At 46.9% G+C, this 57,671-nt stretch carries 45 protein-coding genes, 2 tRNA genes and 1 pseudogene (2 of these 48 cut by a window edge); 37 read left to right on the top strand and 11 right to left on the bottom strand.

The features are described 5' to 3' along the window. The 4 genes from dapB to A3K86_RS11370 form a co-directional block, all read left to right on the top strand. Positions 1-603: the 3' portion of a 4-hydroxy-tetrahydrodipicolinate reductase gene (gene dapB / locus A3K86_RS11355; protein WP_068331013.1), read on the top strand. It extends 207 nt beyond the left edge of the window; only the last 603 of its 810 coding nucleotides appear in the window; its start codon lies off the left edge, out of view; it ends in the stop codon at positions 601-603. A gap of 544 nt (positions 604-1,147) precedes the next feature. Further along, a complete protein-coding gene (carA, locus tag A3K86_RS11360) occupies positions 1,148-2,287 on the top strand; it encodes a glutamine-hydrolyzing carbamoyl-phosphate synthase small subunit (protein ID WP_068331014.1) in 1,140 nt (379 codons plus the stop codon). A 17-nt stretch (positions 2,288-2,304) separates the two neighbouring features. Then, entirely contained in the window at positions 2,305-5,529 is a 3,225-nt protein-coding gene (gene carB, locus A3K86_RS11365) for a carbamoyl-phosphate synthase large subunit (protein WP_068331015.1), read from the top strand. A gap of 616 nt (positions 5,530-6,145) precedes the next feature. Continuing rightward, complete coding sequence (locus A3K86_RS11370; protein WP_068331016.1) at positions 6,146-6,994, top strand: magnesium transporter; 849 nt, start codon at positions 6,146-6,148, stop codon at positions 6,992-6,994. Positions 6,995-7,102: 108 nt separating this feature from the next. Here the strand turns inward: A3K86_RS11370 and dacB are convergent, their stop codons facing one another. Then, positions 7,103-8,605 carry a serine-type D-Ala-D-Ala carboxypeptidase gene (gene dacB, locus A3K86_RS11375; protein ID WP_084406590.1) on the bottom strand — a complete coding sequence of 501 codons (1,503 nt, stop codon included), beginning with the start codon at positions 8,603-8,605 and terminating at the stop codon, positions 7,103-7,105. 129 nt (positions 8,606-8,734) lie between these two features. Then, positions 8,735-9,706 carry a porin gene (locus A3K86_RS11380; protein ID WP_068331018.1) on the bottom strand — a complete coding sequence of 324 codons (972 nt, stop codon included), beginning with the start codon at positions 9,704-9,706 and terminating at the stop codon, positions 8,735-8,737. Positions 9,707-10,181: 475 nt separating this feature from the next. On the opposite strand from A3K86_RS11380, the gene greA reads away from it, so the two are divergent. Beyond that, positions 10,182-10,655, top strand: a complete 474-nt coding sequence (gene greA / locus A3K86_RS11385; RefSeq protein ID WP_068331019.1) for a transcription elongation factor GreA — start codon at positions 10,182-10,184, stop codon at positions 10,653-10,655. 95 nt (positions 10,656-10,750) lie between these two features. Here greA and yhbY read toward each other — a convergent pair whose 3' ends face one another. Then, positions 10,751-11,047 (bottom strand): ribosome assembly RNA-binding protein YhbY, encoded by a 297-nt coding sequence (gene yhbY, locus A3K86_RS11390; protein WP_068331020.1) that lies wholly within the window; start codon positions 11,045-11,047, stop codon positions 10,751-10,753. A 139-nt stretch (positions 11,048-11,186) separates the two neighbouring features. Here yhbY and rlmE point away from each other — a divergent pair, with 139 nt between their 5' ends. The 15 genes from rlmE to nlpI all read left to right on the top strand — a co-directional run bounded on the left by rlmE (position 11,187) and on the right by nlpI (position 27,440). Then, complete coding sequence (rlmE, locus tag A3K86_RS11395; protein ID WP_068331021.1) at positions 11,187-11,816, top strand: 23S rRNA (uridine(2552)-2'-O)-methyltransferase RlmE; 630 nt, start codon at positions 11,187-11,189, stop codon at positions 11,814-11,816. 49 nt (positions 11,817-11,865) lie between these two features. Further along, the gene (gene ftsH, locus A3K86_RS11400) at positions 11,866-13,830 is read left to right on the top strand and encodes an ATP-dependent zinc metalloprotease FtsH (RefSeq protein ID WP_068331023.1); all 1,965 of its coding nucleotides are present in this window, start codon (positions 11,866-11,868) and stop codon (positions 13,828-13,830) included. 202 nt (positions 13,831-14,032) lie between these two features. Continuing rightward, a complete protein-coding gene (gene folP / locus A3K86_RS11405; protein WP_068331025.1) occupies positions 14,033-14,866 on the top strand; it encodes a dihydropteroate synthase in 834 nt (277 codons plus the stop codon). A gap of 19 nt (positions 14,867-14,885) precedes the next feature. Beyond that, a complete protein-coding gene (glmM, locus tag A3K86_RS11410; protein WP_068331027.1) occupies positions 14,886-16,223 on the top strand; it encodes a phosphoglucosamine mutase in 1,338 nt (445 codons plus the stop codon). A 255-nt stretch (positions 16,224-16,478) separates the two neighbouring features. Further along, positions 16,479-16,811 (top strand): preprotein translocase subunit SecG, encoded by a 333-nt coding sequence (secG, locus tag A3K86_RS11415; RefSeq protein WP_068331029.1) that lies wholly within the window; start codon positions 16,479-16,481, stop codon positions 16,809-16,811. Positions 16,812-16,822: 11 nt separating this feature from the next. Then, positions 16,823-16,907: transfer RNA gene (locus A3K86_RS11420), tRNA-Leu, on the top strand. A gap of 59 nt (positions 16,908-16,966) precedes the next feature. Further along, positions 16,967-17,043, top strand: a tRNA-Met gene (locus tag A3K86_RS11425). Positions 17,044-17,217: 174 nt separating this feature from the next. Beyond that, positions 17,218-17,673 carry a ribosome maturation factor RimP gene (gene rimP, locus A3K86_RS11430; protein WP_068331321.1) on the top strand — a complete coding sequence of 152 codons (456 nt, stop codon included), beginning with the start codon at positions 17,218-17,220 and terminating at the stop codon, positions 17,671-17,673. Between the two features lie 22 nt (positions 17,674-17,695). Further along, positions 17,696-19,183, top strand: coding sequence for a transcription termination factor NusA (nusA, locus tag A3K86_RS11435; RefSeq protein ID WP_068331031.1), 1,488 nt, complete (start codon positions 17,696-17,698; stop codon positions 19,181-19,183). Between the two features lie 25 nt (positions 19,184-19,208). Next, a complete protein-coding gene (gene infB / locus A3K86_RS11440) occupies positions 19,209-21,950 on the top strand; it encodes a translation initiation factor IF-2 (RefSeq protein ID WP_068331034.1) in 2,742 nt (913 codons plus the stop codon). Between the two features lie 89 nt (positions 21,951-22,039). Then, complete coding sequence (gene rbfA, locus A3K86_RS11445; RefSeq protein ID WP_068331036.1) at positions 22,040-22,441, top strand: 30S ribosome-binding factor RbfA; 402 nt, start codon at positions 22,040-22,042, stop codon at positions 22,439-22,441. 3 nt (positions 22,442-22,444) lie between these two features. Then, positions 22,445-23,392: a tRNA pseudouridine(55) synthase TruB gene (gene truB, locus A3K86_RS11450; protein ID WP_068331038.1), complete on the top strand. Its 948-nt coding sequence runs from the start codon at positions 22,445-22,447 to the stop codon at positions 23,390-23,392. Between the two features lie 163 nt (positions 23,393-23,555). Beyond that, entirely contained in the window at positions 23,556-23,825 is a 270-nt protein-coding gene (gene rpsO / locus A3K86_RS11455) for a 30S ribosomal protein S15 (RefSeq protein ID WP_048898018.1), read from the top strand. A gap of 288 nt (positions 23,826-24,113) precedes the next feature. Beyond that, complete coding sequence (gene pnp, locus A3K86_RS11460) at positions 24,114-26,228, top strand: polyribonucleotide nucleotidyltransferase (RefSeq protein WP_068331041.1); 2,115 nt, start codon at positions 24,114-24,116, stop codon at positions 26,226-26,228. 288 nt (positions 26,229-26,516) lie between these two features. Next, positions 26,517-27,440 (top strand): lipoprotein NlpI, encoded by a 924-nt coding sequence (gene nlpI / locus A3K86_RS11465; RefSeq protein ID WP_068331043.1) that lies wholly within the window; start codon positions 26,517-26,519, stop codon positions 27,438-27,440. 94 nt (positions 27,441-27,534) lie between these two features. Here nlpI and A3K86_RS11470 read toward each other — a convergent pair whose 3' ends face one another. From A3K86_RS11470 to A3K86_RS11480, 3 genes are all read right to left on the bottom strand, one after another. Next, a complete protein-coding gene (locus tag A3K86_RS11470; RefSeq protein WP_068331045.1) occupies positions 27,535-28,413 on the bottom strand; it encodes a U32 family peptidase in 879 nt (292 codons plus the stop codon). A gap of 12 nt (positions 28,414-28,425) precedes the next feature. Further along, complete coding sequence (gene ubiU, locus A3K86_RS11475; RefSeq protein ID WP_068331047.1) at positions 28,426-29,433, bottom strand: ubiquinone anaerobic biosynthesis protein UbiU; 1,008 nt, start codon at positions 29,431-29,433, stop codon at positions 28,426-28,428. A 202-nt stretch (positions 29,434-29,635) separates the two neighbouring features. After that, on the bottom strand, positions 29,636-31,675 hold the full coding sequence (locus A3K86_RS11480; protein ID WP_068331049.1) for a sensor domain-containing protein: 2,040 nt from the start codon (positions 31,673-31,675) through the stop codon (positions 29,636-29,638). Positions 31,676-31,927: 252 nt separating this feature from the next. On the opposite strand from A3K86_RS11480, the gene ubiT reads away from it, so the two are divergent. The 14 genes from ubiT (at position 31,928) to deoD (ending at position 46,071) form a co-directional block, all read left to right on the top strand. Beyond that, positions 31,928-32,449, top strand: coding sequence for a ubiquinone anaerobic biosynthesis accessory factor UbiT (gene ubiT, locus A3K86_RS11485; RefSeq protein WP_068331051.1), 522 nt, complete (start codon positions 31,928-31,930; stop codon positions 32,447-32,449). Then, complete coding sequence (locus A3K86_RS11490) at positions 32,439-32,942, top strand: GNAT family N-acetyltransferase (RefSeq protein WP_068331053.1); 504 nt, start codon at positions 32,439-32,441, stop codon at positions 32,940-32,942. The genes ubiT and A3K86_RS11490 overlap by 11 nt, the downstream gene beginning before the upstream one ends. A 194-nt stretch (positions 32,943-33,136) precedes the next feature. After that, on the top strand, positions 33,137-33,538 hold the full coding sequence (locus A3K86_RS11495) for a DNA polymerase III subunit psi (protein ID WP_068331055.1): 402 nt from the start codon (positions 33,137-33,139) through the stop codon (positions 33,536-33,538). Further along, a complete protein-coding gene (rimI, locus tag A3K86_RS11500; protein ID WP_068331057.1) occupies positions 33,528-33,974 on the top strand; it encodes a ribosomal protein S18-alanine N-acetyltransferase in 447 nt (148 codons plus the stop codon). Before A3K86_RS11495 ends, rimI begins: the two co-directional genes overlap by 11 nt. A gap of 239 nt (positions 33,975-34,213) precedes the next feature. Continuing rightward, positions 34,214-35,794 (top strand): peptide chain release factor 3, encoded by a 1,581-nt coding sequence (gene prfC, locus A3K86_RS11505; RefSeq protein WP_084406580.1) that lies wholly within the window; start codon positions 34,214-34,216, stop codon positions 35,792-35,794. Between the two features lie 148 nt (positions 35,795-35,942). Continuing rightward, a complete protein-coding gene (gene glgX / locus A3K86_RS11510) occupies positions 35,943-38,051 on the top strand; it encodes a glycogen debranching protein GlgX (RefSeq protein WP_068331061.1) in 2,109 nt (702 codons plus the stop codon). A gap of 53 nt (positions 38,052-38,104) precedes the next feature. Next, a complete protein-coding gene (locus A3K86_RS22490; RefSeq protein ID WP_084406581.1) occupies positions 38,105-38,311 on the top strand; it encodes a hypothetical protein in 207 nt (68 codons plus the stop codon). Then, the gene (locus A3K86_RS11515; protein WP_198160422.1) at positions 38,298-39,122 is read left to right on the top strand and encodes a TatD family hydrolase; all 825 of its coding nucleotides are present in this window, start codon (positions 38,298-38,300) and stop codon (positions 39,120-39,122) included. The genes A3K86_RS22490 and A3K86_RS11515 overlap by 14 nt, the downstream gene beginning before the upstream one ends. 218 nt (positions 39,123-39,340) lie before the next feature. Further along, complete coding sequence (locus tag A3K86_RS11520) at positions 39,341-40,606, top strand: NupC/NupG family nucleoside CNT transporter (RefSeq protein WP_068331063.1); 1,266 nt, start codon at positions 39,341-39,343, stop codon at positions 40,604-40,606. 589 nt (positions 40,607-41,195) lie between these two features. Next, positions 41,196-41,369, top strand: a complete 174-nt coding sequence (locus tag A3K86_RS11525; RefSeq protein WP_068331065.1) for a XapX domain-containing protein — start codon at positions 41,196-41,198, stop codon at positions 41,367-41,369. Positions 41,370-41,729: 360 nt separating this feature from the next. Then, complete coding sequence (gene deoC, locus A3K86_RS11530; RefSeq protein WP_068331067.1) at positions 41,730-42,503, top strand: deoxyribose-phosphate aldolase; 774 nt, start codon at positions 41,730-41,732, stop codon at positions 42,501-42,503. A 146-nt stretch (positions 42,504-42,649) separates the two neighbouring features. After that, positions 42,650-43,999, top strand: coding sequence for a thymidine phosphorylase (deoA, locus tag A3K86_RS11535; protein ID WP_068331069.1), 1,350 nt, complete (start codon positions 42,650-42,652; stop codon positions 43,997-43,999). Positions 44,000-44,011: 12 nt separating this feature from the next. Beyond that, positions 44,012-45,232: a phosphopentomutase gene (locus tag A3K86_RS11540; protein WP_068331071.1), complete on the top strand. Its 1,221-nt coding sequence runs from the start codon at positions 44,012-44,014 to the stop codon at positions 45,230-45,232. Positions 45,233-45,351: 119 nt separating this feature from the next. Continuing rightward, a complete protein-coding gene (gene deoD / locus A3K86_RS11545; RefSeq protein WP_068331073.1) occupies positions 45,352-46,071 on the top strand; it encodes a purine-nucleoside phosphorylase in 720 nt (239 codons plus the stop codon). A 133-nt stretch (positions 46,072-46,204) separates the two neighbouring features. Here the strand turns inward: deoD and A3K86_RS11550 are convergent. Next, positions 46,205-46,817, bottom strand: a pseudogene (locus A3K86_RS11550) (YtjB family periplasmic protein); the annotation flags it as partial. Between the two features lie 286 nt (positions 46,818-47,103). Between A3K86_RS11550 and serB the strand changes: the two are divergent. Beyond that, the gene (gene serB, locus A3K86_RS11555; RefSeq protein ID WP_068331077.1) at positions 47,104-48,054 is read left to right on the top strand and encodes a phosphoserine phosphatase; all 951 of its coding nucleotides are present in this window, start codon (positions 47,104-47,106) and stop codon (positions 48,052-48,054) included. A gap of 113 nt (positions 48,055-48,167) precedes the next feature. On the opposite strand, the gene A3K86_RS11560 is transcribed toward serB, so the two are convergent. Continuing rightward, positions 48,168-50,525 carry a PilZ domain-containing protein gene (locus A3K86_RS11560; protein WP_068331079.1) on the bottom strand — a complete coding sequence of 786 codons (2,358 nt, stop codon included), beginning with the start codon at positions 50,523-50,525 and terminating at the stop codon, positions 48,168-48,170. A 147-nt stretch (positions 50,526-50,672) separates the two neighbouring features. On the opposite strand from A3K86_RS11560, the gene radA reads away from it, so the two are divergent. Continuing rightward, positions 50,673-52,052 (top strand): DNA repair protein RadA, encoded by a 1,380-nt coding sequence (radA, locus tag A3K86_RS11565; protein ID WP_068331081.1) that lies wholly within the window; start codon positions 50,673-50,675, stop codon positions 52,050-52,052. A gap of 144 nt (positions 52,053-52,196) precedes the next feature. Here radA and A3K86_RS11570 read toward each other — a convergent pair whose 3' ends face one another. The 3 genes from A3K86_RS11570 to ettA all read right to left on the bottom strand — a co-directional run bounded on the left by A3K86_RS11570 (position 52,197) and on the right by ettA (position 55,698). After that, positions 52,197-53,216: a M23 family metallopeptidase gene (locus A3K86_RS11570; RefSeq protein WP_084406582.1), complete on the bottom strand. Its 1,020-nt coding sequence runs from the start codon at positions 53,214-53,216 to the stop codon at positions 52,197-52,199. Positions 53,217-53,227: 11 nt separating this feature from the next. Beyond that, positions 53,228-53,596: a PilZ domain-containing protein gene (locus tag A3K86_RS11575; RefSeq protein ID WP_068331083.1), complete on the bottom strand. Its 369-nt coding sequence runs from the start codon at positions 53,594-53,596 to the stop codon at positions 53,228-53,230. A gap of 434 nt (positions 53,597-54,030) precedes the next feature. Further along, positions 54,031-55,698: an energy-dependent translational throttle protein EttA gene (ettA, locus tag A3K86_RS11580; protein ID WP_068331085.1), complete on the bottom strand. Its 1,668-nt coding sequence runs from the start codon at positions 55,696-55,698 to the stop codon at positions 54,031-54,033. A 184-nt stretch (positions 55,699-55,882) separates the two neighbouring features. Here ettA and sltY point away from each other — a divergent pair, with 184 nt between their 5' ends. Further along, positions 55,883-57,671, top strand: partial view of a murein transglycosylase gene (gene sltY / locus A3K86_RS11585; protein ID WP_415860035.1) — the 5' portion only. It continues 83 nt past the right edge of the window; only the first 1,789 of its 1,872 coding nucleotides appear in the window; its start codon is at positions 55,883-55,885; the stop codon falls past the right edge of the window.

Below are 57,671 nucleotides of genomic sequence, written 5' to 3' on the forward strand. Positions count from 1 at the left end.
GATGTGATTATCGACTTCACGGCACCAGTATGTACGTTGGCAAACCTCGCGCTTTGTCAGCAGCACGGCAAACAAATTGTGATTGGTACCACGGGCTTTAGTGACCAAGAGCGCACGCAAATTGACGAATCTGCTCAGCAGCTAGGTATTGTCATGGCGCCTAACTACAGTGTTGGCGTGAATTTGGTGTTTAAGCTGCTAGAAAAAGCTGCCAAAGTGATGGGCGATTATTGCGATATCGAAGTGATTGAAGCCCACCACCGTCATAAAGTTGATGCTCCTTCTGGCACTGCGATTGGTATGGGTGAGGCGATTGCTGGTGCAATGGGTAACAAGCTCAGTGATGTTGCAGTGTATGCCCGCGAAGGGATCACGGGTGAGCGCAGCCGTGATGAAATTGGTTTTGCGACCATTCGTGCGGGCGATATTGTTGGTGAGCACACCGCGATGTTTGCTGATATTGGTGAGCGAGTTGAGATCACCCATAAAGCAACCGATCGTATGACCTTTGCTAATGGTGCCGTTCGTGCAGCAGCATGGCTTGTGGATAAGCCTGCAGGCTTTTTCACTATGCAGGATGTATTGGGCTTAGACGAGCTGTGATCACTGACTGATGTGACGAAATACTAACAATAAATACGAGATTGCTACGCCTCGACTGCCGTCGGGGTGTTTTTTTATCTGCATAATTTCCCATCCTTAAACAATTCGTTGCATCAATAATTTAAACTTGCCTGATTTTACATTTCGATACACAGTTAGCTTATGAAAATGACTAAAAATGTGCTTTTCTGTGGTTAGTTGTTCAAATGATGTTGTTTGGTTGGTGGTTTTAACCGTTTGCTTGATGTTTTTATTGTTTGCTTGGTGGTGTGGGATTGAGCAAACGATAAAATGGGATCGGCCACAACTTTAGTGTGACAAATACTGAGGTTATCATGCTTTTTTGGCGCTCTGGCTAAGTTTAATGGCTGTGATTGAGATATTTTAAAGTTATTTTGAGCGAATTGTTGACAGAAAAATAGCCGCTCTATAGAATGCGCGGAATTTGTCTAAAATCAGCTTTTTGTGATTTTTAGCACTGTATATAACGGGTAGTTGCAAGTTTATCTGTTTTCGTTGCATTTTTATTATTTTGGAGGTTGTCTTGAGCAAATCTGCGCTGTTAGTCCTGGAAGATGGGACAGTGTTCCGCGGCGTGTCCATTGGGGCAGATGGTTCGGCCGTTGGTGAAGTCGTTTTTAACACCTCGATGACGGGGTATCAGGAAATTCTCACCGACCCTTCTTATTCTCAACAGATTGTTACTCTTACTTACCCTCATATTGGCAACACCGGAACTAATTCCGAAGACGAAGAATCCACCGCTATTCACGCACAAGGCTTGGTAATTCGTGACCTCCCTCTTATTGCTTCAAACTTCCGCAGTGAACAAACCCTTTCTGATTACCTCAAATCACAAAACATTGTTGGTATCGCCGACATTGATACTCGTAAGCTAACTCGTCTTCTTCGTGAAAAAGGTGCCCAAAACGGTTGTATCGTTGCAGGCAACAACCTTGATGAAGCGCTAGCGTTGGCAAAAGCGAAAGAATTCCCTGGTTTGAAAGGCATGGATTTAGCGAAAGAAGTGACGACGGCTGAAGCTTACCCATGGAAGCAAGGTTCTTGGACCTTAACAGGCGGCCTACCTGAAGCGAAAGCTGATAGCGAAATGCCATTCCACGTGGTGGCTTATGACTTCGGTGCCAAACGCAACATCCTACGAATGTTGGTTGACCGCGGTTGTCGTCTAACGGTTGTGCCAGCGCAAACGTCAGCGGAAGAAGTGCTAGCATTAAACCCAGACGGTGTGTTCCTATCAAATGGCCCGGGCGATCCAGAGCCATGTACTTACGCTATCGAAGCGACTAAGACCTTCCTAGAAAAAGGATTGCCAGTATTCGGTATCTGTCTTGGTCACCAAATTCTTGCTCTAGCAAGTGGCGCACAAACAGTGAAAATGAAGTTCGGTCACCACGGTGCAAACCACCCGGTTAAAGACCTAGACCGCGACGTAGTGATGATTACTTCTCAGAACCATGGTTTTGCAGTAGACGAAGCGAGTCTGCCTGAAAACCTGCGTGCAACGCACAAGTCTTTGTTTGATGGTTCTCTACAGGGTATTCATCGCACGGATAAGCCAGCATTTAGCTTCCAAGGTCACCCTGAAGCAAGCCCAGGTCCACACGATGCTGCACCACTGTTTGATCACTTCATTGAATTACTAAAAAAGCACAGCGCCTAAGTTCGGAGTAGTAAAAGATGCCAAAACGTAATGATATTAAAAGTATTCTGATTCTAGGTGCTGGCCCGATTGTTATCGGTCAGGCTTGTGAGTTTGACTACTCGGGTGCACAGGCGTGTAAAGCACTTCGCGAAGAAGGCTACCGCGTTATTCTTGTGAACTCGAACCCAGCAACAATTATGACTGACCCAGACATGGCAGATGCAACTTACATCGAGCCAATTCACTGGGAAGTTGTTCGCAAGATCATCGAAAAAGAACGTCCAGATGCGGTACTACCAACTATGGGTGGTCAAACTGCACTGAACTGTGCGCTGGATTTAGAAAAACACGGCGTACTGGAAGAGTTCGGTGTGGAAATGATCGGTGCGACAGCTGACGCGATTGATAAAGCTGAAGACCGTTCACGCTTCGATAAAGCGATGAAGTCTATCGGTCTTGAGTGTCCACGTGCGGACACGGCGAAGTCGATGGAAGAAGCGTACAAAGTACTGGATATGGTGGGTTTCCCATGTATTATTCGTCCATCGTTCACCATGGGGGGGACAGGTGGTGGTATCGCTTATAACAAAGAAGAGTTTGACGAAATTTGTCGTCGTGGCTTGGATTTGTCGCCAACCAACGAGCTGCTGATTGATGAATCTTTGATTGGCTGGAAAGAGTACGAAATGGAAGTGGTTCGTGATAAAGCGGACAACTGTATCATCGTATGTTCTATCGAAAACTTCGATGCTATGGGTATCCACACGGGTGACTCAATCACGGTAGCTCCAGCGCAAACGCTGACAGATAAAGAATACCAGCTGATGCGTAATGCATCGCTAGCAGTTCTACGTGAAATCGGTGTTGAAACTGGCGGTTCAAACGTACAGTTTGGTATCAACCCGAAAGATGGCCGTATGGTTATCATCGAAATGAACCCACGTGTATCTCGCTCTTCTGCACTAGCATCGAAAGCAACAGGTTTCCCAATCGCTAAGATTGCGGCAAAACTAGCCGTTGGCTTTACGCTAGACGAACTACAAAACGATATCACAGGTGGCAAGACGCCGGCTTCATTCGAGCCAACTATCGACTATGTAGTGACTAAGATCCCTCGCTTTAACTTTGAAAAATTTGCTGGTGCGAACGACCGTCTAACGACACAGATGAAGTCGGTTGGTGAGGTAATGGCGATTGGTCGTAACCAACAAGAATCACTACAAAAAGCACTGCGCGGCCTAGAAGTTGGCGCAACTGGTTTTGATGAAATGGTTGACCTAGATGCACCTGATGCATTAACAACGATTCGTCACGAACTAAAAGATGCGGGCGCAGAGCGTATTTGGTACATCGCTGATGCATTCCGTGCTGGCATGTCAGTAGATGGTGTGTTCAATCTTACGAACATCGACCGCTGGTTCCTAGTTCAAATTGAAGACTTAGTGAAAGCTGAGCAAGCAGTGAAAGAGGGCGGTTTTGCCGGTCTTAATGCTGAGGTACTAGGTAAGCTAAAACGTAAAGGCTTTGCGGATGCGCGTTTGGCTAAGTTACTCGGTGTGGCAGAAAGCGAGATCCGTCGCTTGCGTGACCAGTTCGACATTCATCCTGTATACAAGCGTGTTGATACTTGTGCGGCAGAGTTCTCTTCTGATACTGCTTACATGTATTCATCATACGATGAAGAGTGTGAAGCGAACCCAACCGACAAAGATAAAATCATGGTATTGGGCGGTGGTCCAAACCGTATTGGTCAAGGTATCGAGTTTGACTACTGTTGTGTACACGCATCACTAGCGCTGCGCGAAGACGGTTACGAAACCATTATGGTGAACTGTAACCCAGAGACAGTATCGACTGACTACGATACCTCTGACCGTCTGTACTTTGAACCAGTAACACTGGAAGACGTACTTGCGATTGCTCGTGTTGAGAAGCCAAAAGGCGTTATCGTTCAGTACGGTGGTCAAACACCACTGAAACTGGCGCGCGCCCTAGAAGCGGCTGGCGTACCAATTATTGGTACTAGCCCAGATGCTATCGACCGTGCTGAAGACCGTGAGCGTTTCCAAGCGGCAGTTGAGCGTCTAGGTCTTAAACAACCAGAAAACGCTACTGTTACTACCATGGAGCAAGCTGTTGAGAAGTCGAAAGAAATTGGTTTCCCATTGGTTGTGCGCCCATCTTACGTACTGGGCGGCCGTGCGATGGAAATCGTATACGACGAAACTGACCTACGTCGTTACTTCAACGAAGCGGTAAGCGTATCGAATGAATCACCAGTATTGCTAGACCGTTTCCTCGACGATGCGGTTGAAGTTGATATCGATGCTATCTGCGACGGTGAGCGTGTGGTTATCGGTGGCATCATGGAGCACATCGAGCAAGCGGGTGTTCACTCAGGTGACTCTGCATGTTCACTTCCGGCTTACACCCTAAGCCAAGAAATCCAAGATGTGATGCGCCAACAAGTTGAAAAACTGGCATTTGAGCTAGGTGTTCGTGGTCTGATGAATACCCAGTTTGCGGTGAAAGATAACGAAGTTTACTTAATCGAAGTAAACCCACGTGCTGCACGTACAGTGCCATTCGTATCGAAAGCAACGGGCGCCCCTCTAGCGAAAATCGCGGCACGTGTAATGGCGGGCCAAACGCTTGAAGCACAAGGCTTTACTAAAGAAATCATTCCTCCTTACTACTCAGTGAAGGAAGTGGTACTGCCGTTTAACAAGTTCCCAGGCGTTGACCCACTGTTAGGCCCAGAAATGCGCTCAACAGGTGAGGTGATGGGTGTCGGTGATACGTTTGCAGAAGCATTCGCTAAAGCTGAGCTGGGTTGTAGTAAAGAGAAGCAAGCGAAAGGTCGCGCACTTCTGTCTGTTCGTGAAAATGACAAGCAGCGTGTCGTTGACCTAGCGTCTAAGCTAATCAAACTGGGCTACGAGTTGGATGCGACTCACGGTACTGCTGTGATTCTCGGTGAAGCGGGTATCAACCCTCGTCTAGTGAACAAGGTACACGAAGGTCGTCCACACATTCTTGACCGTATCAAGAACAACGAATACTCCTACATCGTGAACACGGCAGAAGGTCGTCAAGCGATTGAAGATTCTAAAGTACTACGTCGTGGCGCGCTGGCTGAGAAAGTGAACTACACCACGACGCTAAATGCTGCGTTTGCAACTTGTATGTCTTGGACTGCCGATGACCGTAATAAGGTAACGTCGGTACAAGAGCTACATGCACGAGTGAAAAACGCGTAATTGTTAGCACTGTAGCTACATATACGAATTCAAACCCGCCGAAATGGCGGGTTTTTTTGTATTTTACGTAGCGTTAATCAGAGTCTGTTTTTGATTTCAGCTTTAGCACGTGACACAAATTGAGACTCACCACGGAGATACACACTTTGTCGCCGTTATTACCTGAAAATGCCTTGCACCTATAATCGATTAACGTAAAATGAGCGCGTCACAATCGGGTGACTTCTTTGGAGACTTAAATGAACGATACCGACCATCCCCCGAGTATGAAGGTGGAAAATCAAACCATTTGATGGTGTCGGCCTCCTATTGTCCGAATCGTCAGTGGTTCGGAAAGCATTTCTTAGCAATTCATATAGCATTGTCTGCTTAATTTTTTAGCAAGCAATCTAGCTTTATCGTTTTCCTCGATTTTCTTGCCCCATTCTCAAGTTTGAATTTATCCAGTTAGCTTATATATCAAAGCTAGGTTTGCGTGTGTTTACATCAATTGCCTTTAGGCCGTTGTAAAACTACGCGATAAACCTATTGTTTGGTGTTTGCTGTAGGTTAGTTCTGGTGGTCGTTACTGTTGGCTGAATGTCATGTTCAGCAATTGCCAATCGGGAGATTCGCTATGGCGGTAATGAACTATGCAGTGGATACTGCAACTCAACAGTTAGCACAAAATGATGTGCTGGCAGTAAAAAATGCATTCTTAAAGTACGACATCGAAGAACAAGCACGCTTGTTAGTCGTGATGCCTATTTCAGAGGCGATTGCCGTACTTCACGAATGCCCTTTAAAGCATGTGCAGCATTTGCTTGATCGTCTCGATGAGATGAACGAAGAAAAGCGGATGCGACACTTAGCCAGTGGCTTGGGTTTAATTTGCTCAGAGGCAGAGCCTGCGGGCCACTACTTGAAAAATACGGTGATGTGTCACGTGCGCGAGCGTATTGGATGGATCATTGGTTTAGCGCTATTAGGCATTGTATCGGGATTGATCATCTCGCATTACGAAGACACTTTAAGCCAGTTAGTGCTGCTTGCGGTGTACATGCCTGTGATTGCTGCTGCAGGTGGTAACACAGGCTCGCAAGCGGCGACGTTAGTCGTGCGGGCATTGGCGATGGAAGAGATCAGAACCCGAGATTGGCTAGCGGTACTTTGGAAAGAGTTTCGCGTGGCCTTGGTGATTGCTGGCGTATTAGCGGCGGTGATCATTGGTCGAGTGATCATGTTTAGCGATGGTTCTACTTTGCCGATTGGGATCCAGCTGCAAGATGTGGCGATGGCAATTGGGATGGCGATTTCCATTCAAGTCGTGCTCTCAACCAGTATTGGCGGTGTATTACCTATGATTGCCCGTGCATGTAAGCTCGACCCCGCGGTGTTGGTAAGCCCAGTATTAGCATCTGTTGTTGATATTACAGGTATGATGATCTATTTCACCACGGTGAACTGGATGCTGGGGTTAAGCTAGGCGCGTCATTACTATCTTGGTGACAATACCTAAATCCATGGTGAATCAATAAAAAGCCCTTCTACCAATGTGAGAAGGGCTTTTTGCTATCTGTAAGTTGTTAATGCGCTATTGCTGTGGCTGGTTAGGCGCTTTTCCTTCGACTGTCGGGTTAGGAGTGCGGTTAAAGTCATAGTGGTACAGTGTGGTGTAGAAGGCTTGCTCAAATAGCGTAATGGCAGGCGTGATCGGTTTTTCACTGTCGCGCTCGATTGGGTGATAGCTATTAACGAGTTGTACCACGGTTAGCTTTTTACCTGATTGAGTGGTGATAAAACCAGCAAGGTTGGCGGCACCGTATAAGGAGCCTGTTTTCGCCGTTAAGTTACCAGCGAGTGGTGGTTTGCGCACACTTGGACGATAGCGAAGGGTGCCGCTTTGATCAGCAACCGGAAAAGTCTCAAGCAGTTTTAAGGTTTCGTTGTGCTGGTGGATGTAAGTAAGTACTTCATTGAGCTGCGCCGCGCTTAATCGATTATTGCGCGATAGACCTGAACCATCAGCAAGTACGGCATTGTCTAAGTTCAATCCCGCTTTTTCTTTGAGGATCGCTTTGATCGCATGAGTACCATTTGCGAAGTTGCCTGCTTGGTCGTAGTAAAGCCGTCCTAGCGTTTTGGCTAGGTTATCAGCAATCAGGTTGTCGGAGTCTTTGAGTAAAATATCGATAAGCTCTGACAGTGGTTTGGAATGATGGCGAGCGATGACTTTGCCTTGAGCGTTATCATTCCTTAATACTTGCCCTGAAAAACGGATCCCTGTGCGTTGTAACTCTTTCTTGATCACATCAGCGGTGTACTTGACGGTATCTTGAACGGCAAAGTTCAGCGGCAGAGGTTTATCGCGCTGTATTAAACAGCCACTTAATTGGTAGTGGTTGTTGGCTTTGGCTGACAAATTAAGCTCGCAAAATTGCGCTTTTTGTTGGGTTTTATCAACAATGGTGGCGTTGGTGGTGACGCGAATAGGTTGATGGCTTGGCACATTCACCCGGGTTAGTTGCCCCAATGGTTTATTGCTGTAAAGCGCCCCTTGTACACAGTTGTGTTCTAGGCTGATACTGCTTGCTGGTGCGCTATAGCACACTCCGAGAATATCCCAAGGTAAGCCTGCTACATGCTCATTACCACTAAATACTTTGCCATTTAAGTAAATATTGCCATCAAGATGACGGATCCCTTGCTGTTTTAGTGTTTTTAGCAGCTGTGCCAGTTGTTGGCGACTAAGCAGTGGGTCACCACTAAAAGTGATCACAACATCTTGGTTGTGGTTACTTTCTGATAGCGCGAGTGTGGTTTCAAACTGAAAATCAGCAGGTAAATATAAGGTAGCCGCTAAGGCGGTCAGTAATTTTTGGGTGCTGGCTGGAGCTTGTAATTGTTCTTGATTATGGCTCGCCAGCCGTTCACCCGTATTTGTGTCAGTAATTAGGTAGCTGGTGTTATGTCCCGCTGGTAAAGCATTAAAGCTTGGGGCTAGTGCATTATCAAGCGCAGAGGCTGAGCTTAAAATAGGAAAAGTGGTGCTGATGAATAGCGCAAGCGCACAACAGTAGTGAATTCGGTTAATCATAATGCTAGCTGGATAACAAATCATGTTATGCATCATAGCGAAAAGGGCTGTGTTATTGTCAGGAAAAACAAAAAACGCAGACCGAAGCCTGCGTTTTTTTAGGCGTTTACACTTTCAATCCAATCGGGATTAGAAGTCGTAACGTGCACCAAGAACGAACTCGTCTTTGTTACGCTCGTTTTTAACATCAGTCTTAGCTTGGTCTAGCTTGTAAGAAGCGTAAGTACGGAAGTTTGGTGTGAAGTAGTAAGTTGCGTCAACAGCATATGCGTTAACAGCAGCTTCTTGTGTGCCTGTATCACGTGATTTTAGGTAGTTGTAAGTACCAGAGAATACTAGTTTGTCTAGAGAGTACTTAGCTGCAAATTCGTAACCACGAGATTTTTCAGACAGTACTTTGTTTAGTTTAGTGTTACGTGCGTCTTGGTAAAGACCTGCTACGTAGAAATCACCGATTTCGTAAGAAACAGCAGCAAAAGCTTGCTTAGCTTTGTCTTGATCTGCTTTATTGCTTTCGATTTTTTGCTCAGTGTAACCAGCACCGAAACGAAGACCCATGTCTAGCGAGTACATTGCACCTAGTGCGTAACCGTCGTTTTTCTCACCGTCAGCTTTGCTGTCTTTGAAACGGTAGTTAGCTTTAACTACTAGGTTGTCGAAAGAACCTGTGTAAGCAAGGCTGTTCGAAGCGCGGTCAGCAGCTTCGATTTTAGAACCTGCACCGTTTCCGTGGTAAGCCATGATATCTGTGAAGTCAGTGATCATGCCTAGAGTACCGTCGATCTTACCGTAAACAACTTGGCCGTACTCAGAACCGATACCAGCGTAAAGTTTACGGTTTTCGTTTTTGCTTTCGTCTGCGCGGAATTCACGCTCGAAGAAACCAAGACCGTAAACTGAATCAGAAATGTCTGATTTAGCTGCGATGTTTACACGAGTACGAGTGTTGTCAGTAACAACGCTGTCTTTTAGAGCTGCACGAGCTTCAACACGGCCGCCGATAGCTAGGCTTGAAGTTTCGTCAGAGTATACTTCTGCAGCTTGAGCTGCACCAGATAGAGTCGCTGCTGCTACTGCTAGAGCAATCAGGTTCTTGTTCATTGCTGAATCCTTTTAAATTTTTTATTAGATGCACTTCACTGTGTAAATGCATGGCGTTCTTTTTACTGGTTCCAGCAGGGTATGGTTAGTAAAAAAAGCTAAAAAAAATGTTTTTTTCAGGCTTAGGTTTGATGTGTTATTAATTTAAGTTAGTTAAAACAGCTAGTTATGCTTGTTGATTAAAGTTCAGTCAAAAAAGTGAAATTTAGTATGTTTTAGAAAAAGATAGGCAGTAGCTTGTGTTTGTTTTCGCTTTTTTGTGGTGGGAAATGTGACCTTTGCATCATTATTTCATTAATAAATCAGCTATGTAGCGAATTTGATATAAGTCGGAAGTAAAACGTCAGGTGGTGATCTCTCGGCTATATTTGTTTAAAATACGCAGTAATCTTTTTTGCATTAATGATACTCAGTAAATACTGAGTAGGTTTTGTTTGTCTTAAAATGCGATGGCATTAAGACTGAGGTAGTTGAAATGGATAAAGTACCAATGACTGTTCGTGGCGAGCAGCTGCTACGCCACGAACTTGAAGCGCTAATGAAACGTCGTCCTATTATTTCACAAGCGATCGGTGAAGCGCGTGAATTGGGCGATCTAAAAGAAAATGCGGAATACCATGCGGCACGTGAAGAGCAAGGTATTTGTGAAGCGCAAATTCGTGATATCGAATACAAGCTATCTGTAGCGCAAGTAATCGACGTAACCAAGATGAACAACACAGGTAAAGTGATTTTTGGTGTGACGGTAAATCTAATCGACGTTGAAACCGATGAAGAAGTGACTTACCAAATCGTTGGTGATGATGAAGCTGACATCAAAGCAGGTCGTATCTCGGTTAATTCACCAATCGCTCGTGGTCTGATCGGTAAAGAAGAAGGTGACGAAGTGGTAATCGCGACACCTGGCGGTCAGAAAGAGTTTGAAATCGAGAAAGTAGAGTACATTTAATCGCCAACTCTCGTGTCTGTGAGATACGGAATTTGTTAGGAAATGTAACTTTTTCGTTGTAATAAAAACAAAAAAGGCCGCATCGGCGGCCTTTTTTATTTGCGTGGAAGTTCGATTTTTCGTTCTTCGCTTTGGCGGTAAAGTACCAGTGTTTTACCAATAACCTGTACTTTCTCAGCCTTAGTCTCACGAACAATTGCATCGACAATCAATACTTTAGTTTCACGATCTTCAGATGCAACCTTCACTTTAATCAGTTCGTGGTGGTCCAGCGCGATCTCGATTTCGGCCAGTACGGCTTCAGTTAAGCCGTTTGCACCCATAAGTACAACTGGTTTTAGGTTGTGAGCAAGGCCTTTTAGGAATTGCTTTTGTTTGGTGCTTAGATTCATGACGACTCTATTTTTTATTACTAGGGTTGAAAACGAGGTATTCTAACGCCATCTAGTCGAGAAGACTAATTTGTTTAGTATACATCGCGGCGAATTCGCCATGTATACTTAATAAGTACTCAAACTCATTAGGTAAATCATGAGTAGAAAAAAACAATCGGGCAGCTCCGGGCGTTGGCTAAAAGAGCATTTTGATGACAAATATGTTCAAGAAGCGCAAAAGAAGGGCTATCGTTCACGCGCAATCTTTAAGATAGAAGAGATTCAAAACAAAGATAAACTACTGAAACCTGGCATGACAGTGGTAGACCTTGGTGCAGCACCAGGTGGTTGGTCACAGTATGCGGCGGAAGTAGTGGGTGAGGAAGGGCAAGTTATCGCGTGTGATATCTTACCTATGGACTCATTACCAGGCGTTAGCTTCCTACAAGGGGACTTTCGTGAAGAAGCGGTACTTGATGCACTGTTAGAACGTATTCAACCTGATATGGTGGATGTGGTGATGTCGGATATGGCGCCTAACATGAGCGGCAATTTGGCATCAGATCAGCCTAGAGCTATGTATCTTGTTGAACTAGCATTAGATATGTGTCGGCAAGTACTTGCACCGAACGGCAGTTTTGCGGTAAAAGTTTTTCAAGGCGAAGGCTTCGACCAATATCTAGCTGAAGTTCGTAGCATGTTTAAAGTGGTCAAAATCCGAAAACCTGACTCGTCGCGAGACCGTTCGCGTGAAGTCTACATTGTAGCTACAGGTTACAAACTGTAGTACCCTACATTCATCTATTAGTTATCGCGAGGTTAACACCTTGAGTGACATGGCAAAAAACTTGATCTTGTGGCTAGTGATCGCCGTTGTACTGATGTCTGTCTTCCAGAGCTTCGGTCCAGGTGATAATGCTGGTCGTCAAGTCGACTATACAACCTTTGTCCGTGAAATCGGTCAGGATCAGATTAGGGAAGTGCGATTCAATGATCGTGAAATCACTGTTTTCAAACGTGATAACACTCGTTACGTCACCTACCTGCCGGTTTATAACGACCAAAAGCTGTTAGACGACTTAATTAACGCAAATGTAAAAGTAATGGGCACCCCACCTGAAGAGCCAAGCCTACTGGCTTCAATCTTCATTTCTTGGTTCCCAATGCTACTACTTATTGGTGTTTGGATTTTCTTCATGCGTCAGATGCAGGGCGGTGGTGGCAAAGGTGCCATGTCGTTCGGTAAATCGAAAGCGCGCATGATGAGCGAAGACCAAATCAAAACCACTTTCGCGGACGTGGCTGGCTGTGATGAAGCCAAGGAAGACGTGAAAGAGTTGGTGGATTACCTACGTGATCCAAGCCGCTTCCAAAAATTGGGCGGTAAGATCCCAACGGGTGTTTTGATGGTTGGTCCTCCTGGTACAGGTAAAACTTTGTTAGCAAAAGCGATTGCTGGTGAAGCGAAAGTACCTTTCTTTACTATCTCTGGTTCTGACTTCGTTGAAATGTTCGTGGGTGTGGGTGCGTCTCGTGTCCGTGACATGTTCGAGCAAGCGAAGAAAGCAGCACCTTGTATTATCTTTATCGATGAAATCGATGCGGTAGGTCGTCAGCGTGGCGCTGGTGTAGGTGGTGGTCACGATGAGCGTGAGCAAACCCTTAACCAAATGCTGGTTGAGATGGATGGTTTCGAAGGTAACGAAGGTATTATCGTTATCGCCGCAACTAACCGTCCTGACGTACTTGACCCTGCACTACTTCGTCCTGGTCGTTTTGACCGTCAAGTTGTGGTTGGTCTGCCTGACGTTCGTGGTCGTGAGCAAATCCTTAAAGTGCACATGCGTAAAGTGCCACTAGAAAACGATGTACAACCTGCGCTAATTGCACGTGGTACTCCGGGCTTCTCTGGTGCAGACCTTGCTAACCTTGTTAACGAAGCGGCATTGTTTGCAGCTCGCGGTAACAAGCGCACTGTGTCTATGGTTGAGTTCGAACTTGCGAAAGACAAAATCATGATGGGCGCTGAGCGTAAATCTATGGTGATGTCAGAAGAGCAGAAAGAGTCGACGGCATACCACGAAGCGGGTCACGCAATCATTGGTCGCTTAGTACCGGATCACGATCCAGTTTACAAAGTTTCGATTATTCCTCGTGGTCGTGCGTTGGGTGTAACCATGTACTTGCCAGAGCAAGATCGTGTGAGCCACTCTCGTGAGTTCTTGGAATCGATGCTTTCGAGCTTGTACGGTGGTCGTCTAGCCGAAGAACTTATCTACGGTGTAGATAAAGTATCAACCGGTGCGTCAAACGATATCGAACGTGCAACTGATATTGCGCGTAAGATGGTGACCCAGTGGGGTTTCTCAGACAAGATGGGTCCTGTGCTCTATGCCGAAGATGAAGGCGAAGTATTCCTTGGTCGTTCGGTAACACAGACTAAACACATGTCTGACGAAACGGCTCGTGCTATCGATAGCGAAGTTCGCGCTATTATCGACCGCAACTACGAGCGTGCACGTGAAATCCTAATGCAAAACATGGATATCATGCATGCAATGAAAGATGCGTTGATGAAGTACGAAACCATCGATGCTGATCAAATCGATGATTTGATGGCGCGTAAAACCGTTATTCGTGCGCCAAAAGGCTGGGATGACACTGATGACACACTAAAAGCATCAGATGAGCCTAAAGAAGCAGAAGTAAAATCAGAAGCGCCTGCGGAAGATGACAAAGCTGCTGATATCGTTGAAGAGCCTGTACAACAGACTAAAGAAGACGATAAGCCACAAGCTTAATCGCTAGCGATTAATATAAAACCCCGACTTGTTCGGGGTTTTGTTTTTTTATACCGCTGATCAAATTTCTAATTATCAGCGATTTTGCCTCGGTAATACTCTCTAGGAAAATATCTCACACTGACACCGAATCTATTTTGCAGTTCGGTTTGTGGTGTTGATATGATTTAAAACCTATTCGACTCACATGGAATGCCTCTCAATGATCTTGACCAGTAAAGATAAAACTCTCGATATCACGACTCCGCAAGTCATGGGGATTTTGAATGTTACCCCTGACTCTTTCTCCGACGGTGGTAAGTTTAATCAGTTTGATAATGCACTTCGCCACACAGAGCAAATGCTCAATGCTGGGGCGACCATTATCGATATTGGCGGTGAATCAACTCGACCGGGAGCTGCTGATGTGAGTGTGGGTGATGAGCTAGCGCGGGTAGTGCCAGTTATTGAGGCGATCCGCTCGCGTTTTGACTGCTGGATATCGATCGATACCAGTAAAGCGCAAGTAATGACAGAAGCGGTAAATGCAGGAGCTGACCTAATCAATGATGTTCGTGCTCTGCAGGAACCGAGCGCTTTGGCAGCCGCAGCAGCAGCGAATGTCCCGATTTGCTTAATGCATATGCAAGGTCAACCGCGTACAATGCAGCACCAACCGAGTTATGACGATGTGCTGACTGATGTGAGTCAGTTTTTAGCTGAGCGAGTTCAAGCCTGCGAAGAGGCGGGGATCGCGAAAAGCCAATTATTGCTTGACCCTGGATATGGGTTTGGTAAAACCCTTGAGCATAATTATCATTTGCTTGCACATTTAGATAAATTTCATCAATTTGGTTTGCCGTTACTGGTTGGTATGTCGCGCAAATCAATGATTTTTAAGTTATTAGATAAAAAGCCTGCAGAAGCGGTAGCGGGAAGCTTGGCGTGTGCCACCATCGCTGCCCTCAAAGGCGCCCATATTATTCGCGTTCACGATGTTGCTGAAACAGTGGATGCGGTCAAGGTGTGCCAGATGACAAAAATGCAGATGGATTAAGAGCTAGGAGCGAAAAAGAATGGCTGAACGTAAGTATTTTGGTACCGATGGTGTACGTGGTCTGGTTGGTGAAGGTCCAATTACACCTGAGTTTGTTTTGAAACTAGGTTGGGCTGCTGGCCGTGTACTTTCAAAGCAAGGCACTAAAAAAGTACTGATCGGTAAAGATACACGTATTTCAGGCTACATGCTGGAATCTGCGCTTGAAGCAGGTTTAGCTGCTGCTGGTCTACAAGCTGCATTTACTGGCCCAATGCCAACACCAGCGGTAGCGTACCTAACACGTACTTTCCGTGCGGAAGCAGGGATCGTAATTTCAGCATCGCATAACCCTTACTACGATAACGGTATTAAGTTCTTCTCTGCGCAAGGTACTAAATTGCCAGATGAGATTGAGCTGGCGATTGAAGCTGAGCTTGATAAGCCACTGACTTGTGTAGAGTCTGCAGAGTTGGGTAAAGCATACCGCATCGACGACGCCGCAGGTCGTTACATCGAGTTTTGTAAAGGCACATTCCCAACCAAATACGACCTGTCTGATTACAAGATTGTGGTCGATTGTGCTCACGGTGCAACGTACCACATTGCGCCGGCAGTATTTAAAGAACTGGGTGCAGAAGTGATCACGCTTGGCTGTGAGCCAAACGGTACGAATATCAACCACGAAGTTGGTGCAACAGATATTCGTGCACTACAAGCGAAAGTGGTTAAAGAGAAAGCACACTTTGGTATTGCCCTTGATGGCGACGGCGACCGTGTGATCATGGTTGATGAAGAAGGTAATAAGATCGATGGTGACCAAATTGCGTACATCATCGCCCGTGATGCTCTTCGTCGTGGTGAGTTAAAAGGCGGTGTTGTTGGTACTCTGATGACCAACATGGGCATGGAAGTAGCGCTGAAGAACCTAGGTATTCCTTTTGTTCGTGCCAAAGTGGGTGACCGCTACGTAATGGAAGAGCTACAAAACCATGATTGGTTGATTGGCGCTGAAAACTCAGGTCACGTTATCTTATTGGACAAAGTCACTACTGGTGACGGTATCGTTGCAGGTCTGCAAGTGATGGCATCGATGGTGGGAAGCAAGATGTCGCTGAAAGAGCTCGCTGACGGCATGACCATGTTCCCACAGGTGCTGGAAAATGTACGCTTTAAAGGCGATTCAAACCCATTAGAATCAGACGCGGTGATTGCGGCAACGCAAGCGGTGGAAGCTAAGCTGGGTGACACAGGGCGTGTTCTACTGCGTAAATCAGGCACAGAGCCATTGATCCGTGTGATGGTGGAAGGTGAAAACGCCGAGCTTGTACAAGAGTACGCATTAGAGATTGCCCGCGCTGTAGAAGAAAACTGTTAAGTCTTGTTAGCTTAACGAAAAATCATCCTGTTGATATTTGTGCATATTGGCAGGATGGTTTTGTAACATTAAGCTTAAATTACAGTTTTTGGCTATTTGTTGCTCAAGTAACATTAAAAGGCGACAAAAGCGATAATTTTTACTTGTCAGTCAGTTTTGCTTTCGCTAGTATCTTCTCCGCTCCTTAAAGAGGAGCGCGCTGGCACTGCTTTAGCAAAGCTGGCACAACTAATAAATGGAACATAGGTGGAACCCATGTACGAAATTCTACTTGTGATTTATCTGTTGGCTGCGCTTGGTGTTATTGGCCTAGTTTTGGTTCAACAAGGTAAAGGCGCAGATATGGGAGCCTCATTTGGGGCTGGTGCTTCAGGTACACTGTTTGGCGCTGGCGGCTCTGGAAACTTCTTAACCCGAATGACAGCAGTTTGCGCAACGATTTTCTTCGTTATTAGCCTTGTGTTAGGTAACTTAAGCGCAAAACAGCATGCAGAAACCAGCGGCTGGGAAAACTTAACTGTCCCTGCAACTGAGCAAGCTGTAGAAAAAACTGAGAATGCACCTGTAAATAGCGACATTCCTCAGTAATTAAAGATTCAGCCGAGATGGTGAAATTGGTAGACACGCTAGCATGAGGTGCTAGTGCCGCAAGGTGTAGGGGTTCAAGTCCCCTTCTCGGCACCATTATTCTGGTTACTTGAAATAGTAACATCTGATGCGTATAATCGCCCTCAGATTACGGACGCGGGGTGGAGCAGCTTGGTAGCTCGTCGGGCTCATAACCCGAAGGTCGTCGGTTCAAATCCGGCCCCCGCAACCACTTTTCCGAAAATCAACTATTCTTACGAAAGGTTGTTTTTCTATCACAGCTTAGCTGTGATATCAGGGTCCAGTAATAAAAAACCCCGTAATTCGGGGTTTTTTATTATCTGAAACATGACCATTCAGGTATTTACTGGGCTTTATGCCCTTTTTTTGTTTCCGGGGGGTTGTTTTGACAGCTTTAGAGATGCAATTAACCGAATTGCTTGAAGCACCTGTAGTTGCTTTAGGCTATGAGCTTGTTGGTTTGGAGTTTATCCGAGCTGGTGAGCACTCTACATTGCGCGTATTCATTGATCATGAAAACGGCATTTTTGTAGATGACTGTGCGGAAGTTAGCCGTCAGATCAGCGCGGTAATGGATGTAGAAGATCCTATTACTGTGGCATACAACTTAGAAGTGTCTTCCCCTGGACTGGAAAGGCCGCTATTTAAAGTTGCACATTACCAACAGTTTATTGGCCACGAGGTCAGCCTGGTATTGAAAATGGCGATGGGTAACCGTCGTAAGTGGAAAGGTGACATCATTTCTGTCGAAGGTGAACTAGTCACTCTTAAAGTAGATGGCAATGAAGAAACATTTGCACTAAGCAATATTTCCAAGGCCAACCTGGTTCCAAAATTCTAAACGCTAAATTGGGGCATTAGAAATGAACAAAGAAATCTTGGCTGTCGTAGAAGCGGTATCCAATGAAAAAGCTGTTCCTCGTGAGCGTATCTTTGAAGCGCTTGAGATTGCACTAGCAACAGCAACAAAGAAGAAACATGAAGCTGAAATCGACGTACGTGTTGAGATCGACCGTAAAACTGGCGAATTCGAAACATTCCGTCGTTGGAAAGCAGTAGAAGAAGTGACTCAACCAACACTTGAGATCACCCTTGAAGCGGCACAGTTCGAAGATGAAACTATCGAGCTAGACGGTTACGTTGAAGATCAAATTGAATCTGTAACGTTCGACCGTATTACGACGCAAACTGCGAAGCAAGTAATCGTACAGAAAGTACGTGAAGCTGAGCGTGCACAAATCGTTGAGCAATTCGTAGATAATGAAGGTGAGCTAATCACTGGTGTGGTTAAGAAAGTTAACCGTGACGCTGTGATCGTTGACCTAGGTAACAATGCTGAAGCAATCATCCAACGTGATGACCAGCTACCACGCGAAAACTTCCGCGCGGGTGACCGTCTACGTGCACTACTTTACCGAGTAGCGCCAGAAGCACGCGGCTTCCAGCTGTTCATGACACGTTCTAAGCCAGAAATGCTGTCTGAACTATTCCGCATTGAAGTGCCAGAAATTGCAGAAGAAGTTATTGAACTTATGGGCGCAGCACGCGATCCTGGTTCTCGTGCGAAAATCGCAGTAAAAACTAACGACAAGCGTATCGACCCAGTAGGTGCGTGTGTTGGTATGCGCGGTGCTCGTGTTCAAGCTGTTTCTGGTGAGCTAGGCGGTGAACGTATTGATATCGTATTGTGGGACGAAAACCCTGCACAATACGTGATCAACGCAATGGCGCCAGCTGAGGTTAGCTCTATCATCGTTGATGAAGATAACCACACTATGGATATCGCTGTAGAACAAGATAACCTAGCACAAGCTATCGGTCGTAACGGTCAAAACGTACGTCTAGCATCTCAGCTTACTGGCTGGGAACTAAACGTGATGACTGTGGCTGATCTACAGAAGAAACACCAAGAAGAAGCGCAAGAATCAATTGATGCTTTCACTAAGCACCTTGATATCGATGAAGACTTCGCAACTGTATTGGTTGAAGAAGGTTTCACTACCCTTGAAGAGATTGCTTACGTTCCAGTAAGCGAGCTACTAGAAGTTGACGGTCTTGATGAAGATACAGTTGACGCACTACGTAGCCGTGCGAAAGAAGCGCTAACTACGCTTGCACTAGCACAAGAAGAGTCTCTAGACGGTGCTGAGCCAGCTGAAGACCTACTTGGCCTAGAAGGCCTAGAGCGCGAGATGGCGTTCAAGCTAGCGGCAAAAGGTGTAAGCACACTGGAAGACCTAGCGGACCAAGGTACAGACGATTTGCTTGATATCGAAGGTCTGGACGAAGCAAAAGCGGGTGAGCTAATCATGGCTGCTCGTAACATCTGCTGGTTCAGCGACGAAGCTTAATACTTACTAGCAAGGGAGGCGCAACATGTCAGAGGTTACCGTTAAAGCATTGGCTGAGGAAATTGGAACGCCAATTGATCGCTTGCTTAAACAGTTTGCCGACGCTGGTATCAGCAAGAAAGCTGAAGATAGTGTAAATCAAAGTGAAAAACAGGAACTGCTTTCGCACCTTAAAAAGGAACACGGCGGAAGCGGTGACGATGCCGCTCCAACTCGCTTAACGTTGCAACGCAAAACCCGCAGCACATTGAGTGTGTCTGGCTCGGGTGGTAAGAACAAAAATGTTCAGGTTGAAGTGCGCAAAAAGCGCACTTACGTAAAACGTTCCGCTCTTGAAGAAGAGCAACGCGCTGCTGAAGATGCAGTAAAACGTGAAGCTGAAGAAGCAGCCAAGCGTGAAGCGGAAGAACAAGCCCGTCGCGAAGCAGAAGAGCAAGCGAAGCGTGACGCTGAAGAAAAAGCGAAACGCGAAGCTGAAGAGAAGCGCTTAGCTGAAGAAAAAGCTAAGCAAGAGGCAGAAGAAAAAGCTAAGCAAGAGACCAAGGGTAAGGTCGAAAGCGAAGCTGAAATTAAGCGTGAAGCCGAAGAGAAGGCTAAGCGCGCCGCCGCTGATGAACAGGCTAAGAAAGAAGCTGAGGCGCTACAACGTCGCCGGGAAGAGGAAGCCAAGCGTAAAGCCGAAGAAGAGAGTCAGCGTCAGCTAGAAGAGGCACGCAAGATGGCAGAACAAAACGAGAAAAACTGGTCAAATACTGATCAGGCAACAGCGAACATGGAAAAATCTGATTACCACACGACAACATCTAGCCACGCACGTGCTGCTGAAGATGAAGCTGATCGCAAAGAAGAAGGCAGTCGTCGTAAGAAGAAGAAACCAGCTGCAAAAACTGACGACCGTAACAAAGGTCGCGGTGGCCGTAACCAACGCGGTGGTCGCGGTGGTCGTGGCAAGCAACAAGTTAATGCTCCAACATCTATGCAGCAAGGCTTCGATAAGTCAGCAACTGTTGCTAAAGCAGACGTTGTAATTGGCGAAACGATCGTTGTTTCTGAACTGGCTAGCAAAATGTCAGTGAAAGCGACTGAAATCATCAAAGTAATGATGAAGATGGGCGCAATGGTAACGATTAACCAAGTTATCGACCAAGAAACTGCTCAGCTTGTTGCTGAAGAAATGGGTCACAAAGTTATCATTCGTAAAGAGAATGAGCTTGAAGAATCCCTAATGTCAGATCGTGAAGAAACAGCAGAAGCTGTATCTCGCGCACCTGTTGTTACTATCATGGGTCACGTTGACCACGGTAAAACATCAACACTTGACTACATCCGTAAAGCGCACGTTGCTTCAGGCGAAGCGGGCGGTATTACACAGCACATTGGTGCATACCACGTAGAAACTGACAACGGTATGATCACTTTCCTTGATACTCCAGGACACGCCGCGTTTACCGCAATGCGTGCTCGTGGTGCTCAAGCGACAGATATCGTTGTTCTAGTAGTAGCAGCAGACGATGGCGTAATGCCACAAACAATCGAAGCAATCCAGCACGCAAAAGCGGCAGGTGTTCCTCTGATTGTTGCTGTGAACAAGATCGATAAAGAAGATGCTAACCCAGACAACGTGAAGAACGAGCTGGCACAGTACGACGTTATTCCTGAAGAGTGGGGCGGTGAGAACATGTTCGTTCACATCTCTGCGAAACAAGGTACTAACATCGATGGTCTTCTTGAAGCTATCCTACTTCAATCTGAAGTTCTTGAACTGAAAGCAGTTGAAGAAGGCATGGCAAGCGGTGTTGTTGTTGAATCTCGTCTAGATAAAGGTCGCGGTCCAGTTGCAACTATCCTTGTTCAGTCTGGTACGTTACGTAAGGGCGACATCGTTCTTTGTGGTCTAGAGCACGGCCGTGTTCGTGCAATGCGTGACGAACTAGGTAAAGACATCGAAGCTGCGGGTCCTTCAATCCCAGTTGAGATCCTAGGTCTTTCAGGCGTGCCTGCTTCAGGTGATGAAGCAACCGTGGTACGTGATGAGCGTAAAGCACGTGAAGTTGCACTTTACCGTCAAGGTAAATTCCGTGACGTTAAACTAGCACGTCAACAAAAAGCGAAACTAGAGAACATGTTCTCTAACATGACTGCTGGTGATGTTGCTGAACTGAACGTAGTACTGAAAGCTGACGTACAAGGTTCTATCGAAGCAATCGCTGATTCACTACTTAAACTGTCTACTGACGAAGTTAAAGTGAACGTTGTTGGTTCTGGTGTTGGTGGTATCACAGAAACTGATGCAGTACTTGCAGCAGCATCTAACGCTATCATTCTTGGTTTCAACGTACGTGCTGATGTACCTGCACGCCGTATGATCGAGAACGAAAACCTAGACCTACGTTACTACTCAATCATTTACCAATTGATTGATGAAGTTAAAGCGGCAATGGGCGGTATGCTTGCTCCTGAATTCAAACAGGAAATCATCGGTCTTGCTGAAGTACGTGACGTATTTAAGTCTCCTAAGATCGGCGCAATCGCTGGTTCTATGGTTACTGAAGGTATCATCAAGCGTAACAACCCTATCCGTGTACTACGTGATAACGTGGTTATTTACGAAGGTGAGCTTGAGTCACTACGTCGCTTTAAAGATGACGTTAACGAAGTTAAGAACGGCTACGAATGTGGTATCGGCGTTAAGAACTACAACGATGTTCGCGTTGGTGACCAAATCGAAGTGTACGAAATCGTTGAAGTTAAACGTACTCTTGACTAATCGACAAGGTTGTTAATGCTTGTCTGATGACACAAACAACCTATGGGGAGCTTCGGCTCCCCATTCTTTCATAGAGAGAGATTGCTACTATGGCAAAAGAATTCAGCCGTACCCAGCGTGTAGCACAGCAGCTACAGAAAGAGCTGGCGGTTATCCTACAGCGTGAGCTTAAAGACCCGCGCATTGGCATGACAACCATTTCAAGCGTAGATGTATCACGCGATATGGGTTATGCAAAAATCTACGTGACTTTCCTAACGGTTGGTGAACAAACGCCAGAAGAAAGTCTAGAAGTACTACGCGAAATGGCACCGTACATTCGTTCACTACTTGGTAAGCAAATTCGTCTACGTGTAACGCCAGAACTGACGTTCATCTACGACCAATCGTTAACCGAAGGTATGCGTATTTCGAACCTTGTGTCTAAAGCGGTACGTGATGATGAAGATCGCCGCGTAGACGAAGACAGCGAAGATAAGGGCGAGGAATAAGTCATGGCACGTCGTCGTAAAGGTCGTCCTATTGATGGAGTTATTTTACTCGACAAGCCAACGGGTATTTCTTCCAACGATACGCTGCAAAAAGTAAAGCGTATCTACTTCGCGCAAAAAGCGGGTCACACTGGCGCGCTTGATCCCCTTGCTACCGGTATGCTGCCAATTTGTTTTGGTGAAGCGACCAAGTTTTCCCAGTTCTTGTTAGATTCTGATAAGCGCTATCGTGTGATTGCGAAGCTGGGTGAGCGTACTGATACTTCAGATTCAGATGGTGAAGTGGTACAAACGCGCGAAGTGAAGGTTGACCGTGGTCAGCTTGAGCGTTGTATTGCTAAGTTCCGTGGTACGACGGATCAAATTCCATCGATGTACTCTGCATTGAAGTACCAAGGTCGTAAGCTGTACGAATATGCCCGTGAGGGAATCGAAGTACCGCGTGAGTCTCGTAAAATCACCGTGTACTCGGTTGATCTATTACGCTTTAGCAACAACGAAGTGGAAATGGAACTGCATGTATCGAAAGGTACTTACATCCGTACTATCGTTGATGACTTAGGTGAAATGCTAGGTTGTGGTGCCCACGTGACTTACTTACGTCGCACCGGTGTTGCTAAGTATCCTATTGAGCGTATGGTGACTATCGAGCAGCTTGAAGCGCTGTTGGAGCAAGCGAAATCACAAGATATCTCGCCGGGCGAGCTATTAGATCCGCTACTGCTACCAACCGATACCGCCGTTCAAGATTTGCCTGAAGTGCAGATCACTCCAGCACTGGCGACCTACATTCTGCACGGAAACCCTGTGCAAGCAGGACCAGTTCCAGCAGAAGGGACGACGGTGCGTATCACAGTGGGTGAACAGCGTGAATTCATTGGTGTAGGTGTGATCGATGCTGATGGCATGTTGGCACCGAAGCGTGTGATGGCGAATCAACCCGCGCAATAATGATGACAGCATCTGCTTCATAATAGATAAAAGAGCGATTACTTAGGTAGTCGCTCTTTTTGCTTGTAGTCAGTAAAAGTGCCACGTATAATTCGCGGCTTGGGTGCGGCTGAATCAGAGATTGGCTGCACAAATTTTAAAATTATTGTATTAGGATAAAGTTATGTCTCTGAATGCAGAAACTAAAGCAGCAATCGTTGCTGAATACGCACAATGTGAAAACGACACTGGTTCTCCAGAGGTTCAAGTTGCTCTTCTAACAGCGCAAATTAACCACCTGCAAGGCCACTTTGCTGATCACAAACACGATCACCACAGCCGTCGCGGTCTACTACGTATGGTTTCTCGTCGTCGTAAACTTCTAGATTACCTAAAAGGTAAAAACCTAGATCGTTACCAAGACCTAATCAAGCGTCTAGGCCTACGTCGCTAAGATTGCTTTTTAGAAAGGAGCCTGATGGCTCCTTTCTTTTTATGGCTCTTATCTACTTTCGCGAGTGGTTAAGAAGCTAACGCGCCCAACTTACTTAATAGCACGGTCGTTTTCGTCGACCATTAGGTCGCGGCTAATAACAGCGTTTTTTGTGAATATACAAAGAGAACTGTCATTAGTCGCGATACGTGAAATTAACGTAAAGTGGGTTTCATCACATGACGCTTCTATCTATGTCAGATATACTTACCGACGAAATAGAAAGCGGAATATATTAAGGAAATTCACGTGAATCCTATCGTAAAGACTTTCCAGTACGGTAACCACACAGTTACCATCGAAACTGGTGTTATGGCACGTCAAGCAACGTCTGCAGTAATGGTTAGCATGGATGACACATCTGTGTTCGTATCTGTTGTTGGTAAAAAAACAGCAGTTGAAGGCCAAGACTTCTTCCCACTAACAGTTAACTACCAAGAGCGTACTTACGCTGCGGGTAAAATCCCTGGTGGTTTCTTCAAGCGTGAAGGTCGTCCATCTGAAGGCGAAACACTGACTGCGCGTCTGATTGACCGTCCAATTCGTCCGCTATTCCCAGATGATTTCAAAAACGAAGTACAAGTTATCGCAACTGTAGTTTCGGTTAACCCTGATGTTCAGCCTGATATCCCAACAATGATTGGTACATCAGCTGCACTAGCAATCTCTGGTATCCCATTCAATGGTCCAATTGGTGCGGCACGTGTAGGTTACATCAACGATCAATTCGTACTTAACCCAAGCAACACTGAGCTAGAAGAAAGCCGTCTAGACCTAGTTGTAGCAGGTACTGAATCTGCAGTACTAATGGTTGAGTCAGAAGCTGACCGCCTAACTGAAGAGCAAATGCTACAAGCGGTAGTATTTGGTCACGACCAACAGCAAACAGTTATCAACGCAATCAACGAGTTCGCGGCAGAAGTTGCAACTCCAGCTTGGGATTGGGAAGCACCAGCAGTAAACACTGAGCTGAAAGCGCTTGTTGCTGAGAAAGCAGAAGCACAACTGTCTGAAGCTTACCAAATCACTGAGAAGATGGCGCGCTACGAGAAAGTAGGCGAAATCAAAACTAGCGTAGTTGAAGCACTACTAGCTGAAAACGAAGAGCTAGATGAGCGCGAAATCCGCGACATGCTAGGTTCTCTAGAGAAGAACGTTGTACGTAGCCGCATCATTGCTGGTAACCCACGTATCGACGGTCGTGAAAAAGACATGGTTCGTGCGCTAGACGTACGTACTGGTGTACTTCCACGTACTCACGGTTCATCTCTATTCACTCGTGGTGAAACTCAGGCGCTAGTTACAGCGACGCTTGGTACTCAACGTGATGCTCAAATCATTGATGAGCTAACTGGTGAGCGTAAAGATCACTTCCTACTACACTACAACTTCCCTCCATACTGTGTAGGTGAAACTGGTTTTGTAGGTTCGCCTAAGCGTCGTGAAATTGGTCACGGTAAACTGGCGAAGCGCGGTATCGCAGCGGTAATGCCTTCTGTTGATGAATTCCCATACACAGTACGTGTAGTATCGGAAATCACTGAATCTAACGGTTCATCTTCAATGGCTTCTGTATGTGGTACTTCTCTTGCTCTTATGGATGCAGGTGTGCCAATCAAAGCGTCTGTAGCGGGTATCGCTATGGGGCTTGTGAAAGAAGGCGACGATTTCGTTGTTCTTTCTGACATCCTTGGTGACGAAGACCACCTAGGTGACATGGACTTTAAAGTTGCGGGTACTAACGACGGTATCACAGCACTTCAAATGGACATCAAGATCGAAGGTATCACGAAAGAGATCATGCAAATCGCTCTAAACCAAGCGAAAGGTGCACGTCAGCACATCCTTGGTGTTATGGACGAAGCAATCGGTACTCACCGTGACGATATCTCTGAGTTTGCTCCACGCATTCACACAATGAAGATCAACTCAGACAAGATTAAAGACGTTATCGGTAAAGGTGGTGCAGTTATCCGTGCTCTTACTGAAGAGACTGGTACTACTATCGAGATCGAAGACGACGGTACAGTGAAGATCGCTGCGACTGACGGTAACCAAGCGAAAGAAGCTATCCGCCGCATCGAAGAAATCACAGCTGACGTTGAAGTAGGTCGTATCTACACAGGTAAAGTAATGCGTATCGTAGACTTCGGTGCGTTCGTATCTGTGATTGGTACTAAAGAAGGTCTAGTACACATTTCTCAAATTGCTCAAGAGCGTGTAGAGAAAGTGACTGATCACCTAGAGATGGGTCAAGAAGTTAAAGTTAAAGTTCTTGAAATCGACCGTCAAGGCCGTATCCGTCTAAGCATGAAAGAAGCTGTTGAACAAGCACCAGCTCAAGACGAACAGCCACAAGGCTAAGTCTGATTCTTGCTGATAAAAGGGGCTTTTAAGCCCCTTTTTTAATGCCTGTCTTTCCCAGACTGCGAGCAAATAGACTAAGGTAATACCAAACTTATTTTTATACCTGCCGCACTTTGCTTCATTGCTGTAACGGTGGCGCAATAATTTCTGCGTAATTGGTGCTACATGCGCTAACTTAGCTTGGTATACTAAGCTTAATTACCCAAGATCAAATATTTATATAGATGCTTGCCCTGATGTTTTGATTCAAACTGGTGAGCATCCAATAATCTCAGGAGAAGGATATTGATTGCCAATAGGTTAAAGCTCGCCTGTATTGCTGCTGTCATGCTGCTTTCGGGTTGTGCGACATCAACCAAGACGATGTGGACCCATCCGCCGATGGCTGTGCCGCTGCAACCAACCATCCAACAGCAGATCCAACTAGCGCGGATCGAACAATTGATGAAGCGCGATGATTTAGATAACGCCACGCTAGCGCAGATGTATTACGAGCGAGGGTTGCTTAACGACAGTCTCGGACTGCGTGATTTAGCGCGTTTAGACTTTAACCAGTCGCTATCGCTCAAACCTGATCAGCCTGATGTGTTTAATATCCTCGGGGTGTACTTTACGCAGAGTGCGCACTTTGACGCGGCTTATGAAGCGTTTGACTCGACGCTAGAGCTCAGCATGCTACACCCGTTTGCCCAGCGTAACCGGGGTATTGCTTTGTACTATGGTGGTCGCTTAGATCTCGCGCACGAAGATTTACTGATGCACTATCAGCAAAATATTAATGACCCTTACCGGGTGATCTGGTTGTATTTGGTTGATCTGGAACGTACACCAGAGCAAGCGCAAGAAAAGCTACGTTTACGTTATGATGCCAGCGACAAGCAAGACTGGGGTTGGTTGATTGTTCGTATGTATTTAGCGGATATCAGCGAGAGTGATTACCTGAAAGAAATCGCTAGCGGCAGTGAAAATAACGATCAGCTTGCAGAGCGTTTAACCGAAGGTTATTTCTATTTAGCGAAACGTTATCAGCACGAGCAAAATTATTCAGCAGCTCTGATGCTGTACAAACTGACTTTGGCGGGCAATGTGTATGAATTTGTCGAGCACCGTTTTGCCTTGTTGGAAACGGGGCGAGTATTGAGTCAGTACCAAGCGCAACAACAAGCCATGCTGGAGGCGAAACAATCAGGGCAAGCTCAAGTTAACTAAGCTTATTCAGAGCAATTGTTGCCGAGAAAATAAAAAAGCCGCGCTCAATCTTATTGAGCGCGGCTTTTTAATGGGAGCTTGGCGAAAGTTGCGATTAACTTTCGATGTTCAAGCCCGCAAGGTTGTGCCAGTAACCGTTACAGTGATGACCATCTTGTAATGGGTGGCGCGTCTGACCTTGTTCGTTTTGTTTGAACTCGGTGATCAAATCCAGTGTTTCTGTGCCAAGTGGACTTAGACGAACCACGTCAACAATGCCGTCCATGGTTTTCAGGTCGTTGATCAGGTTGTAGCAGTAACCTGATTGGGTTTGAATACCATTAAGGTTGAACACACTTTGCCCTTCTTGGCTGTGCACCTGAATGCCGGTCGGGTATTTGATACAGCAGGTTTCACAGTCGTCTTTGGCTTTGTCTTCAGCGCGCGCTGTGAAGCAGCGTGCTGAGTATGCCAGTGGTAGGTAACCGTAGCTGAATACTTCGGTTTCAAATTTGCCACGAATACCTAGCTTTTCACAATCAACCAATACGTTCTGTAGCCATTCGCGAGAAAGCTCAACTGGCATACACCAGCGCACCATACCTTGTTTTAAAAACAGGTTTAGGGTTTGCGCGTTGTAGCAGTTGATAGCAGGACCAACCACGAAAGGTACTTTGTTTTGGTGGGCAAGCTGGATTGCAGATACGTCGTTCGCTTCAATGATGAAATCGCCATTGTCGACGTATTTTTTCATCACATTCACTTCGCTTGGTGCTTCTAGCAGCGCCATGGTTGATAGCACCACTTGCTTGCCTGAATCAGCAATGTCTTTGGCTATATCAAACCAATGTGCTGGTTTCATTTCGCGGCGCTTAGAACAAACACTTTCACCTAGGTAGATGATGTCGCTGTCTGACTGTTTCGCTTGTTGGTAAAAGGCTTCTACGTCGGCTTTTGGCCAAAAGTAGAGTAGTGGGCCAAGAGAGTACTTCATTAATTGGCTCCTTTATTGCCATTTACGGTGGTAAGCACCTAGGGTGGTTTGCTTACCTTCAGAAACATTACCTAAACATGCGTTCCACGCAGGCTCAACGCTGTAGCCCTCTGGGTTAGCCAAGTAGCGATCAATGGCCGCACGCCATGTGCGCGTCACTTGCTCAACGTAAGCAGGGCTACGTTGGCGGCCTTCGATTTTCACTGAAGAAATATTGGCTTTGAATAGCTCAGGCAAGATCTCTAAGGTGTTCAAGCTGGTTGGTTCTTCAAGCGCGTGGTAACGGCGGTTTTCGCCACTAATGTTTACGTCGAAACGGCCTTTACACAGGGTAGGGTAACCTGCGTTTTCACCTTTGGCGTATTGGTCGATCAGAATGTTATTCAGACGCGATTCCAAACCTTGGTCGGTTTCCTGCCAGCGAACGTACTTGGCTGGTGAACAAGCACCGACAGTGTTTGGTGACTCACCCGTCATGTAAGAAGACAGGTAACAACGACCTTCCGACATGATACATAGGCTACCAAAGGCAAATACCTCTAGCTCCATATCGGTATTACGCGCCAGTTGCTTCACTTGGTGGATCGACAGGACGCGTGGCAATACCACACGCTTCACATTGAAGTTGTTTTTGTAGAACTCAATCGCCGCGGTGTTGGTTGCTGAAGCTTGTACCGAGAGGTGAAGCTCTAAATCCGGGTATTGGGTTGCTGCGTATTCAAGCACGGCAATGTCAGCCACGATCAGCGCATCGACGCCCATAGCTGCTGCGTTATCTACCGCTTTTGTCCAGCGATTGAAACCGTCTGGGTGCGCAAATGTATTCAGGGCAACATGCAGTTTTTTGTCGTGATCACGTACATACTGCACCGCTTTTTCTAATTTACGTCCTGTAAAGTTTAAGCCGGCAAAGTGGCGGGCGTTTGTATCGTCTTTAAAGCCGATATAAACCGCATCAGCGCCATTATCGATGGCGGTCTTCAAGGCTGGAAGGTTACCAGCGGGGCAAAGCAGCTCCATATTATCTTTATCTACCAGTGCTTGATGAATAGAGGATATCAAGATAAACCTTTTATGCGCTGTTGGCATAAAAAGCGATTGCTCAATATATGTTTTCAGTTTTGATAGGAGCAAATACTAGGGGGCTTAGCCCCCGTAAGTTTTGATTTCAGGCAGGTTTTTCTTGATTTAGGACAATTTTTTGTGCTGATCTGCTGTAATTTTAAGCGCTGCGACGGCTGTTTTTCAGCAGCAGGGCTTCGAGTTCGTGTTTCGGTTGCGGACGGAAGAAATGGAAGCCTTGAATCGAGTCACAATTGAGGTTCGACAGCAAGGTGGCTTGCTGGTGGGTTTCGACCCCTTCAGCCACCACACTCATGTTGAGTGACTTACCTAGATTGATGATGTTTTCAATCAAGGTAACCTGTTTAGGCACAGATTCGATGTCTTTAATAAAGGCGCGATCGACTTTAAGTTCATCAAGCGGGAAACGTGCAAGGTACGATAGCGAAGAGTAGCCAGTACCAAAATCATCAATCGATAATGCAAAGCCGAGTTTTTTGATCGCTTTCAGCATTTGGATTGCGTGATCACCGTCGTTCATCATTGCGCTTTCGGTTAGCTCGAACGTGATATCTGACGGATTAATGCCCGTACTCTTGCGGAGCTTGTCGATAAACTGGATCAGCTTAGGGTTGCCAAATTGCTGCGGCGATAAGTTGATCGCCACGCGCCCTTGCAGCAGCCCTTGTTTTTTCCACTCGCACACCGTGGTGAAGACTTCACGCATTACTACGCGGCCGAGCTGCTCGATTAGGCCAGAACGCTCGGCAACCGGAATAAATTGGGCTGGACTGATATAGCCTTCAACCGGGTGTTTCCAGCGCACTAAAGCTTCCGCGCCATCGATAGAAAAGTCTTTGGCATTGACCTTTGGTTGATACCATACTTCTAACCCATTTTTTTGCAGTGCTTTTTGTAGCTCGATTTCCAGCCATAAACGCATTCGCGCTTCTTTGTTCATGCTTTCATCAAACTTCACCAAGCGGTTGCGACCACGGTTTTTGGCTTCGTACATCGCAGTGTCGGCATTTTGTAGCAAAATGCGGGCATCGTTACCGTTCCCTGGGTAGGTAACGAGGCCAATCGAGCAAGCGATATGCTTACTAAAGTGATGAAGGTTAAACGGCTGACTGACCAGCGCGATGATCTGTTGCGAGATCAGATCACCAATTCGATCGTGCTCAGGATTTTGCAATAAGATCCCAAACTCATCGCCACCTAAGTGGCCAATAACAGCGTTTTCAGGCAGTAGTTGTCGCAAGCGCTGCGAGATCTCTTGTAGCACACGATCGCCAATGTGGTGACCTAATGAATCATTGATGTTTTTGAAGTTATCAATATCAAGGTACAGCATCACCAAAGGGGTGTTACTGGCGATCAGCTTTTCGAGTTTACGGGTGAAACCGTGACGGTTATTAAGCCCTGTTAACGCATCGGTTTGGACTAGCTGATCGATTTGCCCTTGAGGCAGGCGGTTATCGGTTGGCGTGCGTAGCATCACCAGTTTAGCTGGAGATCCCAACATGGTGATATCGCTCAGTGATAACAAAAAGGTGGTATCTGGTGTTGCTTCCGGACCGATATAACAACGGCGCGCCTCACTGAGTGGCAATTGACTTAACTGCGCGCCCAGGAGACGTTGGGTCTGCATATCGAAAATGATGCGTCCTAGGTCTTCACCAAGGAGATCTTTAGCGGCGCCAAAGCCCAACATTTTCGCAGCGCGCTGGTTCACCGATAGCACAATGTTGTTTTCAACCACGCAGATCCCATCACTGCTGGCATCGTGGAGTTGATTTAACTGATGCTCTAACTCTTCGAGCGACTTCACTAACATCTGACGCTCAGAGGTATCAGCCGAGTGCAGCACCACGTAGTGCACTTCGTCGTTATCATTTTTTAACGGCGTAATACTAAAGTGCATCGAGGTTTCGTGGCGGTTATCGTCTAATACGACTTCGCCCTCAACGGCCTCGCCATTGAAAGCGCGCTCGTAATAGGGTGCCAGCGTTTGGTAGAAAGCCTGCCCCAGAATTTCTTTATCGCCACGGCCAACTAATTCTTCTCGGCTGTACCCGCTTAATTCGCAGTAGCGATTGTTCACCACAAGGTAGTTGTGGCTTTTATCGAGGACAGCGAAAAGGAACGGACTGTTGTCTGTTAGCAGGGGAAACCAATAAGTCAGTTGCTCTGTTGGCATCGTTCTGGAGTAACCTATCTCAGTGAGGGGAAGTAAGAAGAAAGTCTATAACACAATTTTGCCTACTATACCTTGTTCGAAGGGCGAAGAGCTAAACTTTCCCGTGATAGCTCGCTTTTTTTTGACTCAAGGCATGATATTTATAAATCGGTGTGCCTACAATGAAAGCCATTTTTTGTGGGAATTTTGGATATTTCCGAGTTAATATTCCCCTTTATTTATATAACTCAGTTAGCAGAGGAAAACACATCTGTGATTGCTCAAATTCGTAAACACATGGTTCAACATGGTCCTGCTTTACTGCGCATACCAGCGCAAGCAATGCCATTTGCGGTGCAAAAGAAAATGATGCTAGAAGCGTTATCGCTAGTATTTAAAGAAGCATTGGACGATGGTGACTTTGAGTTTCTAGAAGACCGCTGGTTAAAAGTTGAAGTGCGTGATCTTGGTCTGAAGTGGTATATCAGCTTCCAAGATGAAAAATTAGTGGTTTCTCAACATGTTGAGCAAGAAGATGTGAGCTTTAGTGGGGAATGCAACGATTTAGTGTTGATTGCTGCTCGTAAGGAAGACCCAGATACATTATTCTTCCAGCGTCGTCTTCGCATTGAAGGGGATACCGAATTAGGTCTGGAAGTGAAAAATCTGATGGACAGCATCGATTTAGACGCCTTGCCAGCACCACTTAAATTTTTACTGCAGCAGTCAGCGGATTTCATTCAAAAAGGAATGCAAGACGCGGCGGCTGGACAAGAGGTTGTGAATGCTCATTAGAACTGAGGCGCCTGTCGACATTTTGCCTGTTGATCGTTTATTGAAAAGCGCGTTTCCGACAGAAGCGGAAGCCAAATTAGTAATGGCACTGCGTGAAAACGGCAACCGTACTTTGTCTTTGGTAGCGTGTAGCGACGAAGGCGAAGTGATCGGTCATATCTTTTTTAGCCCAGTCACCGTGGCTGGTGAAGATAACGGCTGGCAAGGTTTGGCGCCTTTGTCTGTAGCACCTGAGCACCAAGGTAAAGGTATTGGTCAGGCTCTGATGGCGGAAGCTAAAGAGACGTTGGCTGAATTGGGTTACCCGGCGGTAGTGGTATTGGGCGATCCGACTTACTATCACAAAGCGGGCTTTGCCTCGGCAGCGGAACACGGCTTAACTTGCCAGTGGGAAGTACCTGCTGATGCCTTTATGGTGCAAGAGCTGCTACCTGATACTTTGTGTAAGTTGCAAGGTCAGGTTGAGTACACCTCAGAGTTTGCTGCGCTGTAATTCGTTTATTGAGTACGGTAATAACTCGACAGTGATGTGAATACAAAGCCACCTTCGGGTGGCTTTGTGTTATTCGTATCTAGCGCAATAATCTATGGGGTGGTATAGCCATAAGCTTGGTGGCTTACGCCTAATTTGATAGCATTGCCGCCCTTGTAATTTCAATCAAACCTAAATGAGTGAGACGCGTCGGCATGAAGCAACGAGATATTCAGGTGTTGCAAGAAATGGGATTAACTTACTGGCAAATTCGTAAGCCAGCATGTTTTCCTGCGCTTGAAGTGCCAGTGATCAATTTACCCGATGATTGCCAACTTCTTTTTGTCACGCCCGATCCGTTAAATGAACACGATGCGTGGCTGTTTGGTCGGATCCTCAAAAGTATGAAATTAACCTCTGAGCAAGCCTTGATGCTACCGCCGAGTGCGGTCGATCAGCTTGGTCAGCATCAATTGGTGTGGTGTTGGTTTGCGGGCTGTGAAGTGGCGGCACCTGCGGGTGTGCAAGTGCTGAACTCTGATGCTTTAGCAACCATGCATACCAATCCCACTGCAAAGAAAGCCTTGTGGCAACAAATCTGTTCTTATGACAACTAAAATGGTTCCTTTAGCCACCCATCATCTAGATGCCGTGTGGCAGATCGAGCAAGCTGCTCACGCCTTTCCTTGGTCTGAATCTATGGTTCGTGCTGAGCCAAGTAAACGCGCATGTAATTATGCTCTGACTGTTGATGATGCCGTCGTCGGTTACTGCTTTGGTCAGCTGGTGGCCGGTGAAGCAACTTTGCTAAACATTGCGATTGATCCTCAAGCGCAAGGCAAAGGCTACGGTAAGTTGTTACTCGACGGTTTTATCGAACAGATGAAAGCCCAACAAGCTGAAGAAATTTGGCTTGAAGTGCGAGCGAGTAATACCCGTGCTTATCATTTGTATGAGGCGCTCGGTTTTAACGAAATTAATCGCCGTGAAGGCTATTACCCTGCTGAAAATGGGCGCGAAGATGCGCTGATCATGACCTACATGATCATGTAGCGGTAGTTAACCTAAGGTTATGGCTGTTTCTTTGCTGTGACTTTGCGTATAATTCCGCCACTTTCCTGCGCAGGTGCGCTTGTCAGATTCTGCACTGCTAAGAGGTTGAGATGTAATTACGGTTCACGTTTTTTATGACTCCCTGCTCAGCAGGCACAGAAACTCATTCTCGGATCAAGCAAAGGGCGTGATGCCAAGCTTGATCTGCTATTGAAATCTCTAACAGGATTATCAACGTTATGTCATTTCTACAAGAAGTGGGTAAACGTCGTACGTTTGCTATCATTTCTCACCCGGATGCGGGTAAAACCACCATCACCGAAAAAGTATTGTTATTCGGAAACGCGATCCAAAAAGCCGGTACGGTAAAAGGTCGTGGCTCTAACCAGCACGCTAAGTCTGACTGGATGGAGATGGAAAAAGAACGTGGTATCTCGGTAACTACGTCTGTAATGCAGTTCCCTTACAACGATTGTTTGGTGAACCTACTGGATACCCCAGGACACGAAGACTTCTCGGAAGATACCTACCGTACGCTGACGGCGGTTGATTCATGTTTGATGGTTATCGATGCCGCGAAAGGTGTCGAGGATCGTACACGTAAACTGATGGAAGTAACCCGTCTGCGTGATACGCCAATCGTTACTTTCATGAACAAATTGGACCGTGACGTTCGTGATCCAATGGAAGTGCTAGATGAAGTAGAAAGCGAGCTAGGTATGGCTTGTGCCCCTATTTCATGGCCGATTGGTTGTGGTAAAGAGTTTAAAGGTGTTTACCACATCCACCGTGACGAAACGATCCTGTACGAATCAGGCCATGGTCACGAAATCCAAGAAGTACGTATCATCAAAGGTCTAGATAACCCTGATCTTGATGCTGCAGTTGGTGCAGATCTAGCAGAAAGCGTACGTGAAGAGCTTGAGCTTGTGATTGGTGCGTGTCCTGAGTTTGATCACGACCTATTCCTAGCGGGTGAACTAACGCCTGTTTACTTCGGTACAGCACTGGGTAACTTTGGTGTTGACCACATGCTAGACGGTCTAACCAAATGGGCACCTGCGCCGAAAACTCGCCAAGCGGTTGAGCGTAGTGTTGAAGCGACCGAAGAGAAATTCTCTGGTTTCGTATTCAAAATCCAAGCAAACATGGATCCAAAACACCGTGACCGTATCGCATTTATGCGTATCGTATCGGGTACTTACAGCCAAGGCATGAAGATGAATCATGTGCGTACTGGCAAAAACGTAAGTATCTCTGATGCGGTAACTTTCATGGCGGGTGACCGTTCTCGTGCAGAGCACGCTTACGCGGGTGACATCATTGGTCTGCATAACCACGGTACGATCCAGATCGGTGATACCTTCACTCAAGGTGAAGCACTGAAATTCTCGGGTATTCCGAACTTTGCGCCGGAGCTATTCCGTCGTATTCGCCTAAAAGATCCACTGAAGCAAAAACAGCTGCTTAAAGGTCTGGTACAGCTTTCTGAAGAAGGTGCGGTACAGGTATTCCGTCCGCTACAAAACAACGACCTGATCGTAGGTGCGGTTGGTGTGCTTCAGTTCGACGTGGTTGTTGCACGTCTAAAAGCCGAGTACAACGTAGAAGCGATTTACGAGAGCGTAAACGTCGCTACAGCACGTTGGGTTGAGTGTGACGACGCGAAGAAATTCGAAGAATTTAAGCGTAAGAACCAACAAAACCTAGCGCTGGATGGTGGTGATAACCTAAGTTACATCGCACCAACTATGGTTAACTTGAACCTAGCGCGTGAGCGTTTCCCTGAGATCGATTTCCGTGCGACTCGCGAGCACTAATCGTTAGCGCTTATTGAATAAGCTGCTCAGATAATTTGCTAAAGCCGTCACCGATGTGACGGCTTTTTTTTTGTCTCTGATTTCGGGAGGTATATAGTTACTGCAGTATGCAACTTGTTTGCTTTGAGAGGCGCTCTGGGAGGCGATCATGGATGTGGTAACCGAAAGACAAACGACGGCAGTAACGACACCATCGCAAGAAAAAGGGATTTATTCATGGCCGGGTAAGGCCTATCCCCTAGGGGCGACAGTGCAAAAACACGGGGTGAATTTTAGCCTGTACTCCAAACATGCGACCAAGGTTGTGCTGCATTTGTTTAAAGATCGCAACGATAGTGAGCCGCTTCTGTCTTTTGATCTGAACTCCACCATCCATAAGCGCGGCCATTATTGGTTTGTGTTTATCGGCAATATTGGTCACGGCCAAGTGTATGCTTTCCAAGTTGATGGCCCATGGCAACCTGAAGCCGGTTTACGATTTGATGCGGAAAAAGTGCTGGTGGATCCATACAGCCATGCATTGTGTTTTAGCGAAGATTACCAACGTGAGCGCGCTATTCAGGCAGGTTCTAACATGGATGCCTGTATGAAAAGTGTGGTGGTCGATCATATGACGTTTGATTGGCAGCGCACGCAATCGCCGCGTCATTCGCTCACCGATACCGTGATCTATGAAATGCATGTGGCGGGTTTTACCCGTCATCCAAACTCTGGGGTGAGTGAAGAAAAGCGGGGTACTTATGCTGGCGTAATTGAAAAGATCCCGTATTTAAAATCGCTAGGGGTAACAGCAGTTGAGTTGATGCCAGTGCAGCAATTCGATCTCTCTGATGCGCCTCCAGGACGTGAAAATTATTGGGGATATAGCCCGATCAACTTCTTTGCTTTGCACTCTGGCTATAGCGTTGAGCAAGACCCACTTGCGGCGATCAATGAATTCAAAACCATGGTACGCGAGCTTCATAAAGCCGGGATCGAAGTGATTCTGGACGTGGTGTTTAACCACACAGCAGAAGGGGATGAAAACGGCCCCACGTTCTGTTTCAAAGGGCTGCAAAACCCGGCGTATTACTTGATTGATAAACAAACGGGGCAATACGCGAATTACAGTGGCTGTGGCAATACCTGTAATGCTAACCACAGCGTGTTACGCCGGATGATCATCGATGCGTTGCATTACTGGGTTACTGAGATGAAAGTGGATGGCTTCCGGTTTGATTTAGCCTCGGTATTGGCGCGTGATAGCGATGGTCAGCCTATGAGTCAGCCGCCATTGTTGTGGTCGATAGACTCCGATCCGATTTTAAGCAGTACCAAGATCATTGCCGAAGCGTGGGACGCGGCAGGTTTGTATCAGGTGGGCTCGTTTATTGGTGACCGCTGGAACGAATGGAACGGAAAATACCGAGATGATGTGCGCGCATTCTGGCGTGGTGATAGCCATACCGTTAGTCGTTTTGCATCGCGGATTTTAGGCTCGCCTGATATTTATGGTTGTCAGCATCACTCACCGCACCGCTCGGTGAATTTCATTTGTGCGCATGACGGCTTTACTCTCAATGACTTGGTGAGTTACAGCGAGAAACATAACTGGGATAACGGTGAACATAACCGTGATGGCGATAACCATAACTTGTCCTGCAATTATGGCGTCGAAGGGCCCACCACGGTCACGGAAATTGAAGCGTTACGCCATCGTCAGTGTAAAAACATGCTCGCAACCCTGTTCTTATCGCTGGGAACGCCGATGCTGAATATGGGTGATGAGGTGCGTCGTACTCAGCAAGGTAACAACAATGCTTATTGTCAGAATAACGAACTCAGTTGGTTTGATTGGCAGCTAGTGGACAAACATGCTGATCTCTATCGGTTTGTCTCAATGCTCAGTCAATTACGTAGTAAAGAGCCGACCCTAGATTGGAACATGCACCGTTCGCTCAATTCGGTACTCGATTCGGTCGAGATTTGCTGGCACGGCATTGAGCCTCATCAGCCTGATTGGGGCGAGCGTTCGCACACCTTGGCGCTGACTGTGAACCATCCATTAACCGACGATGAATTGTACGTGGTGTGCAACGCCTACTGGGATCCACTCGAGTTTACCATTCCTGATCGTGAACAAACGGATTGGCACTTGGTGATTGATACCGCTGCGCCAAGCCCGTGTGACATCTATTCTGTTGATGAGGCGCCACGTTATGCGGACAATAGCGTGGTGGTCACAGGTCGCAGCATGGTAGTGATGGTAGCGAAATGAAACCGTTAAGGTGATAAGCACATCATGCTGAGACGAAAACAAGAGAGGGAAAGGTGGGAACGATAGCGAATTGGCTAAAGCAGGCGGTAGCCAGCTACGATGCTTGGTGTCAACGAATAGGGTTAACGGAGCAAAACCGTCGCTGTTGTGCGCCTGTGCGTTACGATAGCGATGATCCGCGCCATCCTGATAATCAGAGATCATCTTGTTCATCTGTTCCCGCTTCATCATCAGCGGAGCGTCGTAATGAGCACCAATGAGCCTAAACACCCAAATGACGAGGTGATTAATGGCTTGATCGATAGCCATTGTCATTTTGATTTTGCCCCGTTTGCCGAAGATCCTGCTCATTACTTAGCGCTGGCGCAGCAACAAGGGGTCACTCAGTTAGTGGTGCCTGCTGTCGGACAGCGCAATTGGCAAACGCTGGAGCAGCTTGCTGCGCAGTTTCCGAATATTTATTTCGCTCTTGGCTTACATCCATTCTTTAGTGCAGAGCACGGTGAGACACCACTTATTGCACTCGAACACGCTTTGCAGCGTGCAGAGAGCAATGCGCAGTGTGTAGCTGTTGGTGAGTGTGGACTGGATTTTGCGATCCCTGATGCTGATCGTCATCAACAGCAAACATGGTTAGAAGGGCAGTTAGCATTGGCTAACCGTTTCGACAAGCCGATTATCTTGCACTGTCGCAAAGCCTTTCCTGAGCTTGTTAGATTATTGAGACAAAATCCACCCAAACGAGGTGGCGTATACCATGCGTTTAGTGGCAGCTATCAACAAGCGGTTCAACTCCTTGATCTAGGTATCAAAATTGGCGTTGGAGGGACCATTACTTATGGTCGTGCGCATAAAACTCGCACTACAATGACTAAGTTGCCATTGGCAGCCTTACTGCTCGAAACCGATGCACCCGATATGCCTGTTGCCGGTTTTCAGGGACAACCCAATCGTCCTGACCGACTTCGTAATATATTGCACAGCTTGGCGGCACTCAGAACGGAATCTGAACAAGAAATAGCAAGGGCGACCTCCTTGACTTGTGCTGAACTTTTCAGCATTCCTTTGTGAGCTAGATCTCAAAAGAAAAACGTTTGCGTTAACCGATTGCGCAAAATGCTAATGCTATTGTGATCCCAGTCACGCTTGAGATTAAACTTTCACATCCTTTCCTTGCAAAGTGTGAGGTTGGCATTATTTTATCGGCCCGAGCATAAGTATAATGCGCCGGACTCATTAGTGAGCCGAATTGTCGAGACGCCAAATTTAACTAAAGGATGCCATAAACTATGAGCCTGTTTATGAGCCTGGTTGGGATGGCTGTGCTGCTAGCAATCGCAGTACTGTTATCAGATAACCGTAAAGCTATTAATCTACGTACTGTTGGTGGCGCATTTGCCATCCAATTCTGTTTAGGTGCATTTGTTCTGTATGTGCCTGTTGGTCGTGACGTACTGTATGGTATGTCTCAAGCTGTAGCTAATGTGATTAGCTACGGTAACGACGGTATTAACTTCCTATTCGGTGGTTTAACGTCTGATAAGATGTTTGAAGTGTTCGGTGGCGGCGGTTTCGTATTCGCATTGCGTGTACTACCAGTTATCGTATTCTTCTCTGCATTGATCAGCGTTCTTTACTACATGGGTATCATGCAATTTGTAATCAACATCCTTGGTGGTGGTCTACAAAAAGCACTTGGTACTTCACGTGCGGAATCAATGTCTGCAACAGCTAACATCTTCGTAGGTCAAACGGAAGCTCCTCTAGTTATCCGTCCTTTCGTACCTAAAATGACGCAATCTGAGCTGTTCGCGGTAATGTGTGGTGGTCTAGCATCTGTAGCGGGTGGTGTACTAGCCGGTTACGCATCTATGGGTGTACCTCTAGAGTACCTAATCGCAGCATCATTCATGGCGGCACCTGGTGGTCTTCTATTTGCTAAAATCATCAAGCCTGAAACTGAAGAGCCAATCGAGCAACTTGCTGGCGACGACGCAAACGGCGACGACAAACCAGCTAACGTCATCGATGCAGCAGCAGCGGGCGCGTCTTCTGGTATGCAACTAGCACTTAACGTAGGTGCAATGCTACTAGCGTTCATCGGTCTAATCGCTCTAATCAACGGTATGCTAGGTGGCATCGGTGGTTGGTTCGGTATGCCTGAGCTAACACTAGAACTAATTCTAGGTTACGTATTCTCTCCACTTGCATTCCTAATCGGTGTGCCATGGGAAGAAGCAACAATCGCTGGTTCTTTCATCGGTCAGAAACTGGTAGTTAACGAATTCGTTGCTTACCTAAACTTCGCACCTTACCTAGCGGATGGCGCAGAAGTTGTTCTTTCTGCTAAGACTGAAGCAATCATTTCTTTCGCACTATGTGGTTTTGCTAACCTTTCTTCTGTAGCAATCCTACTTGGTGGTCTAGGTGGTCTAGCACCTAGCCGTCGTCACGACATCGCTCGCTTCGGTATGAAAGCGGTAGCGGCAGGTACTCTATCGAACCTAATGTCTGCGACAATTGCTGGTCTATTCGTAGCTGTAAACGCGATGTAATCATCGGCTAACAGCCACTCGCTTAAAACGCCACGGTATTTACCGTGGCGTTTTTGTATCTGGCGCTTGTGGGTTTTCCAGCATCCTGCACTTAATACTCCCTTCCTGTTTGTTAGTTCCTGTTTGTTACTAAACTCGCGCTACTTGCCTTTCTATTTCTCTTTCTTTTGGTTGTTTCTCTTCATCTACGATAAGTCTGCGCTTGCTTTGGCTCGGTGCATTGGGTTGGTGTTTTGGAATGACGGATGCTCTTTGTTTGCTTATGCCTCAGGGGGATTGTTTCTGCTGGGTATTCTTGTATTTCGTTATAACTAAAGGTGTTGAGTATAAAGTGTGATTTAGCTCGCCTTGAGCCTTGCTGAGTGCTTGATATCAAAGGAGATCAACAGGTTTAGTAAAAACACCAATATGGGTGAAACTTATCGCCATAAAATCGATTGCGCTCCCTTTTCTGGATGCCATCATTACTTACTATGGTTGTCATTGAGAGCAAACAAGATCTCGGTAACACGTATTTCTCGTCGTCACTTTGGTTGCGGTTTTGAGTCTACACTCATAGTTGGCTTAGCAAGCAATAAGAGAGACGAAGATGGGTGAAGTTGTTTTGTCTATCGTGGCGGGGTTTATCGTCGGGATGTTGTTTTCAGCGATCAAGTTACCGATCCCTGCACCACCTGTATTATCAGGGGTCATGGGGATAGTGGGCGTTTACCTTGGCGGGATAGCGTACCAGTGGATTGTGGCGCATTTCTTCTCGGGATAGCAGAAGAAAACGCGACAAAATACAAACAAAATCACAAGGTTAGATTGGTAGCGGTGGTAAACACATTGTCTACATCAGGAAACACGACTTTAATGGAGTGGACATTCTGACCTTGGTATGATGGATGTATCATCTGGATTGGATGATTGCTATTGCAGCTTCCCCAAAACGTGATGGGAATTATCACGCAGCTGTGAATGGCGTAAGCAAGGTGAACCCTCCACCTTGCGCGGTGAAAAAGGATGTCGATTGAGTGCCCAAACGCACCTCAATTCTTCAAGGAGCAAGTCCGCTCAGTGAGCAGTTCGCACTGTGTGAACTGTTTGACTTAGTAATGATAACTGGACTCTGGAGATAGTCATGAGCGAATTAAAAGCTGCTGCACTACGTGCACTTAAACTAATGGATCTTACCACTCTTAACGATGACGACACTGATGCAAAAGTGATCGAGCTTTGTAAGAATGCGAAGACAGCCGTAGGCAACACTGCAGCAGTATGTATCTATCCACGCTTTATCCCAGTTGCGAAAAAGCAACTACGTGAGCAAGGTACCCCAGAAGTACGTATCGCAACGGTTACAAACTTCCCACACGGTAACGACGACATCGAAATCGCAGTCGCTGAAACAAAAGCAGCGGTAGCCTACGGTGCAGACGAAGTAGACGTAGTATTCCCATACCGCGCGCTAATCGCTGGCAACGAAGAAGTTGGTTTCGAGCTAGTGAAACAATGTAAAGCCGCTTGTGGTGACATTCTTCTTAAAGTGATCATCGAAACCGGTGAACTAAAAGAAGAAGCACTGATCAAGAAAGCGTCTGAAATCTCAATCAACGCTGGCGCAGACTTCATTAAAACGTCTACAGGTAAAGTGCCTGTAAACGCAACACCAGAATCAGCAGAGATCATGCTAAACGTGATCAAAGCAATGGGCGTAGCTGAAAAAGTGGGCTTCAAGCCAGCTGGCGGCGTTCGTACTGCTGAAGATGCACAAACTTACCTAGCAATGGCTGACCGCATTCTAGGCGCAGAGTGGGCTGACAACATGCACTACCGTTTTGGTGCATCAAGCCTACTAGCGAACCTGCTTCACACGTTAGGTGAAGGCGAAAAAGCTGCCGAAGGCGGCTACTAAGCCTTTATGAGGTGGCGCTAGCCGCCACCTTGATTTCCCACGCTTTGTAACTTGTTAGACGCTGTGAAATTCGTAGCGTCCGGGTTAATACACTTAAAATTCACGAAGCGTGCACCCTACATCCCAACCTAACAGGGGCAAAAATTATGTACTTACCTCAAGAAATTATTCGTAAAAAACGTGACAACATCGTAATAACTGCGGACGAGATTAACTTCTTCATCCAAGGTATTGCGAAAAACACTGTATCTGAAGGTCAGATTGCTGCGTTCGCGATGGCGATTTACTTCAACGATATGACCATGGACGAGCGTGTAGCACTAACATGTGCGATGCGTGATTCAGGCATGGTGATTGACTGGAGCCACATGGAATTTGATGGCCCAATCGTTGATAAACACTCAACAGGCGGTGTGGGCGACGTAACATCACTAATGCTAGGCGCAATGGTTGCGGCATGTGGTGGTTACATTCCTATGATTTCTGGCCGTGGTCTTGGTCACACCGGCGGTACGCTAGATAAGTTGGAATCAATTCCAGGTTACAACATTACGCCAACTAACGATGTATTTGGTCAAGTGACCAAAGAAGCTGGCTTTGCCATCATCGGTCAAACAGGCGATCTAGCTCCAGCTGACAAACGTGTGTACGCAACACGTGACGTCACAGCAACGGTAGATAATATTTCATTGATCACTGCATCTATCCTGTCGAAAAAACTGGCGGCAGGCCTTGGCTCGCTAGTGATGGATGTAAAAGTTGGTTCCGGTGCTTTCATGCCAACCTATGAAGCATCAGAAGAGCTAGCGAACTCGATTGTAGCAGTAGCGAACGGCGCGGGTACGCGCACTACCGCGCTACTAACTGACATGAACCAAGTGTTGGCTTCAACAGCAGGTAACGCCTTAGAAGTGCGCGAAGCGGTGCAATTTCTAACAGGTGAATACCGTAACCCTCGTTTGTTTGAAGTGACTATGGCACTGTGTGCGGAAATGCTACTGATCAGTGGATTAGCACAAGATTTAGACCAAGCGCGTACTAAGCTGCAAGCGGTACTTGATAACGGCCAAGCAGCCGAGCGCTTTGGTAAAATGGTGGCAGGCTTAGGTGGCCCAGCAGATTTCATGGAAAACTATGACAACTACCTAGACCGCGCTGAAATTGTAAAACCTGTATTTGCAGACCCAGCTCAATTGGCGGGCAACACTGCGTTTGCATCAGCAATGGATACCCGTGGTTTGGGTATGGCTGTTGTGGGCATGGGCGGTGGTCGTCGTATTGCTTCAGATACCATTGATTATGCAGTGGGCTTGAGCGATATGATCCGTCTTGGCGATGAAGTGTATGCAGATACACCACTAGCAATGGTACACGCACGTACTGAAGCTCAGTGGGAAGAAGCGGCGAAAGCGGTACGTGAATCCATCACGGTTTCTGAGCAAAAACCAGAAGCAACCCCAGAAGTTTATCGTCGCGTTCGCGCAGAAGATGTTTAATTTGGAGTCAATATGAAACGTTCAATAATCCTAGTACTTGATTCATTCGGTATTGGTGCCACCGAAGATGCCGTCCAATTCGGTGACGTTGGCTCTAATACTTTGGGTCACATCGCACAAGCTTGTGCGCGTGGTGAAGCAGACAACGGTGAGCGTAGCGGCGCGCTAAAACTGCCTAACCTAAACAAACTAGGTTTGGGTAAAGCGTGTGAAGAATCATCAGGTTACTTCCCTGAAGGTTTGGATGCGAATGTGGAAATCACAGGCGCATACGGTCACGCGAAAGAGTTGTCGTCGGGTAAAGATACCCCGTCAGGTCACTGGGAAATTGCTGGTGTACCTGTGCTGTTTGATTGGGGTTACTTCACCGATCACAGCAATAGCTTCCCACAAGAGTTACTAGATCGCATTGTTGAACGTGCCAACCTACCGGGTTACCTAGGTAACTGCCACGCATCAGGTACGCAAGTACTGGATGATCTTGGTGAAGAGCACATGAAGACGGGCAAGCCAATCTTCTACACCTCTGCTGACTCGGTATTCCAAATCGCGTGTCACGAAGAAACTTACGGCTTAGATAACCTACTAGCGCTATGCCAAGTTGTGCGCGAAGAGCTGGAAGACTACAACATTGGCCGCGTAATCGCGCGTCCATTCATCGGCGCTGGCAAAGGTCAATTCGAGCGTACAGGTAACCGTCGTGACCTGTCTATCGAGCCGCCAGCACCAACCGTATTGCAAAAACTGGTTGAAGAGAAAAACGGTGACGTTATTTCAATCGGTAAGATCTCTGATATCTACGCAGGTTGCGGTATCACTCAGAAAGTGAAAGCAACAGGTATCCCAGCATTGTTTGAAGCAACGCTAGAGCAAATCAAAGCAGCGGGTAATGACAGCATCGTATTCACTAACTTTGTGGATTTCGATTCTGCTTACGGTCACCGTCGTGATGTTGCGGGCTACGCAGCAGCACTAGAGTACTTCGATAAGCGTCTACCTGAAATTCTTGAACTGCTACAAGAAGACGATGTACTGATCCTAACGGCGGACCACGGTTGTGATCCAACATGGGAAGGTACAGACCACACTCGTGAGCACATCCCTGTAATTGTAACTGGTCCTAAAGTGCCAGCGGGCTCACTAGGTCGTCGTGAGACGTTTGCTGATATCGGTCAAACCATCGCTGAGCACCACGGTGTGTCAAGCATGGAATACGGTAAGTCGTTCTTATAAGTTCGGCGTAAGATCAAAGAATCTTCGCTGTTTCAGCCTATGATTTATAACAGTGACTGAAACAGCGAACCCCAATTCGCCAATGAGCCACGAGCTTGTTGCAACATAAGGAAATAACTATGGCTACTCCACATATTAACGCTGAGATGGGTGATTTTGCAGACGTAGTTCTGATGCCTGGTGACCCACTTCGTGCAAAATACATCGCAGAAACTTTCCTAGAAGATGCGAAAGAAGTATGTAATGTTCGTAGCATGCTAGGTTTCACAGGTACTTACAAAGGTCGTAAGATCTCTGTGATGGGTCACGGTATGGGTATCCCATCGTGCTCAATCTACGCAACAGAGCTAATTAAAGACTTTGGTGTGAAGAAAATCATCCGTGTTGGTAGCTGTGGTGCAGTACGCGACGACGTTAACCTACGTGATGTTGTGATCGGTATGGGTGCATCGACTGACTCTAAAGTAAACCGTCTTCGTTTCGGTGGTCACGATTTCGCAGCACTAGCTGATTACGGCATGGTGCAAAACGCAGTAGAAGCAGCAAAAGCGAAAGGCGTTGACGTGAAAGTGGGTAACATTTTCTCGGCAGATCTGTTCTACAACCCAGATTTTGATTTCTTCCAAACAATGAAGAAATACGGCATCGTTGGTGTTGAAATGGAAGCGGCGGGTATCTACGGTCTAGCGGCTGAGTTCGGCGCTAAAGCTCTGACTATCTGTACTGTGTCTGACCACATCCTACGCGGTGAAGCGACAACATCTGAAGAGCGTCAGCTAACGTTCAACGACATGATGGAAATCGCACTAGAGTCTGTACTACTAGGCGACAAAGAATAAGCTTTATTCTGATTTCCCCCTAAATACAAAACCCCAGCTTATGCGCATAAGCTGGGGTTTTCTTTATCTATGAAATTCTAGTCTTTTGCGTTTGCCGTTAATAAAAACGGTGAGTGCCACATGTCTTTGCGGNAGTCTTTTGCGTTTGCCGTTAATAAAAACGGTGAGTGCCACATGTCTTTGCGGCGGGCAAAGGTCATCGCAAGCAAGAAGCCAATAAAGAGGGCGGCGATCACTAAACCACGTACGATATTGGTCATACCTTCGATTTCATTGGTGGCGTGTTCAACCAGTTTGCCGTGCTCAAGGGTGATGCGTAAAAAGCCAATCACTTGATTGCTCGACAGCACAGGTTCGATGATTTGCTGGCGCCCATAACTCGCAACAGACAGCGGCGTCGATAGCCCAGTAACTTGCTCTACTGGCATGGCTTCTTCGGTGCGCGCCACAGTGCGACCTTCAAGATCGTAAATAGTTGCGTCTAAGATCAGCGGATCGTTTGATAATCGTTGTACCAACACTTGCAGTTTGTCTTGGTTTTTATCGATTAAATCATCCACTGCAGTTTCTGCGGCCTGTCTTACAAGCATGCGCGACAAAGTTTGGGTTTGCTCGCCCAGCATCTGATAGTTGCGCTGATTGAGTTGCGAGCCGTATTCCAGCATCGCGATAATGCCACCCAAACAAGCAACCAAGACAAAGACTTGCCAGATACGCTTAAATCGTGTGGTTTTAAATTTCATCATGGTCGTACATCCCTTTCATCGCCACTTCGTTTAGCGGTCAAATTTGGCGAATAGCGCCATCATGGGGTAATTTGGTGTTGTAGGCAGTATACCAGCGTTTTAGCAAAGCGGTAGAAATCCCAAACACCTTCACTGAATAACTTGTTAGGGAGTTTTTCTGCTCCAGAAATTTGGTTATGGTAGAGAGGCTGAACACATAAATAAGTGCAGTGCTTATACCCTTGGCGAGCCCCGTTTTTGTTTGGTGTCGCTAAAGGTATAACTACTTCAACAAGGATGATGAGTCGTGCTAAAAATCAGAAAACATATCTCGTTGCAGCAACGCTTTCCCGAGATGATCGGAACCCCTAATTTATTAAAGCAAAAAGCGACGACCTTGCTGTATGGGCGTGTTATTTCGCCAATGATGATCGAGACCATAGGCGATCAAGCGGGCGAGTATTTATCTGTGGTGGCGGGTTGGAAAGTTGGTGATTACGATGCGGTATTGATTGAAAATCCGCTTCATTTGCGGCTTGAACAAGCCATTATCGACCATGAGATCGATTTTGTTGCCACCTCTGATTTGCCCGATCTCCGTGAGCCTGGGCTGGTGGTGATGGACATGGACTCGACCGCGATTGAAATCGAGTGTATCGATGAAATTGCCAAATTAGCGGGTGTTGGTGAGCAAGTTGCCGCCGTTACCGAGCGAGCGATGCAAGGGGAGTTAGATTTTGAGCAAAGTTTGCGTCAGCGAGTGGCAACCCTGCAAGGGGCTGATGAAGCGATTCTGGCGCAAGTACGAGAGCAACTCCCATTGATGCCCGAGCTGCGAGAGTTAGTGAAAGCTCTACAAGAGTGTGGCTGGCGAGTGGCGATTGCCTCGGGTGGTTTTACTTACTTTGCCGACTACCTCAAGCAAGAGTTAGGGTTGGTCCATGCTTACGCCAATAACCTCGCGATTGAAAACGGCAAGCTAACCGGTGAAGTGGCTGGTGATGTGGTGGATGCACAAGCCAAAGCCAATGTGCTGTTAGAGCTTGCTGAGCACTTCGATATTGCCCCTCATAATACGGTGGCGGTTGGCGATGGAGCGAATGATTTGGTGATGATGACAGCTGCTGGATTGGGCATTGCGTATCACGCCAAGCCTAAAGTGGAAGCGCAAGCCAGTGCCGCAGTTCGTTTTGCCGATCTGGGGGGCGTGATGTGTATTTTATCAGCCTCGTTATTACCGCAAGGGATCAGTTGGTAACGGATAACGCCTCTTACCTATTCCATTCCTTTTAAAATACAGTGCCTTACTAATGACAACGCCAGCAAATAGCTGGCGTTGTCGTTTTTTTTGAAGCTGTGTATCTTCTCGTTTTAAGCTTGCTCTAAACGTAGTAACACTTCATCGGTAATATCAAACATCTCACCGCAGCCAATTAGCGAAGTAAATTCCAGTTCCAGAGCGCGCGCACGGTGGAGGGTTAAGCGCGCCAGTTCACCCAACTCTTTGCCCGTTAAGGCCGTTAGTGGATTTAACACTGGCACCGCCGTTACTCGAATCGCGAAGAACTCGCCTTTGGAGCGGGCTTGCTGAATAAAACGGATGCGGTGCTCGGTATTAACGAACTCTTGGCATAGCTTGCTGGCAATGCGCTCTATTTTGTTGTTTTCACGTTTGACCCATAAGTAGACCTCGTGAACATAAGGTTCACGGATTTCAACTGGGCGCATGGTTTCTGCCAGCATCTTGTTAACCCGATTTTGGAAAATCGGCATTACTGAAAAATCATGGGTATCAGTCAGCTGATCAAACACTTTTGGCAGCCTCGCCAACGGGAAGTTACAGCCCACGGCTTTGACTCGCGCTTTGTGATCCACTTTTTCCGCAAAGTAAGCGGTACTGTTTAAGCGGGTGAGCAGCATTTGGTGCATGGCGTGGAGTAATTCACCTTCAGGTTGGCGCTCTTCACTCACTCGCAAACGTGCTTCGTTGTTCTTGATCAGGCGACGAAGGAAACTCTCACATTTTGCGACTTCAGCACCGCTGCCCGTGGTGAGCTGCAAATTGGTATGGTTCGGACTAATTCGCACCAGCTTGTAAGGCATCTTGTGTAGCGGAACATTGCGATCGATTTTTTGTAGCTCTTTAAAGCAAATGGTGACCAGATCATCGCGTTTTAGATTAACCGGCTCGCTGAGTTGTAAGTTTAAGCCTCGGGTTGAGAAATCAATCGACATCCCGCTGATTTTACCCAGCTCTGGGTGGTGTAATTCCAGCGGCGTTTTGAATAAATACCTGTCTTCGCAGCGCTGGGGTTTCGGATCAAAATAGATCCCTTGCGCTTTGGCGATCGGGTTACGCTGATGACGAAACACTTGCAAGGTATTGGCACCCAGCTGCGGCTTGGCTGATAAACGGTAATCGCCTTGCGCGGATTTATGGGTGAGATCTTGCAAGATACCGATATGGGTTAGGTTCTTGAGCTGCTCTTGCATCTCAGGGGCCATCGCCGAGAGGTAGGCAAGATCGGCTTCACCTAATGGGTAGACGGTTAAGCGACTGACACGCCAGCTATCGCGTGGTGAGCCGATGTGCCAAAACAAGCGGCGTTGCTCTTTAGTCATCTCAGGCAGTGCTGCCGAGTAAAAGTGAGTTTTATTCTCGTGGTGATGAGTAAAGCTGTAAAGTAGGGTGCTGCATTGTTTAAGCCCCGCTTTACCTAAGGTCGCCATCCGCTCTTTTGATAGCAAGTGGTTGATCACGGGCTGATTACGTTCGTCGTGCCAGTAGTCCCATATATGACGGTTGTGATCGGTCAGCAAGCTATATTTGAGCTCGTTGCCAGCAAAGAACAGCGGCATGCTGGCGGTGTGTTTGAGGTAACAGTGCTCGTAGCCAATGGTGCGGGTTTGGATCACCTTGTCTTCGTGATCGTTACGCTTACGCGTTGGATTGGCTGCTTGGTAACGCTCAACGGCAGATTTAATGGCTTCGCTGTTACTGATAGCCAATAGGCGTAACCACTTATAGCTGTCGTTATCAGGGTTATCATCGATCCCTAGAACGCGATATACCACCCCTTGCTCGATTTTTAGATCGATATAGTTTTCAGCGATTTCAGGAAACTCAACCGTGATGGTTTGCCCCAAGTGGTAATTAAAGGCCGATGGCACTTTGATTTTGGCACCCGAGCAAGAAATATCGGATGTCACCCCGTGAACGATTTGCCCTAACGGTAAATTCAGGTTCACAGGTGTTGAGATTTGAATCCGCTTTTCACCCCGCGTAAGGTAGTGACCAAAGCGGATCACGTTAACATCGAAATGCTCGTCACGGTTGGTGATGGTTTTGTTTTCTGTGGGTGGGCTCAGTTTGCCTTGCTTGTGCAGCACTCGGAAGTTATTGCGGGTATTGATCAGGGCTTCATATACCCCAACCCGGTACTGATCGCCGTATTGCTTTATGCGTTTGTGGTATGTGTTAATTGCCACATCATCAAGCCAGTGTTTGAGTCCATTAAGATGGTACTCTCGACACTCGCCTTTCACACGGCCACGCAGATCGACCGCTTTATGGCAACGCGCCATTAAACGGTTTAATTCCAATTTAATCTGTAAGCGTGTCGGCCCTGTTAAGTCATGTGTCATCATTTTGAAGACATCTTCAAAATCGTCACTGTCATAAACAGGGATTAATTGCTCGATAAGTCCTTTATAATTGTCCAGCTGCATGGCTTTATCTAATCGATTACGTCAGTGTTTATTATCTTTATTTTGGCGTAAAAGTTTAGCTATAAAAGGCAAGAAACTGTTAAAAATGCTAATTCTTTATGCTTTCTGAGAATCACGCATAATTTTGAAATAAAATCAGGGTAAAAAATGGCCAAAACAAAGCGCGCTTATGTATGTAGTGACTGTGGCGCAGATTTTCCGCGCTGGCAGGGACAGTGCAGTGCATGTGCTGCATGGAACACAATTACAGAGTTCACCATTCCGAAAACCAAAGCGGCGGTAGGTGCATCAAGTGCAGTGAATAGTTATGCAGGTGCTTCTACCAAAGTTCAAAAGCTATCGGAAGTCGAAGCGAAAGATGTTCCACGTTATAGCTCTGGCATTGGTGAGCTGGATCGCGTTTTAGGTGGCGGTATCGTTCCTGGCTCTGTGTTACTGCTCTGCGGTGACCCTGGTGCGGGTAAATCAACCTTGCTGCTGCAAAGTATTGGTGCTGTGGCGGGGCATAAAGCGGCCTTGTATGTTTCTGGTGAGGAATCGATCCACCAGATCTCGCAACGTGCTCTGCGTTTGAAAACCCCTAACCTTGATAAAATCAATGTGGTGGCAGAGACCTCGGTTGAGCAAATTCTGAATTTGGTTTCGCAGCAAAAAGCGGAATTTGTGATCATCGACTCCATCCAAACCATGACAGTGGCGCACAACGACTCAGCGGCAGGTAGCCCTAGCCAAGTGAAAGAGTCGGCAGCGGCGCTGACGCGTTACGCTAAAACCGAAGGTGTCACTTTCTTAATTATCGGTCACATTAACAAAGATTCGAACGTAGCGGGCCCGATGCAGTTGATCCACATTGTCGATGGTTTGTTTGCGCTGTCATCAACTTCGGATGAAAAATTCCGCGTTTTGCGTACTTCGAAAAACCGTTTTGGCGCTGATTCAGAGTCTTGTTTCTTTGCTATGACCGAGCAGGGGATGAAACAGGTTAAGAACCCTTCGGCAATTTTCTTGAGCCGCTCGGATAAGAACCATGCAGGCTCAACTTGTACCACATTGTGGGAAGGCACACGTCCGTTGCTGGTGGAAATCCAAGCCTTGTGTAATACCTCGGTGACGGAAAACCCACGCCGTTTATCGGTCGGTTATGATCACAACCGCCTTGCGATGTCGATTGCGGTATTGGCGCGACACGGTGGGGTGATGCTGACTGATATGGATATTTTCGTAAACTGTGTGGGTGGCATTAAAATCGAAGAAACCTCGGCTGACTTAGCCGTGTTGTTGGCGATTTTCTCAAGCTTTAAGAACGCGCCGATTCCGCAAGATGTACTGGTGTTTGGTGAGATTGGTTTGAACGCCGATATTCGCCCTGCCGCCAACGGGGTTGAGCGTATTCGCGAAGCCGCGAAGCAAGGTTTTACCCGTGCGATTGTGCCAAAAGCCAATGCCAGCCGTCAGGTGAGTGGGATCGAAATTATCCCAGTTGAAGATCTGCAAGAAGCGTTAGCGGCGTTTGATCGGGTTTGCTAACCGCGAGTGTTAATGAGGCGAAATGAGACGAAAATCGCGTTAGCCACTAAGTAGCGGAAAAGAAAAAAGCGAGCACTGAAAATGCTCGCTTTTTTGATCTTGTCTGTCTGCCTATGGTTGTTGTGACAGATGCTAAGTGGCTGCTTATAACTGACGACTTGGCGTGGCAGTGTTCGTGGTTACCGAAGTTTTAGCGGTTGTCGTAAAGCCTTGCTCTGAACCATTCGAATCATGGTAAGCCGGTGCTTGAGTGAGCTGTACCTGCATGCCAACCATGTTATTGACCATGTTCAAAAGTGCAGCCCACTGTACTGATTTTTCTTTTTCAAACAGGCTATCGAAGTTGTCTGGCGTCCACATCACAAAGGGTTTCGGGTTCAGTGCGCGACCAAGAAAACGGATTTCGTAGTGTAGGTGTGGGCCAGTCGATAGCCCTGAATTACCCGTCCAACCAATTAAGTCACCTTTGCGCACAAACTGCCCGCGCTTAACGTTAAAGCGTTTCATGTGCGAGTAGGTCGACATAAAGCCCAGCGCGTGATTGATCTTCACAAAGTTACCTGAGCCCTTATTGCTTGGGCGCACGTTCTCAATTACTCCGTCTGCGGGCGCATAAATCGGAGTGCCAATATTGGCGGCAAAATCGAGTCCGTTATGGCGCTTACGCTTGCCCGTAACAGGATGAATACGCGTGCCAAAACCAGACGACATGCGAATGTTTGGCGTCGGGCTCCCATTTGGGATCATCCGAAACAAGGTCGCCCGCACCGCTGAGCCGACTGCTGCACTGTCGATGCGTTGCTCAAGCGGGGTATTGACGTTTTCAGTTTGTAACCCCAGCGCGGCTTCAACATCATCGATACGCTGTTCAAGCAGCATCAATTCGTTTTTCTTATCTTCTAACTCTTGGCTCAAGGCTAAGTTAGTGGCGTTCTCTTCGGTTAACGAATCGCTAAGCTGCTCGGCTTGTACGTTAAGCTGGCTAAGTTGAACGCTAGAGGCTTGGTTTTGTGTATAAAGTTGGTAGATGTTGTAGCTGCCATAGCCCAGCATCGAAGATAAAAAGAGGACAAAAAAAGCAACGTAGCGTTTCTTAAAACGATTGATCAAGTAATGAGATGTCCCACGGCGGTGGGACACCGAAATGCAAATTGTGTCTGACATGATGAATACGGCTAAATGTGGTGTAAGTCTGTTAAGTGTTCAAGTTCTCGGTGTAACAGTTCATCAGTGCCGACGTTGAGTTCGACGAGGCGTTTCAAATGACTGGCGCTATCAAGATCGATGTGATGAATTTGCATGCGAAGGTAGTCTTCACAATTTTCCACCAATCGCGTTTCCATTGTTAATTCAATGTCGCATTCATGCAGGCAGAAACGGATGGTGTAATTATCATCTTCACTTGGGTGCCACTCATCGGGACGAGTGAGTAAGATCCCCTGAAGCGATAAGTCACGAACATCGGTTTGCCATTGACCATCCGATTGACTCAAGGTGGCTGGTGCCTGATACATGATGCGCTTAAAGTGGCGACGTTCAACCATAGGCATTTATTCTTATTTGTGATGACCTTGGGGGATGGAGCTGCATCATGGTACGACGAATTAAGTCGCACGATACATCCAAGGTGGTTTATACACTTTTCTTTGTATTACAGTGTACGGTTAAATCGTTTTTTACGCTAGTTAGATGATCACAAATTAATCGCTTTTGTTAGTGAAATATGTGCAGGTCGCAATAAACAAACTCAATGGTACGCTTAATGCGTATGGTGTGTGTTAACAATAAGACGTCTCAAGTCTATTGAGTGCTGTATTGGGTTATTTATTGAAAGGACGGTATTGAAATGGCTATTAGGTTAGTTAGGTGACCTGCTGAGTGCAGGTGAGTAGCAGTGGCGGAGTGCGAGGAGGTCATGCGCGTATAAAAAAGGGCTGCCGAAGCAACCCTTATCACGTTTTGTGCACTCAGTACGCGATTATTTTGCGATACGTTTGTACTTGATGCGGTGTGGTTCAGCCGCTTGTGCGCCTAGTGTTTTCTTCAGCCACTCAGTGTACTCGGTGTAGTTACCTTCGTAGAAGTTAACTTGGCCTTCGTCACGGTAGTCAAGAATGTGCGTCGCGATACGGTCTAGGAACCAACGGTCGTGCGAGATAACCATGGCACAGCCAGGGAACTCAAGCAGTGCTTCTTCAAGCGCACGTAGTGTTTCAACGTCAAGGTCGTTGGTTGGCTCATCGAGTAGCAGTACGTTGCCGCCCGCTTTAAGCAGTTTCGCCAAGTGAACACGGTTACGCTCACCACCAGACAGATCGCCGATGCGTTTCTGCTGATCGCTGCCTTTGAAGTTAAAGCGAGAACAGTAAGCACGCGCTTGGATTTCAAAGTTGTTGATCTTGATGATGTCAGCACCTTCAGAGATCTCTTGGTAAACCGTGTTGTTGTCGTTCATGCTGTCGCGGAACTGATCAACAGACGCAAGGCTTACAGTATCACCTAGCTCGATAGTACCGGCATCTGGCTGCTCTGTGCCGCTAAGCATCTTGAACAGGGTCGATTTACCTGCACCGTTGGCACCGATGATACCCACGATCGCACCCTTAGGCATGCTGAATGATAGATCATCGATAAGTACGCGATCACCGAACGATTTCGTTAGGTTGTTCACTTCGATAACTTTATCACCTAGACGCTCACCTGGCGGGATGAACAGTTCGTTGGTTTCGTTACGACGCTGGTGATCAGTGTTGTTAAGCTCTTCAAAGCGCGCCATACGTGCTTTTGATTTCGCCTGACGACCTTTAGGGTTTTGACGAACCCACTCCAGCTCTTTCTCGATGGTTTTCTGACGCGCTTTCTCTTGAGAAGCTTCTTGCTTCAGACGCTCATCTTTTTGCTCTAGCCATGAGGTGTAGTTACCTTCCCATGGAATACCTTCACCACGGTCAAGTTCTAGGATCCAGCCAGCAGCGTTATCTAGGAAGTAACGGTCGTGCGTGATAGCCACAACAGTACCGCTGTAATCTACTAGGAAGTGCTCAAGCCAAGCCACAGATTCAGCATCCAAGTGGTTAGTTGGCTCATCAAGCAGAAGCATGTCTGGTTTGTCTAGCAGTAGACGACAGATAGCCACACGGCGACGCTCACCACCTGATAGGTGTTTGATTTTCGCATCCCACTCAGGAAGACGAAGTGCATCAGCAGCACGCTCAAGTTGCATTTCAAGGTTGTGGCCGTCTTTCGTTTCGATCAGCGCTTCTAGTTCACCTTGCTCTTTCGCTAGCTTGTCGAAGTCTGCGCCTTCTTCAGCGTAAGCGGCGTAAACAGCATCAAGACGCGTTAGCGCATCTTTAACGTCAGCAACAGATTCTTCTACTACTTCACGTACTGTTTTTTCTTCATCCAGCACAGGTTCCTGTGGAAGGTAACCAATTTTCAGTCCCGCTTGTGGACGCGCTTCACCTTCGATATCAGTATCGATACCCGCCATGATGCGTAATAGGGTAGATTTACCTGCACCGTTCAGACCAAGAACACCGATCTTGGCGCCCGGGAAGAAGCTTAGGGAAATATCTTTTAAGATTTGACGCTTAGGTGGAACAATTTTGCCCACGCGCGACATGGTATAGACGTATTCAGCCATATCCGTTGCAATCTCTAATCGTAAAGGAAAAGGGGTATTTTACTCGACCTTGACCTAAGTTTAACAGTAATGTTCATAATTAGTGTTTAGTATGACTGATAGCAAATCGAAATGGAGTTTTCTTGTGTCACTGACTGTCATAAAAAAGGCACTGTATGCCGCATGGTTAGGGCTTGGCGTCGGGATGGCACCGTTATTACAGGCCGCCACTATCGATGAACAACGCGGCTGGTATGAGCAAGCGCAACAAGCGCTTGATGATAATGAGCCAGAAAAATTCAGTCAGTTACGGGACAAATTGAATGATTATCCGCTCACGCCGTATCTCGACTACCGTGATTTTTCTCGCAATCTCGCCAATCAATCTATTGAGGATGTGCAAGCTTTCCTCAAACGTTATCAATCCTTGCCTTTTTCTCCCACCTTACGGTATCGCTATGCCACTTACTTGGCATCGAGCAAACAATGGCAAACTTTACTGACTTTCCAGCCTAAACCGCCTCGCGGTGAAACTCAGCAATGCAATTACTACTATGCCCAGTTGCAAACGGGGAATAAGAAAACAGCGTGGCAAGGGGCTGAAAAAATTTGGTTAAAAGGCAGCTCGATTGCCGATGCTTGTGATCCTTTATTAAAGGCGTGGCAAAAAGCAGGCAAGCGTCACGATAGCCAAATTCTCGATCGCATGTTGCTGGTGTATCAGCAGGGCAATAAGCGCCTGTTAGCTTACTTAAATAAGCAGTTATCGACCTCTGGGCGCGTAACTGGCAATAAAGTGCTGCAATTGCTTGATAAGCCCGCCAAGGTGGCGGATTTTTCCAAAGCCAGCAAAGTTACCCCGTTTAATCAAAAACTCACTGAGTCGGCGTATAAACGTCTTGCTCGCAAAGATGTGAAAGAAGCGGTGGCTCAGTATCAGCGTACGGTTGATGGTCAGCACTACCCGAAAGCCAAACGTCAGCAAATCGCTGAATACGTAGCATCGCGCTTAATGGTGACGGATAGTGATGAGCTGATCGCATGGCGTGATAAGGTGTTGGCGAAAAGCAGTAATACTCGTTTGCTGGAACGTCGGATCCGCAGTGCGATGCGCGATGCCGATTGGCAACAAGTTGAGCGCTGGGTGAAGGTACTGCCTGCTAAAGATCAAGAGACCCTACGCTGGTCCTTTTGGCGCGCGTATTTACTCGCTCGAAACGGCAAGCAAGCCGAGGCCGATAAACTCTATAGCTCAATTTTAGGGCAACGAGATTTTTACAGCGTTGCTGCCGCCAGCATGCTAAATAAGCCAGTTGAATACAAAATTCAGCGTGCACCTTTTGTGATTGCCCACACAGATGCCTATCGCGATACCCTTGAGCGGGTTAAAGAGCTTGTGGCCGTTGATAAATTGCTAGCCGCTCGTAATGAATGGGCATATTTGCTGCGCGGCAAAACGCCTGATCAAGCACTGAAATTAGCCGCTTATGCAGGCGCGAACCGTTGGCATCACCTTGCGGTGCAAGCAACGATTGCGGGTAAGTTGTGGGGTTACCATGAACTGCGTTTTCCACTAGCGCATAAATGGTGGTTTGATTTCTTCAGTAAAAAACGCGGTGTACCGACGACGACCATGATGGCGTTAGCGCGGCAAGAAAGTGCGTGGAATACCGAAGCCCAATCGCCGGTGGGAGCGCGTGGTTTAATGCAGTTAATGCCTGCGACCGCCAAAGAAACGGCCAAGAAATTAGGACGTAACTATCAAGGCAAAGACACCTTGTTTGATCCTGGGGTTAACATACGTTTAGGCAGTGGCTATTTGCAAATGATGCTAGAGCGCTTTGATAACAATCGAGTGTACTCGTTTGCTGCTTATAACGCAGGACCAAGCCGTGTTGATCGCTGGCAAAAACAAACCGACGGACGCGTTGATGTGTTCACCTTTATTGAGGCGATCCCATTTAACGAGACCCGAGGTTATGTACAAAACGTGT

It is taken from the genome of Photobacterium jeanii (assembly GCF_001650345.1).
GTDB classification, from domain to species: Bacteria; Pseudomonadota; Gammaproteobacteria; order Enterobacterales; family Vibrionaceae; genus Photobacterium; species Photobacterium jeanii.

Excerpts from the sequence above, each read along its gene's own strand:
- carB (WP_068331015.1), top strand. The coding sequence starts at position 2,305 with ATGCCAAAACGTAATGATATTAAAAGTATTCTGATTCTAGGTGCTGGC.
- A3K86_RS11370 (WP_068331016.1), top strand. The coding sequence starts at position 6,146 with ATGGCGGTAATGAACTATGCAGTGGATACTGCAACTCAACAGTTAGCA.
- dacB (WP_084406590.1), bottom strand. The coding sequence starts at position 8,605 with ATGATTAACCGAATTCACTACTGTTGTGCGCTTGCGCTATTCATCAGC.
- A3K86_RS11380 (WP_068331018.1), bottom strand. The coding sequence starts at position 9,706 with ATGAACAAGAACCTGATTGCTCTAGCAGTAGCAGCAGCGACTCTATCT.
- greA (WP_068331019.1), top strand. The coding sequence starts at position 10,182 with ATGGATAAAGTACCAATGACTGTTCGTGGCGAGCAGCTGCTACGCCAC.
- yhbY (WP_068331020.1), bottom strand. The coding sequence starts at position 11,047 with ATGAATCTAAGCACCAAACAAAAGCAATTCCTAAAAGGCCTTGCTCAC.
- rlmE (WP_068331021.1), top strand. The coding sequence starts at position 11,187 with ATGAGTAGAAAAAAACAATCGGGCAGCTCCGGGCGTTGGCTAAAAGAG.
- ftsH (WP_068331023.1), top strand. The coding sequence starts at position 11,866 with ATGGCAAAAAACTTGATCTTGTGGCTAGTGATCGCCGTTGTACTGATG.
- folP (WP_068331025.1), top strand. The coding sequence starts at position 14,033 with ATGATCTTGACCAGTAAAGATAAAACTCTCGATATCACGACTCCGCAA.
- glmM (WP_068331027.1), top strand. The coding sequence starts at position 14,886 with ATGGCTGAACGTAAGTATTTTGGTACCGATGGTGTACGTGGTCTGGTT.
- secG (WP_068331029.1), top strand. The coding sequence starts at position 16,479 with ATGTACGAAATTCTACTTGTGATTTATCTGTTGGCTGCGCTTGGTGTT.
- nusA (WP_068331031.1), top strand. The coding sequence starts at position 17,696 with ATGAACAAAGAAATCTTGGCTGTCGTAGAAGCGGTATCCAATGAAAAA.
- infB (WP_068331034.1), top strand. The coding sequence starts at position 19,209 with ATGTCAGAGGTTACCGTTAAAGCATTGGCTGAGGAAATTGGAACGCCA.
- rbfA (WP_068331036.1), top strand. The coding sequence starts at position 22,040 with ATGGCAAAAGAATTCAGCCGTACCCAGCGTGTAGCACAGCAGCTACAG.
- truB (WP_068331038.1), top strand. The coding sequence starts at position 22,445 with ATGGCACGTCGTCGTAAAGGTCGTCCTATTGATGGAGTTATTTTACTC.
- rpsO (WP_048898018.1), top strand. The coding sequence starts at position 23,556 with ATGTCTCTGAATGCAGAAACTAAAGCAGCAATCGTTGCTGAATACGCA.
- A3K86_RS11470 (WP_068331045.1), bottom strand. The coding sequence starts at position 28,413 with ATGAAGTACTCTCTTGGCCCACTACTCTACTTTTGGCCAAAAGCCGAC.
- ubiU (WP_068331047.1), bottom strand. The coding sequence starts at position 29,433 with ATGGAGCTGCTTTGCCCCGCTGGTAACCTTCCAGCCTTGAAGACCGCC.
- A3K86_RS11480 (WP_068331049.1), bottom strand. The coding sequence starts at position 31,675 with ATGCCAACAGAGCAACTGACTTATTGGTTTCCCCTGCTAACAGACAAC.
- A3K86_RS11490 (WP_068331053.1), top strand. The coding sequence starts at position 32,439 with ATGCTCATTAGAACTGAGGCGCCTGTCGACATTTTGCCTGTTGATCGT.
- A3K86_RS11495 (WP_068331055.1), top strand. The coding sequence starts at position 33,137 with ATGAAGCAACGAGATATTCAGGTGTTGCAAGAAATGGGATTAACTTAC.
- rimI (WP_068331057.1), top strand. The coding sequence starts at position 33,528 with ATGACAACTAAAATGGTTCCTTTAGCCACCCATCATCTAGATGCCGTG.
- prfC (WP_084406580.1), top strand. The coding sequence starts at position 34,214 with ATGTCATTTCTACAAGAAGTGGGTAAACGTCGTACGTTTGCTATCATT.
- glgX (WP_068331061.1), top strand. The coding sequence starts at position 35,943 with ATGGATGTGGTAACCGAAAGACAAACGACGGCAGTAACGACACCATCG.
- A3K86_RS11515 (WP_198160422.1), top strand. The coding sequence starts at position 38,298 with ATGAGCACCAATGAGCCTAAACACCCAAATGACGAGGTGATTAATGGC.
- A3K86_RS11520 (WP_068331063.1), top strand. The coding sequence starts at position 39,341 with ATGAGCCTGTTTATGAGCCTGGTTGGGATGGCTGTGCTGCTAGCAATC.
- A3K86_RS11525 (WP_068331065.1), top strand. The coding sequence starts at position 41,196 with ATGGGTGAAGTTGTTTTGTCTATCGTGGCGGGGTTTATCGTCGGGATG.
- deoC (WP_068331067.1), top strand. The coding sequence starts at position 41,730 with ATGAGCGAATTAAAAGCTGCTGCACTACGTGCACTTAAACTAATGGAT.
- deoA (WP_068331069.1), top strand. The coding sequence starts at position 42,650 with ATGTACTTACCTCAAGAAATTATTCGTAAAAAACGTGACAACATCGTA.
- A3K86_RS11540 (WP_068331071.1), top strand. The coding sequence starts at position 44,012 with ATGAAACGTTCAATAATCCTAGTACTTGATTCATTCGGTATTGGTGCC.
- deoD (WP_068331073.1), top strand. The coding sequence starts at position 45,352 with ATGGCTACTCCACATATTAACGCTGAGATGGGTGATTTTGCAGACGTA.
- A3K86_RS11560 (WP_068331079.1), bottom strand. The coding sequence starts at position 50,525 with ATGCAGCTGGACAATTATAAAGGACTTATCGAGCAATTAATCCCTGTT.
- radA (WP_068331081.1), top strand. The coding sequence starts at position 50,673 with ATGGCCAAAACAAAGCGCGCTTATGTATGTAGTGACTGTGGCGCAGAT.
- A3K86_RS11570 (WP_084406582.1), bottom strand. The coding sequence starts at position 53,216 with ATGTCAGACACAATTTGCATTTCGGTGTCCCACCGCCGTGGGACATCT.
- A3K86_RS11575 (WP_068331083.1), bottom strand. The coding sequence starts at position 53,596 with ATGGTTGAACGTCGCCACTTTAAGCGCATCATGTATCAGGCACCAGCC.
- ettA (WP_068331085.1), bottom strand. The coding sequence starts at position 55,698 with ATGGCTGAATACGTCTATACCATGTCGCGCGTGGGCAAAATTGTTCCA.